The sequence below is a fragment of the Bacillus sp. FSL R5-0434 genome (assembly GCF_038004745.1).
Classification (GTDB): Bacteria; Bacillota; Bacilli; order Bacillales; family Bacillaceae; genus Bacillus; species Bacillus halotolerans.
Map to the genome: position 1 here is coordinate 3,338,390 of NZ_JBBORV010000001.1, position 57,671 is coordinate 3,396,060.

A 57,671-nucleotide genomic window follows, 5' to 3' on the forward strand; every position below is an offset into this window, starting at 1 on the left:
TTGTCATCATCCGGAATTCCCGCACTGATCCGATCCAGCATCACTTCTTTTAGTGTGCCGCGCAAATAATCGCTTTCTTCTTTAATGCGCTCGACGTCACTTGGAGAGCCGTCCGGTGCTTTTAAGATTTTGGTCACCATGTTGAAAAACTCCTTTCAGGTCAAATCAGTATACATCACGCTGATAACGTTTTTGCTGCTGCATATCGGCAAGATAAACTTCCGCTTCTTCACGGGTCATATTGCCTTCTTTTTCTATAATTTCCAAGAGTGTGTTATGGACATCGTGTGCCATGTGCTTTTCATCTCCGCAAATGTAAACAGCCGCTCCTTCTTGAAGCCATTCAAACAGTTCTGCGCTCTGTTCAAGCATGCGGTGCTGCACATACACTTTTTCTTCCGTATCGCGTGAGAACGCTACGTCCATTTTTGTCAGCACGCCATCTTTCAGCCAATTCTGCCACTCTGTCTGATATAGGAAATCTGTGACAAAATGCTGATCACCGAAGAACATCCATGCTTTTCCTTCAGCTCCCGTCTCCTCGCGCTCCTGCATAAAGGAACGGAACGGCGCAACGCCTGTCCCAGGGCCGACCATGATAATCGGTGTTTCAGGATCCTTCGGAAGCTTGAAGTTCTGATTATGCTGGACATAAACCGGCAGTGTGTCTCCCGGCTGCAGACGCTCCGCACATAAAATTGAGCAGACGCCTTTTCGTTCGCGGCCATGCGCGTCGTACCGAACTGCACCAATCGTTAAATGCACTTCATCCGGGTTTGCGGATAAGCTGCTCGCAATTGAATAGAGGCGGGCCGGCATTTTTCGAAGAATGGATACAAACTCCTGCGCCGTTACACTAAACGGCCCATAATCCCGGATCAGATCAAGCAAATCGCGCCCTTCAATATACGCTTTCACTTTACCCTCATTTCCCGGTGCTAAAAGCTCTCTAAGCTCCTCGCTTCCCGTCAAATGAGCAGCCTGTTCAAGAAGCGGCTTTGTGAGAACAGTAATTTCATAATGAGAAATCAGCGCTTCTTTCAGCGGGCGGACATCGCCTTGCTTATTCAGCGTCACAATTTCTTCGGGGTCCCAATTCATTTCCTGAAGCAGCAAATCGACAAGTACCGGATCATTTTCCGGATAGACGCCGAGGCTGTCACCAGGTTCATACGTAAGGCCTGATCCTTCAAGAGACAACTCTACATGGCGTGTTTCTTTATTTGATCCGCGGCCGTTTAAATTTAAATTTTCTAACACTTCCGCCCGGAAAGGATTTGTTCTTGAATACGCAGATTCACCAGTTTGAGGCGCTGCGGCCGGCGCAGGCGCGGCGCTTCCGCCCTCGGCTTCACTTAAGCCCTCAAATACGCTTTCCAGCCATTCAGCAGCCGGCTCATCATAATCCAAATCACAGTCAACGCGCGGAGAAATTCGTTTCCCGCCAAGCTCTTCTAAGCGCTGATCAAATTCTTTTCCTGTCTGACAGAAGAATTCGTATGAACTGTCACCAAGCGCCAAAACAGAAAAGCGAAGATCATCAAGCTTAGGCGCCCGTCTTCCGTGCAAAAATTCGTGAAACGACAGCGCGTTATCAGGCGGCTCACCTTCGCCATGCGTACTGACGACAATCAGAAGATTGTTAATTTTCTTGAGCTGGTTCGGCTTAAAGTCGCTCATGGATGAAACGGTGACTTGAAAGCCTCGCTCCTCAAGCTGCTTGCCGGCGTTCTCTGCAAGCCCTTGTGCGTTTCCCGTCTGTGAACCGTAAAGGACGGTGACTTCTTTTGAAATGGCCGGTGCCGTTACACCCGCAGACACAGCAGCCGGCGCCCCCGATGTTTCCAGGACGGAAACAGATTGCGCTGATAAATAGCCGCTCAGCCAGATTTTCTGAGATTCTGTCAAGGTTGGCAGAAGGCGGTTAAGGAGCTCTGCCTGCTCCTGATTAAACGGACTGTTCATTACCTGAAGTTGCAACGTATCCACCTCACAAAATTGTATAAACTGATCGAAATAGTATCTAATTGAACTTTACCGGAAGACACACCGCAAGTAAAATATATTTACATGATGATAACGATTAAGATTATTAATGATAAACCCCCTTTGTCTCATTTAAATGAAGAAAAAAGAGAAGGCACCCTTCTCTTTCAATCAGCACTCTTATATAAATGAGGGGGCACAGCACTCACAAACGGACTTGGTTCACCGATAGAAGAAACGGTCAGCCCGTGCATGGCCCGGGTGCAGGCAGTGTACAGCAGCCTCCGGTCGTGCTCTGTTCTATATTGTTCTTCTGAGGCATCATAGACAAGTACTGCGTCAAACTCAATTCCCTTCGCTAAATAAACCGGAATAACACAGACTCCCTTTTGAAACGTTTGGTTTTCTTTATGAATCAGCCGAATATCGGTATATTCGCTTATTTGAGCGTGTGCCTGTCTTGACTGCTGCGCCGTTTTGCAAATAACAGCAATGGTTTCATGCCCTTTCTTTCTAAGTCGCCCAATTTCTCGCATAAGCTTTTGACAAAGATCCTCGCAACCCTCGCTTTTTAACACGCAGGGCATTTCCCCATCTCTGTTAAAAGGCTCAATGTCCGCTCCGTCCTGCAGCAGCGCTTTTGTCAATTCCACAATTTGTCTCGTTGATCTGTACGTTCTTTTTAAACGGACACACTCAGCCTGCTCTTTTTCAAAGCCGGCATCCATACGTGCTGCACCGTTTATCGCATGGGCGTAAATAGACTGATTGATATCACCGAGCACCGTCATGCTGGCAGACGGAAAAATACTCCTTATATACGCCATCTGGAATGGAGAATAATCTTGAGCTTCATCGATAAATAGATGTTTGATCTGCGTGTTTTTCTTTCTGCCTTCTAGCAAATCCTGCAAATATAGAAATGGAGACGCGTCCTCATAGAGCAGTTTATTTTCTCCAAATGCCGATCTTGTCAGCTCCCCTATTGCCGCAGTATCCTCTGTTTGAGCTTTGCTTCCCCAGTCAGAAAACAATTGCAGATACAGCTGTTTGACATCAAGAAACGCCAGCTGCCTGACCGCCTGTTTAATTGCTCTGAAGGCCTTTTTTACAATCATGGCGGCAAGCAGCTGCTGTTCTCTCTGATGATCGTTAAATGTACTCTCACTAAACCGTTTCTTTGCCTGCAGCTTTTTGTACACTTCCAAATATTCCTCTTTGTCGAGAAGCTCGGCTTCCTGAACGACCCAATCCTTTCGCCGTTCCTTTTTCTCCAGCTTGTTAAGCTCACTCAGCAGCCAATTTGCCGTTTGTTCCATCCGGTTCGGAATGGACAGGCTTTGATCAAGCGAGTAAAAATACGCTTGGATTTGTTCCTTTGTGATCAGTTTTTGTCCGCGGAAAACGATATTTTTAAAGATCATTCCTTCAGAAGACAGCCTGCTGGTGTATTCATCAATAAATTGCTGAAAAGATAAGCCTGCCTTCCACGTGATTCCGGCAAGCCTTGATTGAAAACAGTCATCTTTTGTTTTGGTCAGGCAATATTCCAGCTGATCAAAGGGGCTTTCACATTGAAACTTGCGGCCAAGCCGATGCTCGATATATTCCTGAAACGTCGCCTGTTCCATATTTTCTTCGCCTAATTCAGGCAAAACAGAGGAGACATAGCTGTTAAACAAAAAGTTTGGGGAAAATAAAACGATTTGTCCGGCATCAATTACACCGCGGTGCCTGTATAACAAATAAGCGACACGCTGGAGCGCTGCTGACGTTTTTCCGCTGCCTGCCGCACCCTGCACAATCAGAAATTTGCTTTTTTCATTTCGGATAATCTGATTTTGTTCTCTCTGAATCGTAGACACGATGTTTTTCATTTGTGTATCAGAGTGATGGCTTAATACTTCTTGCAGCATTTCATCGCCGATCGTCATATCAGTATTAAACATCGCTTTAAGAGCGCCGTTTTTAATAATAAACTGGCGCTTCAGCACCATTTCCCCTTCTATCGTTTCGCCGGGAACCTCGTATTCAGCTTTTCCTGGGGAATAATTATAGTAAAGGCTTGATATCGGTGCTCTCCAATCATAAATCAGAAAGTGTTCCTCCTGCTCATCCATACAGGATGCTAAACCGATATAGATCTGCTCCGCCTGTTTCTCGCCGTTTTCAATAAAATCAATCCGGCCGAAATAAGGCGTTGCTTTTAATTGATGAATTCGCTTGAGCTGCTGATCCATATGCCGATGATTCCGTTCCCGATCAGACAGCAGCTCTGCTTGCTGCTTAATGCTTGCCATCGTTTCAACAGCTTCATGGGCGTCATCAAAGTTAACCGTGACATCCTCCCAGAAGTTTTTTCGTAATCCGATAATATCATGCTTTAATCCGCCCGCGGACGTTTCGAGAAGCCGCTCTTTATGCTCGAGCTCCTGCAGTACATCATCTATTCTTGACTGCTCTTCTTTCCATTCCTTATCATGCTGATTCATGAACGGCACCTCCAGAAAATAGTTGACAAACGAAGAAGAAATAATGTAAAATAGAATTGGATATATATTTAATATATGATAAAAACAGGCAAATACAATTTATAATAGCACATTCACCCAATATCGTTCAAGGTTTGGGTTATTTATATGCATAAAAAAACCGATTTCAACTGGAAATCGGTTTTTTTATTTTAAGATTTCACTGTTGTACGTGCTTTTTAAGGTTGCGAATCTTCTCTTTCATCAGTATCGATTCCTTATAACATTCAATCTTCCATATGAAAATATATCTTTTTCATTTTAAAAACACACAGAGCGTTGCCGTGTTTATCAGTTCATCTCACGTGAAGAGTGACTAAACTGGCTGTATTATCATCCATATAGCAACTAAAATCAATAGCCTTCCATCCTTGCTATCATACCTATAGACGCAGTAAAATAGTCATTTTTTATCCAATTTCGACATATTTCAACAAAATGAAGTTTCTAATTTGGGAGATTAGGACGATGTTACATTATTTCTCACGGTTTATGATATGAACATGAAGAAAGAACCAGAATAAGCTAGGAGGAAATACTCAGTGAAGAAAAAGCTATATATGATGTTGCTGGCTTTCGTCGTAGCCGTAACAAGTTTTACGGCTATTGATCTAGTAAACAACAAAGCAGAAGCTAAAGATTGGGTTAAAAAAGGTCAAATATGGAGTACTCATTACCATTCGGGCTCATTTAAAAACTATACTTACTCGCCAACTTTTCATATTTATTATCCAGGGCAAGGAACTTGGGCCAACATTACGGCAAACGGATCAGGCAGCGGGAAAATTACAGCAACTCTGCAACAAAAGACAAATAAAGGCTGGAAAAATGTGAAAACTTTTTATGCAAAGAAAAAAGGCTCTACAAATTTAAGTTACAAACAAGCTTCTAAAAGCTACAAAACAAATTACAGATTCAAATTCACTAACACAGGAACTAAAAAGACCATCAGCTATACATTTTGGGCTACTTATTAATTTCAAACAACTTTGCTCTGCTCGGTCAGCATTTGAAAGGACTTTGATCCAGCTGGCTGCAATAAAAAAACCTCTCCGACATGGATGAGGTTTCTTTTATTTACTGGCTATCTAAGCGAAAATAACGGTTTGGCAGCTTCCAATTAAACATATAAGAACAAACGCGGCATACGACGAGCACAAAAAACAGCCCGTATAAACCGATCGAGTTTCCGGTCCAGCCCAAGCCGACGATTAAACCGCCGAGCGCCGCCCATACCGCATAGATTTCCGCTTTCAGCACGAGCGGCTTGCGTCCGGCAAGCAGGTCTCGAATGATTCCTCCGCCGCTTCCCGTCAGCACCGCAGCCACGATAACGGCACTAAGCGGATGCCCCATTTTGACGGCGTACAGGGCGCCTTGAATAGCAAAAGCTGCAAGACCGATCGCATCCGATAAATTTCCCCATTTGTTCCAATGCTTCAGCAGCAGCTTCGGAAACAAGAAAACGATCGTGATGGATATCAGAGCGATTTGAAAGTACGCACCCTGCTCCCACAATGCTGACACCGGAACACCGATCAGCAAATTGCGGATCGCTCCTCCTCCAAAAGCTGTGACAATCCCTAATATATAAACACCTAAAATATCATATTCTTCTTCCATTGCAACAATTGCGCCGCTGACCGCAAACGCAATGATGCCGATCACACTGAGCAGCTCCCAAGCCATTCTGATGACTCCCTTTATATTTGTTAAATTTTCTGACGACCTCTAGATTTTATAACCGCTTCAGCTTAAAATCAATAACATTTTTATGATAAAAAAAGATAAATTTAGAGGGAAAACAGTAAACGCCGATCAGCATGAGTCTGCCGCTGGCAGTGCCTATCATTTGTACCGTAAAAAAAGCGCCCTGCATTCGCGGGCGCTTTTTTCTTATTCAGATTTTTCACCTTTTAAAAGGCACATAAAAATGATGATCAGAATAAAAGCAATCAAGGCCAGAAACGGAATGGTCACAAAACCAAACCAGTTAATATATTGGCCCGAGCAAGGCACACCGCTTACACATGGCTTGATGCCGCTAAAGCCCGGCACTTTTTGCTCCAGATAATGCATAATCGAAATAAATGCGCCGATAATTGCCATCGGCAGCACATACTTTTTCACGCGTGTGTCACCCTGAAAGGTGGCGATTCCTAAAATCAGAACGAGCGGATACATGAGGATACGCTGGTACCAGCACAGTTCACATGGGATGAACTTTTTGATTTCACTGAAATATAGGCTGCCCAGCATGGCGATAAGAGCAACAACCCAGGAAGCATATAAAAAAACAATTCTATTTTTCATGCGCTTACTTCCCTTTCAGCTCTTTTTCTATCGTTTCTTTAATTTCTTCATAATTCGAAAAATTACTGATCACTTTATCATTAACATAAATCGTAGGCGTTGCTTTTATGTTCATTTTATGATTAAGGTCCGAATCCTTTTCCACTGCAGATGCAAATGTTTCCTTATCAAGATTGTCCTTCAGCGTATCAGGGTTTACCTTTGTCGTGCTTTTTGCGATATCACCGAGAACCGCCGGCGTTACCCATTCCTGTTCTGTGTCCGGCTGCTTGTCAAACAGCTTTTCATGAAATGCCCAGAAAGAATCAGGATCTTCTTTCCATACTTCCTCTGAGGCAAGAGCCGCTAACGTTGAGCCTTTTCCATGGAACATGACGTTCACGAAAGAAAATTTCACATCGCCCTTGTCAATAAAGTCTTTTTGGATTTTAGGGAAGATGTCGCTGTTAAACATCTTGCAAGACGGACATTTATAATCTCCGAATTCCACTACCGTTACCGGTGCATCATTTTTGCCAAGCACAGGCTGGCCTTTGATAGACGGCTGTCCTGACACTGCTTCGTTGCCTTGCTCCGTTTTGTTATTAATGATTACAATTGCTGCTAACAAGACAACAACGACAACCGTAAGGATGACCGCGAATTTCGCAGAAGACTGCTGTTTCTTTTTCACTCCGACACCTCATCGCTTTAAAATTAAAAAAGAAGCGGATCTCAATTGACCCACTTCTTTATTTTAACAAGACAACCGTCTATAAGAAAAGCCCGAAATAGTGAATTCTCTCCGACAATTATCTTATTTTGAGGCGCATCACGCGCATAGCGTTTGCAACAGCGAGAAGCGTAACACCGACATCTGAGAAAACCGCCTCCCACATGGTCGCAAATCCAAACGCTCCGAGTAAGAGGAAAATGGCCTTAACACCTAAAGCAAATCCGATGTTTTGCCACACGATTCGCCGAGTCCGTTTTGCAATCCGAATCGCTTCCGCTATTTTTGACGGCTGATCTGTCATCAGCACAACATCCGCGGCTTCTACAGCTGCATCTGACCCGAGTCCGCCCATCGCCGCTCCAATGTCCGCGCGTGCAAGCACCGGAGTGTCATTAATTCCGTCACCGACAAAAATGAGTTTTTCATTCGGGAGCAGCTTCGATTCCAATGCTTCTACCCGCTCCACTTTTTCCTCCGGCAGCAGCTCCGCATAAACCTCGTCGAGGCCGAGCTGTTTTCCGACTGTTTCTCCTGTCTGTTTTGAATCGCCCGTCAGCATGACTGTCTGTTTGATACCGAGCGATTTCAAATCTGCGATCGCTTGTTTTGCGTCTTCCTTTACTTCATCTGCTATGATGATCGCCCCGGCATAGCGCTGATCAATAGCCACGTGAACAATTGTACCGGCGTTTTCATCCGGGACGCTCTCAATCTGCTCTCTTTCCATCAGCTTCTTGTTCCCCGCAAGGATTTCTTTTCCGTTCACCTTTGCGAAAATACCGTGCCCGGATATTTCCTCATATGACTCGATTGTGTCCGGGGAAAGCGGCTTCCTATAGGCTTTCCGCACAGATTCTGCAATCGGGTGCTGAGAGTGGAGCTCAGCGTATGCCGCGGCTTTGAGTAAAGTCTCCTTCGAAAAACCTTTCGCAGGTTTGATCTCTGTCACTTCAAAGCTGCCTTTTGTCAGTGTGCCTGTTTTATCAAACACAGCGTATTTGACTTGATGTAAGGCTTCTAAGTAATTGCTTCCTTTCACAAGCACCCCGGCCTTCGAAGCTGCGCCGATTCCGCCGAAGAAACCGAGCGGAATGGAGACAACAAGGGCGCATGGGCATGAAATGACTAAGAAAATAAGCGCGCGGTACACCCAATCAGAAAGTAAAGCGCCAGGAATAAACAGCGGCGGGACAAATGCCAGCAGGGCGGCGATAATGACGACAGCCGGTGTATAATACTTGGCAAACTTCGTGATAAAGTTTTCGGTCCGCGCTTTACGGCTGCTCGCATTTTGAACCAAATCTAATATTTTGGATACCGCGGAATCCTGATAGCCTTTTGTTACTTCTATATGCAGAACGCCGTTTTGATTGATAAAGCCGGACATGACTTCTTGTCCTTCTGCCGCTTTTCTTGGTACAGATTCTCCTGTCAGCGCTGATGTATCAACCATCGCCGATCCCTGCACAACCTTTCCGTCCAGCGGTATGCTTTCTCCCGGGTTGACGACAATGATATCTCCTGTCTGCACGCCCTCCGGAGAAACGGTCTTGATGCCGTCTCCTATTTTCATATTGGCGTAATCCGGCCTGATATCCATTAATGCACTGATCGATTTTCTAGAACGGCTGACCGCGGCTCCTTGAAACAGCTCGCCGATTTGATAAAACAGCATCACAGCAACGCCTTCCGGGTATTGCTGAATTAAAAAAGCGCCGATTGTAGCAAGAGCCATTAAAAAATGTTCATCAAACACTTGTCCGCGGCTGATATTTTTGACCGCTCGAACGACAATGTCTCCTCCGATTATCAAGTAGGCGGCGAAAAATAATAAAAATTCCAGCATTGGGCCGGCATGAATCAAATATGCCGCCGCTCCGAGAAGGACCGCTGCTGCCATTCTGATCAGCATATTGATCATTCTTTTTCGATAACCGTCATCTGCTGATTTCTTTTTATGTTTCGGACGAACTGTTACATGAGGATCAATTGATTTTACTTTTTTCTCGACCTTATTGGTGACCCATTGTTCTTCTTTGCCATCGGCTGAGACAGTCAGTGTGCTTGCTGCAAAGTTAACCGCGCATCCGTCAACGCCTTTGATGCCTTTGACGCCATTTTCGATTTTTTGTGCGCAGTTGCTGCAATCCAAACCGTCCAGAACATATTCCCGCGTCACTTGTTTCATTTGTCTCACCTTACCTTCCGATTTAGGGTTCCCTCATCAAAGCATATGAATGAGTGTGAGTATCAAAATTACATATATGAGCATATACTCATATAATAGTTACATCTATTATATGGTGTTTTCCAAGAAAGTGTCAATGAAAAATAAAAACCGGCAAATCACCGGTTTTTATTTTACTTTTTGCAGACGCAGCGCATTCAGAACAACAGATACAGAGCTAAAAGCCATTGCCGCTCCCGCTATCCATGGCGCTAAAAATCCAAGGGCCGCGACTGGTATGCCAAGACTGTTATAGCCAAGTGCCCAGAATAAGTTTTGTTTAATGTTTTTCATCGTAAGTCTGCTCATACGGATGGCGTCCGCAATACTGTTCAGATCGCCGCGAATGAGCGTTATGTCCGCTGTTTCCATCGCGATGTCGGTGCCTGTTCCAATGGCCATGCCGATATCCGCTGTGGCAAGCGCGGGTGCATCGTTGATGCCATCACCGACCATTGCCGTCTGGCGTCCTTCTTTTTGCAGGCGGGAGATTTCCGCTGCCTTTTGCTCAGGAAGGACCTCAGCAATGACGCTGTCAATTCCAGCTTCCTTTGCTATCGCTTCTGCCGTTCTGCGATTGTCCCCGGTCATCATGATGACATCCAGACCCATCTCTTTCAGACGGGTGACTGCCTCCCGCGACGTGTCTTTTATCGTGTCGGCAACCGCTACAAGTCCCGCTGCTGCTCCATCAATGGACACGAGCATCACCGTTTTTCCTTCTCCTTCAAGCTCCTCCATCCGAGGAAGAAAAGCCTCATGCTCAATCCGTTCGCTCTCCATTAACCGTCTTGTGCCGACGAGTATCGTTTTGCCTCCAGCTTCGGCTGAAATACCAGCGCCTACTTTCGCTACAAAATGGGTGAGCTTCGGTATCTCCAGCCCTTTATCTTTCACACCGGCAACGATCGCTTCGCCGAGCGGGTGTTCCGAGCCCGTCTCAGCTGCTGCTGCGAACCGGAGCAGCTCTGTTTCTTCAAAGCCATCGGCCGGAATGGCATCAGTCAGCTTCGGCTTTCCGTTTGTCACTGTTCCGGTTTTATCGAGAACAATGGTATCAAGGCGATGTGTTTTTTCTAAATGCTCTCCGCCTTTAAAAAGAATGCCGAATTCAGCCGCCCGTCCGGATCCTGCCATAATGCTTGTCGGGGTGGCAAGACCCAGTGCACATGGACAGGCGATGACGAGAACCGCAATAAACTTGCTGATCGCTTCAGCAAAATCACCTGGAGACGCCCAAAGATACCAAATAAGGAACGTGAGGACGGCGATCCCCAATACAATCGGCACAAAAATGCCTGATATCTGGTCGGCGAGACGCTGGATCGGCGCTTTTGATCCTTGTGCTTCCTCCACAATTTTGATGATATGAGAAAGCGCTGTTTCTTTCCCGACGTTAACAGCCTTGATTTTCAGGAAACCGTTTGAGTTCACAGTCGCTCCTGTCACGCTGTCACCGGGAGATTTGTCAACGGGAAGACTTTCTCCTGTAATCATGGATTCATCTACAGCCGAGCGGCCTTCCAGCACCTCTCCATCGACAGGAATTCGTTCGCCTGGTTTGACATGAACAATATCACCAACAGCCACTTCATCTATCGGGATGATTTGCTCCTGTCCGTCTCTTACGACCGCCGCTGTTTTGGCTTGCAGCTTCATGAGCTTTTTAATGGCATCTGATGAGCGCCCTTTCGCCTTCGTTTCAAACAGCTTTCCTAACAAAATGAGCGTCAGCAAAATCGCGCTTGTTTCATAGTAAAGGCCGTCAGTATGCCCATGGGAACCGAGGCTTCGAATCGTAAGATAAAGACTGTAAGCATAAGCAGCCGTTGTTCCGAGTGCAACCAATACATCCATATTGGCGCTTTTATTTCTGAGCGCCTTATATGCGCCGACGTAAAACGGCCAGCCGATCAAAAACTGCACCGGGGTCGCAAGGGCAAATTGCATCCACGGATTGAGGAATAAATCCGGCACCCAAATGAACGAAGTAAATGTAAAATGGCTCACCATCGCCCACAGCAAAGGAAATGACAGAATAGCTGAAAAGATCAGTCTCGCTGTTTGCTGCCGTTCTTCTTTCTTTTTGGAAGCAGCGGCTTCGCTATCCTCATCGCCTTTCAGCTTAAGTTGATATCCGAGCTTATCAACGACTTCTTTAAAATCGCTGACAGCCGCTTCTTTTGGGTTGTATTCAACTGTTACAGTTTCTAAAGCAAAGTTCACCGGAGCATTTGTAACGCCTTCTAATTTGCTAAGCCTCTTTTCAATCCGATTGGCGCATGCTGCACAGGTCATGCCCTCAATATCAAACTCAGCTTTTTCCGTTACGACGTGATAACCCAGTTTTTCTATTTTTTCTTGGATTGCTTCTGTTCCTGTTTCAGCAGGGTCATAGGTAACATTTGACGTTTCCGTCGCCAGATTCACATTGGCATCCGTGACACCAGGCATCCGCTTCAGGCCTTTTTCAATTCTGGCGGCACACGCCGCACAAGTCATACCAGATACTTGCATCGCAATTTCCTTTTGCTCACTCAATACACTCACTCCTTTACATACACCCGGGGGGTATATAAAAATGAAAGAAATATCGCGCCTTGATGAAGGCGCGATACCGTGAATCAGTTGGCTACATCATAGCCTTGGTCTTCTATCGCATCCGCAATGTCTTTGACTGACACTTTGCCGGCATCAAACGTGACATCAACTTTCCCCGCTTCAAGATTGACATGAACAGCACTAACCCCGTCCAGTTCTCCCACACTCGTTTCAACTGCTTTGACGCAGTGCTGACAAGACATGCCTTCAACTTGCAATGTTTTTTGTTCCATATGAATTCCTCCTGTTTATTCGATCTGTTTTCATCCTACCATACCCCCGTAGGGTATTACAATAATAAAACATGATTATTTCGCTAATTTTTTAAATACGTCTAATAGCTCAGAAATGGCTTGGTCCCCGTCTCCGCTTTTGATGGCGTCTGCTACGCAATGATGGGCGTGATCTTCAAGCAAGTGGAGAGCCACTTTTTGCATTGCCGCCTGAACAGCTGAAATCTGTACAAGAATATCTACACAATATCGATCGTTTTCCACCATATTTTGAATGCCTCTGACCTGGCCTTCTATCCGTTTCAATCGGTTTGTAATTTGATCCTTTTCTTTCGAGCTTTTATGGTTTAATGCTTTATGTTCATTATGCTTCTCCATGCGCACACCTCTGTTTCATATATTAATTCCCATTATACTGATTGTCCAAACCGTTGTCTAAGCTTGCGGCGGCAAAAAAAGCCACTATGCAGGTTTTACCATTTGAAGATAAGGGTATATACCTTTATCAAAGCACTTTTAAAAGGGGAGAAGAAAAGTGAATACGATACAGGTAGGGATATTAGGGTACGGACTGTCAGGCTCGGTCTTTCACGCGCCGCTGCTTGCCGTTCTGGACGAGTATCATATCAGCAAGGTGATGACATCGCGAACGGAAGAGGTGAAGCGTGATTTCCCTGATGCCGAAGTAGTGCATGAGCTTGAGGAGATGACAAATGATCCGGCAATTGAGCTTGTCATCGTCACCACTCCGAGCGGCCTGCATTACGAGCACGCATTGGCATGCATTCAGGCGGGCAAACATGTCGTTATTGAAAAACCGATGACAGCCACTGCTGAAGAAGGGGAGAAATTAAAAAAAGCGGCCGACGAACGAGGCGTCTTGTTAAGCGTATACCATAACAGGCGATGGGATAATGACTTTTTAACAATTAAGAAACTCATTGATGACGGGTCTCTAGAAGATATCAATACATATCAGGTCTCCTATGACCGATACAAACCTGAGGTTCAAGCAAAATGGCGGGAAAAAGAAGGGGCTGCCACCGGTACGCTGTATGATCTCGGCTCTCATATCATAGACCAGGCACTGCATTTATTCGGAATGCCTAAAGCTGTAACCGCAAAAGTCATGGCTCAAAGAGAACATGCTGAAACCGTTGATTATTTTCATCTGACAATGGATTACGGCAAGCTTCAAGCCATTCTATACGCCGGATCAATCGTCCCGGCAAACGGGCCGCGTTATCAAATTCACGGACAGCAATCCAGCTTTATCAAATACGGGATCGACGGACAGGAGGATGCCCTCAGAGCCGGGAAAAAACCGGAGGATGACAGCTGGGGTGCGGATGATCCCGAGTCTTACGGTCAGCTGACAACTGTTCATGGCGAGAACAAAAAAACAGAAACCATTCCATCAGTTAACGGCTCTTACCTTACCTATTACCGCAAAATAGCGGACAGCATACGCGAAGGCGCGCCGCTGCCTGTCACAGCTGAAGAGGGAATTGATGTCATCCGGATCATTGAAGCGGCTGTGAAAAGCAGTGAAGAGAAACGGACCATTTCGTTAGAACAATAAATAAAGCCTCCCTTTATACGGGGAGGCTTTTTCATTAGAATGTTTTTCCTGCTTCTTTTGCACGGGCAATCGCATCTTCTTTGATTTGCTGTGCTTTGTCAGGCTCTGCATTATGACCCTCTACGAAAATGCCATCGAAGGATGGAACGCCGAAGAAGTTCATCATGATGCCAATGTAACGGTGGCCCATTTCCATTTCAGCCGCAGGGCCTTCTGAATAATAGCCGCCGCGCGCTTGAATGTGAATCGCTTTTTTATCAGTTAACAAGCCGATAGGACCTTGTTCAGTATATTTAAAAGATTTTCCTGCTACTGCAACTGAATCAAGGTACGCTTTCATCACCGGCGGGAATGAGAAGTTCCATAATGGCGTGACGAACACATATTTATCAGCAGATGCAAATTGATCGCTAAGCTCTCCTAAACGGCCCACTTTCGCTTTTTCGTTTTCAGAAAGTGCATCGCCGGACTGGAGCTTGCCCCAGCCGCTGAATACATCAGCATCAATGTGAGGAATGTTTTCTTTGTACAAGTCGATATGTACAACTTCATCATTTGGATTTGCTTCTTTGTATGATTCGATGAACGCTTTACCGGTTGCCATGCTGTAAGAAGTCGCTTCATCATGCGGGTGAGCAGTGATATACAATACTTTTGCCATTTTTACCAGCCCTTTCAATTTTAAAATTACACATCCGTTATTATCATTCAGACGCGTCCTGATTATTCTTTATCTCTTAAACCTTATTATAGGTGCAATAAAAATTGCTTTCAAGAAAAATATCTCGAATTAAAGATTTTTTTAAATCCGTACGAACAGCTTACTTTTCATAAGCTGTTCGCAAACCTGTATACAATGTGTAAAGCTCCCCGCTGATTCGCGGATAATACGGAAAACGCGGCACTTCTACAACAGCGGGCGGCATTTTCATCAGTACTGATTGCTCAGCCTGTTCAAAAAACGCTCTCAAATGGTTTATTTCTTCTTCAGAAACCGGAGAGGGCGGACGATGATGGGCTTGAGCCGAGAGCAAATAATAACCTAAGTGCTGTACTCCAGAGATCGCCGCCCACAGCGTATCCGCTTTCGCTTTTGGAAAATCTCCAAGTGCTTTATCATATGCATCCCGAAGCCTGACTAAGCTCACTCTAAGCTGATGTCCGTCTATTTGCTGTCCGGCTAACAGTTTCTCCATAAACTGCCCTTCCAGCCTGATCACTTCCCTCATGTATTCAGGCAGGCGTTTTGCTGAAAAACGTCTCCACAAAAGCATCGTTCCCAATAGGCCAATTGTGCTGCCGACAGCCACATCGGTCAGCCTCGCCGCTATAAAATAACCGGCCCCCAAGCCGCCATGCATGCTTTCTGTGATGACAAGCGCGTTTGCGGTCAGAAAAGGAACAGCCAAAGCATAATTGCGGACAATCAGCATTTCAAGAAGAAATTGAAGCATTGTGATACTTAAAGCGATATACACGCCGGATGGCTTAAAGAACAGGATCGCCCCTGCCAGCATCACGCCTATTACGGTTCCTGCCGAACGCTGAATGGCTCTTTGCAGCGTAAAGACAACAGTCGTGCCCAGCATCACCGCCGCTGCCGAGAGCGGAATCCAGTAAGAACGGTGAAAACCGAAAGCATTGGCAAACAAAGCCGCCGCAAACAGCACAATCCCATACTTTAATGCCCGAATCAAAACAGGTGACTCCCAGTCAAAGGCATTTCTCAGAAAGTAATAGGAGGATGGCAGCCGGCTTGGCTCCGCGTCCGATGGATCATCATTCCGCCCTGAAGCGATACTCAACACCTCGTTGATTTCTTCATACAGCTTCCGGGGTGGCTCCGCTTCATCCTCCTGAATAGGAAACGCATCGGAAACACGAGATTGCCCCAGCATGTCGGCAGTTTGGCGAAGTGCCTTTGCGATCTGGGCCTTATCTGCGTTTGGTGTTTCGGCAGAAAAATGAATGATCGAGATGAAGAGATCATCCGCTTTTTCCAGCAAGCGGATAAAACGTTCATCATGAGGCGATTTTCTCCATCTATTCCCTTTGCCGAGCACCGTTTGACGGGCTGTTCTCAGCATCAGCACGGTCTGATGCTGCGCGTTATGAAAATCAGGAGTTCCGACATCGGAAAGGCAGGATGCAAGCTGGCGGTATGTTCTTTTCAGCACTGTATTTTCCGGTCCATGCCTGTTATTGATCCAGCCAATCAAGGCGATTCCTGTGGCGAAAAGCCCGCCGGCAAATGTCAGTCCCGCTCTGAACGGAGCTTCTGAAGGATCTGCCGGCAAACCCGAGCTCACCAAAAAGGCAAGGACAAAAAACATCGGTGCTGGCCCTTGTATCCCAAGCGCGCCAAAAATAAACATTGCAGCTGCCCCGATAAGCCCCAGAACAGCCGCCATGCTCCAGAAAGTCCCTGCCAAAAGCGTCCCTAATCCAAACGATGCGGCGATCCCCAATGAAACTAACAGCAGCTTCAGAATACGTTTCGTATACGATTCCCCGCCTGCATATAAAAAAACAAAGCCGCCGATGCTAGCGGTCAAACCGAAATCCGTGTGTCCCGACAATGCGCCGACAAACACAGGAAATCCTGAAGCGACGCCTGACCCGATTGCCTTTTTCCATGGGAAAGGGGTTGCATGAATGCGAAAGGCATCCTTGACGACACTTGGCACTGTTCTTCGATTTTGATCAGAAGACTTGTTCATATTACATAACCCTCTTTAACGACATGATGTTGGTCTCTTCCCGTTTATTCGCCATAGTATGCCCAGAAACAGACCCATCTTCTCATTGGATATGCTCTCATCAAAAAAGACAGAGACATATCTTCTCTGCCTTCATTACACAAGTTTTTTCGCAATGTCATGCATTGGTTTGATCCAGTTGCTGTATGTCAGCTCAGCCGCCTTTTTCCGGTTCTTCTCCTTATATGCCTGAATGATTTGGTTATGTTCTTCAATAGAATTCTGCGGAGACTTGAAAAAAAGGTACTCAAGCCGAAGAATATGCATGTGAAGAACTGAGGTAAAATTGCGGATATATTCATTATCAGCCGCCTCAATTATCACATCATGAAACGCTTTATCAATGCCAAGCACTTCATAGATTTCGTTTCGGTCAATTGCCGCTTTCATTTCGTGATTGATGGCTGTCAGCTGCTCTATATGAGACGAATGAATGTTTTCAATTGCCAATTCGGCAGCGGTGGATTGGAGAGACGCCATCGGCGGATAGACTTTGAAGACATCATTTTTTTCAATCTGTGAAATTCTTGTTTCTTTCCCCGGAGACATTTCAACAAACCCCTGCATCTCTAATAATTGCAAAGCCTCTCTGACCGGTGTTCTGCTGACGCCAAGCGCTTTGGCCAACGCATCGTCATTCAATTTTTCTCCGGGCACAAGCACTCCTTCCACGATCCATTTTTGAATTTGCTCAAAAGCAAGCTTTTTGGCAGTCTGCCGTTTCGGCTTCGGGGCATTGGACGGTATCGGCACAAAGCATCACCTCTGAATATGGGTTTGGTTTTTTAATGCTGCCGTTTTGCCGGCACTTTTCTTCTGTGAAAGGACAAAAATCATGACTAAAATGCATGCCGCTCCTGCTGCTTGAAACAACCCAAAGGACACGCCAAGCCAAAGAATAGAAGACGCGACTGCGGCAACCGGCTCAGTGCATCCCAGCATGCTCGCTTCTTGCGGGAATAAATATTTCAAACTTTCTAGGTACATGCAGAATCCCAATAACGTTCCGAAAATAACAATAAAAGCCACCGATACAATTCCAGAAACCGTCCAGCCTTCTGCCTGTACTGCCCAAGGCGGATGAATAAAGCTCATGCCGACGCCCCCGATCAGCATCCCCCAGCCAATGACGAGAGCCGACCCCCATGTTTTCAAAAGAGAACTGGAATACAGCGTATAGAAGGCAAGTGCGCCAGCAGAAAGAAGACCCCATACAACAGATAAAGGAGAAACTGTTAAATTGCTGATGTTTCCATTCGTCAGCAGCAAAAAAGTGCCTGCTAAAGCCAATAATAGCCCCAAAAAATCGGAAAACTGAAATGAATTCTTTCGGGTCAGAAGCAAATACAGCATAATCAGAACAGGCGCTAAGTATTGAAGCAGCGTAGCCACCGCTGCGTTTCCGGTTCCGATTGAAGCTAAAAACGTATACTGAACACCCAGCATGCCGGCAATCCCGAAAACAATAAGCTGGACAGCCGCTTTTTTATCTTTCCATATGCCCCAAACTGCCCTCCTGTTTTTACCGGCGGACACAATAATCAGCACCAACAGGCCTGATAACAGTAAACGCACCGTTACAAGCCACTCCACCGATACATCACTCGTTTCAAATAAATGCTGGGCAACCGTTCCCGATAATCCCCAAAAAGCAGCTCCGACAATCACCATTAAAAAGCCGTACAACCGTTGTTTCTGAGTCGCCAACGTATATCCTCCTGACATGTAATATGCAATATATTACATATTATATCGTTTTACTTTTCAGAAAACAAAGTGTTTTCAAAAAATAAAAACAGTGCTACTCGCACTGCTTAGATAAAAGTCTGTGAATAAAAAATAAAGGATAAATCAAAAGGTATCCATTAAACAGCCACCATGCAAGATCAAAATCCCCGCTAAATGTCCAGAATGATAAAGCCTGAAGGCCTGAACAGAAGGTCAGCACAAGAGAAATCAGCGCCAGCTGCCTCCATATTGCTCTTTTGACGCGCTGCAAATACAAGCTGTACAAACCAGTAATGGAGATTAAGATATCCAAGGGAAAAAAGGACCAATTCCAGGCGATCATAAACGGATCTTGATAATGTTTAAAGGCCCAGCTTTCCGGCATTAATGAAAAGCCGGCAGACAGCCAGTACAATATAAAACCGATATCAGTCACGAGAAAGAACAGTTTCATCACTCTCATGTTACTGCTCACTTTTATGTACCGTTTGAGGCTCCGCCCCTTGATCGATCAGGTTTAAAGACACAACACCGGCAATAATCAGCCCGATTGAAATCAGTTTCATGACACTTATATTCTCTTGAAAATACAAAAACCCGACAACTGTGATCAGGACAATGCCCATCCCCGACCAGACAGCGTAAGCAACAGATACATCGATAGATTTGAGCGTAAGCGTCAGAAAGAAAAGACTCCCGCCATAAAAAAACATCAATAGCACACTCGGCAGAAGCTTCGTGAAACCCGCTGAAAGCTTCATACTGACCGTTCCGGCAACTTCAAATAAAATGGCCAAACATAAAAACATCCACTGCACGCGCCACCAGCCTCCTCATTTTTCTGTTATCCCGTTACATAATACATCTACGATTGATTCAAGAACTTCTCCTGTCGTGTACTGATGTTTGAGCGGATAATCAGGATCATATACTTGGTTGATGCTTCCTATATACATTTGAACCAATAAATCAATGTTGATGTTTCTGATCTTCTTTTGCTCCCTGCACTCGTTTAACAATCCAATAACAACTGACCATTCTTCCTTCATAAACGTGTCTAATTTGAGCCACGCATCGTAATGGGATTTCTTCAGCTCTTGTAATAACCCCATGTTCAGCAGCTCCATTTCCTTTGGAAGACCGATCAGCATTTGCTTCACCTTTTCAAGCGCATCTAGGGTCTCATCTTCATAGATGCTTTTTTCCAGTTGCTTCATCTCTGCGATAAACTGCGCCACGACGGCCTCCGTAAGCTGATCTTTCGACGGGTAATGCGCATAAAGCGTCCGCTTGCTTGTTCCAAGAGCTCCCGCCAGATCGTTCATTGTAAATGAAAAACCTTTCTGTCTGATCAGCCGAATGGTTTCCGCCAATATTCTTTTTTCCAAATCAACCACCTCGCTTTCGGTACTAAAAAAACTATTACAGTACCAAAATTATACGACAGCAAGTTCTGGAAATCAATACAATAAAAAAACCTCTTCCCAGAGGGAGAGGTTTTCTAAAAGACGCTGCGGACCAAACCGCCGTCCGCCCGAAGTGCCGCGCCATTAATCGCGGAAGACAGCGGGCTGCTTAGGAATGTAACAAAGTGAGCGATTTCTTCCGGCCGGATCAGCCTTTGGATAATTGAAGTCGGACGGTTTTCCTTCATAAAACGGGTCTCAGCTTCTTGAACAGTCAGGTTTTCACCAGGATAAAGAGAGTTCAGCATTGTTTCCACTCCCTCTGTTAAGGTTGAACCCGGCATGACTGTATTTACCGTTACATTTGTGCCGGTTGCCAGCTCCGCCAAGCTGCGGGAAATGGAAAGCTGCATCGTTTTCGTCGCGCTGTAATGGGCCATTTCCTGAGAAGGCATGATTGCCGCTTCACTGGCAATAAAAATCACCCGGCCTTCTTTCTTCTCTATCATTTTGTGTAAATACTTGCGTGTGAGCCTCACACCGCTCATAATATTCACTTCAAAAAATCGGAACCACTCATCATCGGGAATATCAAAATACGCCGCCGGTTCAAAAATCCCTAAATTATTGACCAAAATATCAACCTGCGGATATGCCTGAAACAGGTCATTGCAGCCTTCTTCGGTTCCAAGATCAAATGCGGCCGGATAAAACACAGCCTCTGCATGCTGTGTTTTCAAATCGTCTATCGTCTGATTCACTTTTTCTTCCCGGCGTCCGTTAATGATAACCGCAGCGCCTTCTTCCGCTAACGAAGCGGCAATCGCTTTGCCGATCCCCGACGTTGAGCCGGTCACCAGTGCGGTTTTCCCACGTAAATTCAGCTTCATTCGTTCATCCCTCCGTTTTTGTTTCCTCTTATTTATTAACAGAAATGCGATTGGTAAAATATCTGCTGTAAAACCAGTATGAAACAGCTGGGATTCAAATGGAAGTACGCACTTTTTGGTGCCTGTTATACGAAAAAAATGAAGCAGAACTGCTGGATAAGGGAAACGACATTCCTTATACCATTAGACATATTACAAATTACTAATTTTCACATAACTGTTGGAAATGACCTTTCCATTTGCGATAATAAAACTAATATGTGATGGGTAAATGGGGCGAATAAGGATATGGCATTTTAAAACAATAGCATTAAGCCTTACTTTATTAACCGACGCGCAAGCCATTTCACCCTCAAGCGATTTTTAAACCGAAGAAAATGGGTACTTTGGATAAGCGGTAAGTAGACTCTCTGCAAGTCTACTTTATTTTTTTCTCATAAATAAACGAGGTGAAAATCAATGAATGGTATAGAATTTTTAGAATCTGTGTCGCAATTTGGACAAATCATTTTATTGTTCTCCGGCTACGCCCTGTATTGGAGATTAGGTAAAACAAAAAGAGAACGAAGACTAACAAAATATGAGACTTTTCTTAGGTTCTTTGTAATGTTCGGCATATTGGCATGGGCGTTTTCGTTTCTTGCTTTGCATTTGTGGTAACAATCTTCTGTCGATATTTGACTTATTATGATTAAAACCCTTCTTTTGAAAAATGTATGTTGCTTTTACCATTTCAAAAAAGGGGGAGTTCACACATGTTGAAAAGATTGTTTTTTCTAGCGTCGGTTTTCTTTCTTGCTATTGCGACAATAGCACCAGCAGTTCAGCAACCCAATTTAATACGGAGGACGGTTTAGATGGCTTAACTGAAGAACAAATTAAAAAAGCTCTAACAGAAGTTGAGTACATCTTTACTAAGATTTTAGTTTTTGACAAAGAGACGGGGTATACAGTCAAAGAGGATGGGCTTGAAAAGTCTCCTTATACTACAGGTCAAACTAAGCCACAAACCTCCCATAGCATCTCAATTGCATCTCCCGAATAATTGAGATTAAGGATAAAATTCACATGCAGATTCAGAGAGAGCCGATAGAGTAACTGTCTCTTTTAAAAGACATAAAAAATAGCGCTGAAAACACAGCGCCAGTAAAATTGATTATAGGATTTTTGGTTCTTTTTACGATAGCATAGCGACTAGCACAATTGATAGACGGTACGAAAAATACCTTAGAAAATCAGGGGTTAAAAAAATAGTGCTCCACGACTTCAGACTTCACATGCATCATACTTGATCAATAAAAAATGCAATCCATTGGTCATCGCATTGAACAGGTATAGTCACCTTTACCCGTCTGCACAACATGAAGTTATTGGCTTCATGGAAAACGAAAAATTTTAAAAGTGTTACCAAAAAGTAACCGCAGTGCCCTCGAAAGCTTTAGAAGCCTTGATAGCACTGCGGTTTCAAAGTATGTATGGAGACGGTGGGAGTCGAACCCACGTCCAGAAACATCGATTACTTAAGCGTCTACGAGCGTAGCCTGCATATTTGTGTTTTCACTCATCTTCTTGCCTGCGGGCGGGCCTTCCGAGAGCTAGTCTGTTTGTCTCTTCTTACGTTCTCAGACGGGAACGCAAGCGTAGCCTACTTGGATGTGCTCTTCACAGACACATAGGCAATGTCAGGAAGAGCTCGCTGCGCTTATTAGGCAGCTAATGCTACGTTTTGGTTAAAACTGTTAGTTTTGCCAGTTATATTTATGTGCGTGTTTACGAGATCGCCTCTCGGCTCGCAGCTCAAGCTCGATCCATCCCTGTCGAATCCGTAACGTCCCCTTGTTATAAGGGAAATACGGGAGAAATATCAAGCTCTCACTCAAACTGGCTACATTCCTATTATAACATGATCACGGCTCATTTCAATTGACAAATCCTTCAAGAAAAGACCGTGTCATCTCATCGTGAAATCAGTATAGCACAGGCTGGATTTCAGTATCAAGCGTTATGCTTTTTAGAACCCTTTTTGACTGTCTCTGAACGCTCTTTCAATTTCACGCTTCGCATCCTTGCGCTTCAGATCTTCACGTTTGTCATAGTTTTTCTTCCCTTTACCCAGACCGAGAAGAACTTTGGCAAAGCCGTTTTTCAAATACAGCTTGAGCGGAACGAGAGAATAACCTTTTTCCTTCGTTAAGCCGATCAGCTTGTTAATTTCCTTGCGGTGCATTAACAGCTTTCTCGTCCGGAGCGGATCGTGGTTATAGCGGTTTCCCTGCTCATACGGGCTGACGTGCATATTGTGGAGAAATACTTCTCCCCGTTCGATTTTGGCGAAGGAATCTTTTAGATTCACGCGGCCGGCGCGAATCGCTTTGATTTCTGTTCCTTGCAATACAATGCCTGTTTCATATGTTTCTTCTATAAAATAATCGTGATTGGCTTTTTTATTTTGTGATAATACTTTTCCTGACCCTTTCGGCATGCCAGAACCTCCTCTCACTAAGGAAAAACTGTCCACCTTTGCGATACGCTCTATTTTACCAAATGTCACGCATGGCTACAATGAAAAGCTGTTTCCGAAAGAAAGCAAATAGAGCGCTGCGGCCCTATTTGCTGGTTGAGCTGCTATTTCTTCTTTTTCCGTTTCTGCTTCGGTGCGTTTTGAAAGCCGCGTTTTTTCTTTTTTTTCTTCGGCTTTGTGAACCACTCTCCTTTTTCCTCGGAAGGAGCAGGAGATACAGGCGTATTTGTGCTTAACACGCGTTTTCTGGCAGGTTTTCCGCGTTTTCGGCTGCGGCTGTCCATTTCTCTCGGACGGCGCGGGGTGCCTTTCATACCGACGATTTCGAAGTCAATATTGCGCTCGTCTTTATTGACGTCAACGACTTTAACTGTAATTTCATCTCCGATGCGGAACACATTCCCCGTCCGCTCGCCGATCATCGCAAAATGCTGCTCGTCAAAGCGATAATAGTCATCCGTCATAAAGCTGACGTGGACGAGTCCTTCAATTGTATTCGGCAGCTCGACAAACATCCCGAAGTTTGTCACAGAGCTGATCATGCCGTCAAATTCTTCACCGATTTTATCAAGCATATATTCCGCTTTTTTCAAATCATCTGTTTCACGCTCTGCGTCAACTGCACGGCGTTCCATTGATGAAGTATGTTCAGCGATATCCGGAAGCCGTTCAGCCCACTTCTCCTGTGTCGCTTCATCGACCTTGCCGTTGATTAAGTACGTTCTGATCAATCTGTGGACGATTAAATCCGGATAACGGCGGATCGGCGATGTGAAATGGGTATAGAATTCCGTTGACAGGCCGAAGTGCCCTAAGCTTTGCGGGTCGTATTTCGCCTGCTTCATGGAACGTAGCATGACAGTAGAAATCACTGTTTCCTCTGGTCTGTCACGAACAGCGTCAAGAATGCTTTGCAGCGCGCGCGGATGAATATTTCCCGCCGTTCCTTTTACAACATAGCCAAATGTTGTCACAAACTCTAAAAACTTTTGCAGTTTTTCAGCATTAGGCTCTTCGTGTATCCGGTAAATAAACGGAACGTTCATCCAATGGAAATGCTCTGCAACGGTTTCGTTCGCAACAAGCATAAATTCTTCAATCAGTTTTTCGGCGACTGAGCGTTCTCTGATCACAACGTCTTTGACCGCGCCTTCTTCATCGACAAGCACCTTTGCTTCTTTGAAGTCAAAATCTACGGCGCCACGGTTCATCCGCTTTTCGCGAAGAATTTCTGCCAGCCGCTCCATGTCTTTGAACATCGGCACGAGCGGTTCGTACTTTTGCTTTAATTCTTCATCATCATCAACAAGAATCTGATTCACATCGGAATATGTCATTCTTTCCGTTGTTTTGATGACGCTTTGGAAGATTTCGTGCTCTGTGACTTCTCCCCGACTGTTGATGGTCATTTCACAAGAAAGTGTCAGGCGGTCAACCTTCGGATTTAATGAACAAATACCGTTTGACAGTCTGTGCGGAATCATCGGAATCACACGGTCAACCAAATACACACTCGTTCCTCTTTCCATCGCTTCTTTGTCAATCGGCGAGTTTTCAGTCACGTAATGGCTGACGTCGGCAATGTGAACGCCAAGCTTATAGCTGCCGTCATCCAGCTTTGTCACTGTAACCGCGTCATCCAAGTCCTTCGCGTCCGCTCCGTCAATGGTGACAATGACCTGGTCACGGAGATCACGGCGGTCTTTCAGGTCTTTTTCATCAATCGTATCAGGCGTGCTTGTCGCCTGTTCCATTGCATCGGCAGGGAATTCACCCGGCAGTCCGTGCTTATGGATGACTGATAAAATATCAATGCCCGGATCATTTTTATGGCCGAGAATGGATTCAATCTCACCCTCTGCATTCATTCGGCCTTCAGGATAGCTGGTCAGCTTAACAACCACCTTATGCCCTTCAGCCGCTCCATTTTTCCCGCTATTAGGAATGAAGATATCGCTTGTGATTTTTTTGTCATCCGGAATGACAAAACCAAAGTTTTTTGTTTCTGTATAGGTTCCGACTACCCGCTGAATCGCTCTTTCTAAAATACGAATGACGGTGCCCTCTTGTCTGGAGCCGCTTGACTGCGAATTCAGGCGTACCATTACGATATCGCCGTTCATAGCTGTATTCAGCTCATTAGGGGGAATAAACACATCGCTTAACGACGTATCCTCAGGCAGCAAAAAGGCAAATCCCTTCGGATGCGCAGAAAGCTTTCCTTTAATTAAATTCATTTTTTCCGGAATGCCGTAGCGGTCGCTTCTCGTCCGCACGATAAGCCCTTTTTCCTCCAGCGCAACCAGCGCTTTGACGAGCTCTTTAAATTCCTCGGCATCCGTAATCTGTAACATCTCCTCAAGTTCCTGAACAGTCAGAGGCTTGTACGCCTCTTCCTTCATAAACGAGAGAAGCTTATCCATAAATGCTTCTTTTTCCATAATCCGACCTCCTGTTGGTTACCAATCCAGCTTCTCTAAAAATTCATACACATCTTGATGTACGATGTCCCGTTCCTTGTCCAGCGTGATAACATGGCCTGATTCCTCATACCATTTTAGCTGTTTCTCATCAGTTTCCACTTCATTGTAAATAATATTGGCACTTTCGGTATTAATCATGTGATCATGACGGGCTTGCACAACAAATGTCGGAGAATAGATCATATCGACATTCTTTCGCACATCGGCAATCAAGTCTTGCAGCGCCTTAAGGGTATTCATCGGCGTTTTTTCAAATTCCTTCATTTCCTCTTCTATTTGCTCCGGGCTTTTCCCCTCGAATTTTTTGTAATTGCGCGCGTAGGAAAGGACGCCCTGATACATGACCTCTTCGCTTTTAATATGCATTGGCGCGCACATTGGAACAATTCCCTTTATGGGTACAGTGTAACCCAATTTCAGCGAAAAAACCCCGCCAAGCGACAGTCCGCAGGCAGCAATGCTCTCATAGCCTTCAGATTTTAAATATTCATAGCCATCCATGACGTTTTTCCACCAGTCTTCAGGCCCCGTATGTACCAATTCTTCAGGAGGAACGCCGTGTCCTTCATATTGAGGCGCGTGGCACGTATAGCCCCGTTCATTCAAATAACGTCCCAGCATTCTCACATCTGCTGTATTCCCTGTAAAGCCGTGCAGCAAAAGCACCGCTTTGTCTCCGCCTTTAAATGTAAATGGTTTTGGTGTCACAACTTTCATGCTCATTTCTCCCTTTCTTTCTGCACGATCATTTTAGTTTTCCACAGTTTGATAAGAAAAAAACGCTCTGAATATCAGCCAGAAACGTGAAAAAGGCCTGACTTTACATCAGACCTTATACAAACATTGCCCTATAGGATATAAGCAAGCGCAATCGTCAACACGAAAAACAAGACTGCCAGCACAACCGTAATGCGGTGCAGAATCAAATCAAGACCTCTTGCTTTTTGTTTCCCGAAGAGCTGCTCCGCTCCGCCTGAAATCGCACCAGATAATCCGGCGCTTTTACTGGATTGAAGCAAAACGACAATAATAAGTGCAATACTGACGATAACCAATAAGGTAATCAAAACCGCGTGCATCCCTTACACCTCCAGACTCACTGGCCTACATTACTTCTATTTTACATGAAAAGGTTTGGCATGTCACGCCGTATCAGACGCCAAAAGGGCCGGATAAGACATTTTGTTTTGGTTAGCCTATTCGTATGAATTGAACGAAAAGGGAGAACAACAATGCCGATCATCAGCACAGCCAATAAGAAACATCTATATTATGAGGAATATGGACAGGGAATCCCTATCATTTTTATTCACCCGCCGGGCATGGGACGCAAGGTTTTTTATTATCAGCGCCTTCTGGCGGATCATTTCAGGGTGATATTTCCCGATTTAAGCGGACATGGCGACAGCGATCATGCAGACCAGCAAATCTCGATTTCCTATTACGCAAACGAGATCGTGCAATTTATGGATCGTTTGCACATTGGTCAGGCTGCAGTATTCGGGTATTCCGCCGGCAGCTTAATTGCACAGCACATTGGCTTCACCCGGCCAGACAAAGTATCTCATTTGCTGTTGTCCGGCGCGTACCCCGCTGTTCATACCATGGCCGGTCAGCAGCTTCACAAAATGGGAATGTATCTTCTTGAAAAAAGTCCCGGCATGCTGATGAAAATTATCGCCAGCAGCCATACGAAAAACAGACAGCTCCGAAATCTATTAACGAGTCATATGAAAAAAGCTGACCTCGGCCATTGGTATCAATATTATCGGGATTCGCTCCACTACAGCTGCCTTGAACAATTGCCCCGTTTTAACATGCCGATGCTGTTTATGTATGGCGGCCTGCGCGACTGGACCTTTACACATGCAGGCTATTACCGGAAAGCATGCAGCCACGCTGAATTTTTCAGGCTGGAATACCAAGGCCATCAGCTGCCCACAAAACAATGGAAAACATGCAATGAACTTGTGACGGGTTTTGTTTTGACACATTGATGATAAGGCTTAGAAAACGCTTGGTTCCCCAGGCGTCCTTAAGTTATTGACTTTTGTCAACAAAATCATAGTAAAAAAGATCCTCAAACTTCAAGTCAAAATAGTGAAGCATTTTTCCGATCACAAGCTGCCCCGGCCGTCTTTCTCCATTCAGCACACGGCTCAGTGTGGCGGGTGAGACTCCGATTTCCAGCGCAAGCTGATTGAGGGAATAATCGTTATTGACCATATACTGCAATACATAATCACGTCTAATCTGTATCTTTTCTACTGGCACTTTCCTCACCTTCCGTTCATGAAAAAACTTTTTCTATACATTTACATTACGGCGTATGTTAACTTTTGTCAATACATTTCCAGCCTACCTATTCCCTTTAGTCAATAAACATACTAAAATATGAGTAACAGTGAGGGACGGGGTGAGACATATGGAAAGCTTCGGTGAACAATTACGGGCATTGCGTGAGGAGAGAAAGCTGACAGTCAACCAGCTGGCGACTTATTCCGGTGTAAGCGCGGCCGGCATCTCCAGAATTGAAAACGGCAAACGCGGCGTTCCTAAACCTGCCACCATCAAAAAACTGGCGGAGGCCTTAAAAATTCCTTATGAAGGGCTTATGTATAAAGCGGGATATATCGAAGAGATTCATGAAGCCAGAGCGCCTTATGAAACGAAGTGCCAGCTGCTTGAAAAGGCGGAGGCTTATGACCTGAAAAATCTTGCCCTTCTTGAGAGTGAAAAATGGCAGTATCTCAACAAAGAGGATTTGCTCATGCTGGATCATTATTTCTCTTTTATTTCAGACGAAGCCAAAAAACGATCTGCTGATCAATAACTCTTTCCAGAAATGCGAGGCGATCATCATGTCAACATTCGGACAGGAATTAAGGGCGCTGCGCCGCGCCCGCAAACTGACAGTAAACCAGCTTGCGGTGTACTCGGGCATCAGCTCAGCGACCATTTCAAAAATAGAAAACGGCAAGCGCGGCACACCAAAGCCCGCGACCATAAAAAAGCTCGCAGCGGTGCTGAAAATACCGCACGAAAACCTGATGGCAGCCGCAGGGCACATTACCGCTTTTCCTGAAGAAATTCGGGAGGCTTCGGAAAGCTATCAGTCTATTTATGCGATTTATCAGACGGCTGTCACTCGAGGAACGGAGAACCTGTCTCTTTTTAACAGCGAAAAATGGCGGCATCTCTCCAAGCAGGATATTGAAAATCTCAGCAAATACTTCGATTTTTTAGCTTCCGAAGCGAAAAAACGCTCCTCTTCCACGTAATCTTCTGCATCTCTTTCCGCATTTTATCAATCACGCATGCATACGTTCCCTCGTTATTTGCGTTATAATAATGACAGACGAGGTGAAAAGTATGAACCAATCAGAAATGTGTCCTAGATTTGAAAAAGCAGTCGACATCTTGAGCAAACGCTGGGTTGCTTTAATCGTTTTTCAACTGTTGAACGGTCAGCAGCGATTTAGCGAAATAGAAGCAGCACTTCCAAATCTAAGCGGCAGAGTTCTGTCAGAAAGGCTGAAAGAACTTGAGCTTGAAGGAGTGGTTAAGCGGGACGTCATCCCCGAAACTCCGGTTCGCATCGAATATTCATTAACCGACAAAGGAATGGCGTTAGCGCCCATTCTGGGTGAAATCTCCAAATGGGCGACTGAATGGATTGACCCTTCCTTTCATATGTAATTGCTAAAACGGTTCTATCTCCACGGAGAGAAGAGCCGTTTTTTATTTTTTATTTCCAGGTGAAAAAACAATTTCTCAGCCGATATATAGTACATCACATCACTTTTTTTAAAAGGAGAACACTTATATGCGACTGACGATTTCCCGCAAATTCAGCCTGGTATTTTTGACACTGATCCTCATCAATCTGCTTATAGGCGGAATAGGCGCTTTCAATATGCAGCACATCATCAAAAAGACAGATGAAATCAACACAAAATGGATAGACGGCATTAAAGAAATCACATCTATTAATTATTTGACAGAGCACCTTTCCTCTACGGAAAAAGATTTCCTGATTTATACAGACAAAGACAAAATGGATACGCTGGAACAAGATATGAACCAGATTCTTAAGGATATCAATGAAAAGCTTGGTAACTACGAAAAGACAATCTCTAATGACAAAGAACGCAGCATTTTCGAACAGCTCAAGACTGAAGTCAACTCATATACGAATATTCATAACCAGATTTTAGAGAGCGGACGCACGAATGATATAGATAAAGCAAGGGGTTTATTGGTACAGACTGAAGCAAGCTTTGAGGATATGAAAAAATCAATCACTGAACTGGTTGACTTTAATAAAGAAGGCAGCAACACGGCGGTGAAAGAAACCAAGGACGTTTATTATAAAGGCCTCATTTACACGGCTTTGCTTCTGGCAGCTTCCATCGTCATCAGCATATGTATTTGGCTTTATATCAATCGCAGCATTGTAAAACCGATTATTCGAATGAAGTCATCTGCGAATGAAATCGCCGAGGGCAATCTGTCAAATGACATAGAGCCGCTGGCCTCAAAAGACGAGCTTGGCGATCTGAACGAAGCGCTTCAGAAAATGGTAGGGAATTTAAGAGATATCGTCGGATATTCAAAAGAAATCTCCACCCGCGTGCTTTCTTCATCACAGGTGCTGACCACTGCAACGAATGAAACAAGAACCGGCAGCAGGCATATTACCGAAACGATGAACGAAATGGCTGAAGGCTCCGAGCAGCAGGCGCAAGACGCTGTGACAATCGCCGAATCAATGAATGAATTTACAGAAAGCATTGATAAAGCCTACAATCACGGCATGACGATCAGCGATACGTCTCAAAACGTTCTCGAACTCGCCGTAAACGGAAACGAAAATATGGATACGTCAGTGCAGCAAATGAAAACAATCCATCATATCGTTCAGGAGGCCGTTCATAAAGTGAGATCGCTGGAACAGCATTCTCAGGACATCAACAAGCTTGTTCAGGTCATCAACGGCATTGCCGAGCAAACGAACTTATTGTCACTTAATGCCGCAATTGAGGCAGCCCGCGCAGGAGAAAGCGGCAAAGGCTTCGCCGTTGTGGCTGAGGAGGTCCGAAAGCTCGCAGATGGCGTATCTGACTCCGTTCAGGATATCACTAAAATAGTTGGCGGCACACAGCAGGAAATCAACACTGTCATCCAGTACCTGGAAAGCAGCTTTACCGAAGTAGAAAAAGGTACTGAAAACCTGACTGACACCGGACAGGCCATGCAGAACATTAAGCAATCGGTCACCTATGTAGCGGACAGTATTAAGGAAGTAACGGACGGATTAAAGCAGTTAACAAACCAATCGATCACAATTAACCAATCGATTGAAAATATCGCCTCCGTTTCTGAAGAATCCGCCGCCGGTATTGAAGAAACATTTTCCATTACCGAGCAATCCGCCCATTCAATGGATCAAGTGCTTCAAAATGCTGAGGAGCTTGAGCGTTTGGCGAAAGAACTTAATGAGAAAATGGATCAGTTTACAATTTAAATAAGAAAAAAGAGGCTGGAATCATCCAAGCCTCTTTTTTTGTTCTTATGCAGCTGTTTGAATACGTCTCACCCTGGTTCTTTTTTTCTTGACCGGATGTAACGCCCGCTCCACCCAAGCCATGAGCAAATCAGCCGCAACCGCCATCACCGCAGTCGGAATCGCGCCGGCTAGAATAATCGCCGTTCCGTTTGTGGCGTTTGACCCGCGGACGATCATATCCCCAAGGCCGCCGGCACCGACAAATGTGCCGATTGCTGTAATGCCGATAGCGATGACGAGAGCCGTTCGAAGGCCTGCCATAATGACAGAAAGCGCGAGCGGGAGCTCAACCATCCGAAGAACTTGGAATTTCGTCATCCCCATCGCTTTTCCTGATTCTAAGTATGCGTGTTCAATGCTGACAATGCCTGTGTACGTGTTTCGGATAATCGGTAGCAGGGAATACAGAAATAATGATAAAATCACTGTGTTTGCGCCGAGCCCCATGACAAGCATCAGGACTGCCAGCATGGCGAGCGCCGGAATCGTCTGAATGACATTTGTTACGGCGAATACCCATCCTGACAAGCGGCGGAAATGCGCAATGAGGATTCCGACCGGAACCCCGACGACAGCAGCAAACAAGACGCCGTAAGCCGACATGAGAAAATGGCGGCCGAATTCTTCCATTACATAGCTGCCGTTCTGTGCATAATACGTCATTAACTGTTCAAGCACATTCATTGGTCAATCCCCCTTTCACGATTCGAAGTAGTGATGCTTTTGCAAATATTCCTTGGCAACGACAGACGGTTCTTTTAGGTTACCGTCGACTTCATAGTTAAGCTCCTGCATCGTGGCTGTATCGATTTTTCCGATCATTTTCTGAATGATGCCTTCCAGTTCAGGATGTTCTTTAAGCACCTGTTCCGGAACAACAGGAGAGCAGTCGTACGGAGGGAAAAATTGTTTATCATCCTTTAGCATTTTGAGATCATAGGACTTGATTCTCCCGTCCGTGGAGTAAGCGAGGACAATGTCCATTTTTCCGCTTTTCACCGCGTCATACACAAGCCCGATCTGCATCGGATACGTGCCGCCGAATGTCATGCCGTAGGTTTTCGTAAAATCCTGATAGCCGTTCCCTTTCAGCTTCATCCAATAATTGTCGACGCCCAACTTTAATTGCGGCGCCCATTTTTTGATGTCTGATACGTTTTCTAAATGATATTGGTCCGCAAGCTTCTTGCTGACGGTAAAGGCATACGTATTATCAAACCCGTAGGAGTCATACCATTTTAAATCGTATCTTTTTTTAAACTCCTGCTGTGTCAGCGCCAGCGCTTTGTCCGGATCTTTTTCAGGTTTCATCCTCAGCGTGCCTGTCAGCGCGTCACCTGTATATCTTGTGGCCGCAATATCGATTTCTCCGTTCATCAAGGCCTGCTGCTGCACCGCGTTGGAGCCAAGATTTTTAATGGTTGTTGTTTTTAGATCCGTATGGTGTTCGATCAGCTGGCCAAGCATGCTTGCGATGATTTCTGATTCACTCATGCTTTGCGCGCCGATTTTGATGGTCTGGTCTGAAGCGGCGCTGAGCCCGGGAAGCGAACAGCCGCTTAGCATCAGCATTACTGCGAGCGTAAAACCGCTCAGCCATTTAAGATGTTTTCTTTTCATGAGCAGCCTCCTTATGAAACTTCCTTCATTCCCTGCAGTCCGGCAGGCGTGATTTTTCGTTCCGTCAACGCAAGCACATAATCAATGACAATCGCCAATATCGTGACGGGAACCGCTCCTCCGATGATATATTCCGGCTGATATAAATTCAGGCCGATGAAAATATAATCACCCAATCCGCCGCCTCCGATAAAGGATGCAAGCGTCGCCCAGCCGATTAAATAAATCGTGGATGTTCTGATCCCCGCCATGATGACGGGCGCGGCAAGCGGCAATTCCACGAGGCGGATTTGTTCAGCTGCCGTCATCCCGATGCCTTTTCCTGATTCAAGCAGATTTTTGTTAACGCCGCGAATCCCGGTATACGTGTTGCGCAGGATCGGCAAAACGGAATAGAAAAACAAGGCCACAATAGCCGGAACTTTTCCGACTCCCAAGAGCGGGATAAAGAAAGCGAGGATTGCCAGACTGGGCAGCGTCTGAATGATATTCACAATGCCGATAATGGAGCCGGCTCCTTTTTTCATTCTGGTAAGCACAATCCCAAGAGGCACAGCGGCAGCCACGCCTAAAATGACGGCGAGGAGAGAAATGGTGATATGCTCATATGTTTTGTAAAGCAGCTCGCCTCCGTTGGTTTGCAAAAATTCAATGATATGATCCATGTCTGACAACCTCCCTATGACAATACTGCGAGCTTTTTTTCTTCTCCCCAGATGGACTCATACACAATGTCAACCAGGCTCGCTCTCGTCACAATTCCTATTAAACGGCTGTCTTCATCTACAACCGGCACGTACTTTACACCCCGTTTTAAAATTTTGTGTACTGTATCCCGCAGCAGTGTTGCGCCCAAGACGGTGTAGATGTCTTGATGCAGGACCTCGCCTACGAGCTCGGCTTTCTTCCGGCATTGATCAATGATTTCCACATCTACATAGCCTAGAAGAACATGGCTGTCATCTACAACCAGCAGCGAGTCGACACGCTCCTGCTTCATCAGCTGGATCGCTTCAGAGAGCATTTTATCCGCCGTAATGGTCACCGGGTGTGTACTCATAATTTGATCAACCCGCTCAACATCAGGACTTGATGACTGAATCAGGCGCTCCTTGCCGATAAACTCCTCAACAAATTCGTTTGCCGGATTTCTCAGAATATCATCAGGCGTTCCGATCTGCACAATCTCTCCGCCTTTTAAAATGACGATCCGGTCTGCTAGCTTAATCGCTTCATCCATATCATGGGTAACAAATACGATGGTTTTATGTAAGGTTTTTTGCAGTTTTTTAAATTCTTCCTGAAGGGAATCCCTCGTAATCGGGTCAAGCGCCCCAAACGGTTCATCCATTAAGATAAGCGGCGGTTCCGCGGCAAGTGCCCGTAATACACCTATTCGCTGCTGCTGTCCCCCGCTTAATTCATGAGGATAACGGTCTAAATATTCAGGTCCCATATCAACCAATTTTAAAAGCTCACGCGCACGTTCTTTCCGCTGCTGCTCCGGCCATTTCAGCAGCTTAGGCACAAGTGAAATGTTCTGCTGAATGGTCATATGGGGGAACAGTCCGATCTGCTGAATGACATAGCCGATCTTACGCCTGAGTTCTACCGGGTCCTGTTCCATCATGTTCTCGCCGTCAATAAAAATCTGACCGGCTGACGGCTCAATTAATCGGTTAATCATTTTCATCGTTGTCGTTTTTCCGCAGCCGCTTGGACCGATAAAACAGATAAATTCACCTTTTTCAATTTCCAGATTCACGCTGTTCACAGCTTTTTTTCCGCCCTTATATGTTTTCGAGACATTTTTTAATGTCAGCAAACATCGCACCTCCAAAATTAAATTCATTCAATTCGTTCAGTTCATATTTAATTTTTCAGATAATTGAATGCTTCCCATTATAGAATAAAGTTTATAAAATAAAAAGTTTACAATTTGTTCATATTATTTATAAAGTATGTGTAAACCCTGATTTACCCGTATTGACCGGTAATGATCTCCTTATTGCTCCAATTTCCTGCCAAATTCTATGATTACAGCATTTCCGCCGCATCAAAAATGTGGTATATTGACATCGGAATTGTTAGCTGAAAGGATTGAAACTGTTGGAGAAAGATCCGTTAACGATAATTGAACAGACTGAAGACCACCTCATAGAAAGAATCGCGGAAAACATGCATGCATTTGGAATGCCCTCTACCGTTGGACGTGTGCTGGGCATTATTTATATGAATCGCAAGCCGATGACGCTGACGGAATTATCAGAAGCGACCGGCATGAGCAAAACGCGAATGAGCCAGGCCGTGCGGGACATGCTCGATGCCAACATCGCCGAGAAGGTGTTTGAAAAGGGCGTGCGAAAAGACTTATACGATGTTGAAGAGGATTACTATCAAACCTTTATCACTCTGTTTACAGCCACTTGGAGCAAAGTCGTCAGCAAAAATAAAATGATGCATAAAAAACTCAACCGGGAGCTGCTCAGTATCTTGGATGAAGAGCTTTCTCCTGAAGCGGAAGAAAAGGTGAATGAGCTGTTGAAGGAATTAAAGGAATGGCTCGACTATTACAATTGGCTCGGCCGTCTGATTGAGTTTTTTGAGAGTGAAGAGATTTTTAAATATGTGCCGAAACCGTAAAGAAGTTCCCAAAATTGATATTGGGAACTTTACGTACAATACAAATTTTAAATATCAAATTTTTCCCACAAAACAAAACCAAATATAATTTACAATATTTTGTTTATTATCCATTTTATGTTGATTATTCTTACTAGTTATTATATAATCTTTTTGAAATGATTAGATTGGCTTAAAGGAGGTAACCCAAATCAAAAAAAGAGCAATTATAACTATAACGACTATATGTTTCCTTTCACTTTCTTCCTATTACTTTAGTAATATCTCACCTCAGAATCCACTGTTTAAAAAAAATTTTTTGCAACAATTGTCTCCCCAAGGCTTTGGCTTTTATAGTAAAAGCCCTACTGAAGAAAACATTTCGTTTCACACAAAAGAAAATTTAAAGTTACCTAATGCACTTCCTAATAATTTTTTCGGGATAAAAAGAGAAGGAAGAGTTCAGGCAATAGAATTAGGCAAAATTGTTGAGAATATCGAACCAAAGAATTGGAAAACATGTGAAAACAACACTTCCTGCACAAATTTAGAGAGACAAATGAAGCCTATTGAAGTAAAAAAAAGCAAGGACTATACACATCTTAGCAAAGGAGAGTACCTTATATACCGACAAAAGCCACTCTCATGGTATTGGATAGATTTTAAACAAACTACCTCTTTTGAAAGAAAGGTGCTAAAAGTAAAAATAATATGAAAATATTAAATAGTTTCGAAGGTTATATTGACACCTATAATCCATGGAAAAATACATATGCACTTTCTAGAAGTTTACTTGGTTTCTCAACATTACTAGTTTTAGTATTTAATAGTGCTGATATTTTATTTAGTTATAGTGCAAATAATGTCACGTGTGAAAATGTCTATATTCCCACTGCCTTTTGTTTTGCTAACAAATATAGCATCAGTTTTGAGGTTATAAGATACTTAATGATTTTTATATTAGCTTTAGTGGTTATAGGATGGAGGCCTAGATTTACCGGTTTTTTCCACTGGTATATTTGCTATAGCATTCAAACTTCAGCTTTAACTATTGATGGCGGTGAACAAATTGCAACTGTTCTTTCATTTCTTTTATTTCCTGTTACATTATTAGATTCAAGGCAAAATCATTGGAAAATAATAGATATCAATTATGAATCTTTCACAAAGAAGATAGTATTATTTTATTTAGTGACAATAATTAAAATTCAAGTTTTTGTAATCTATTTAAATGCAGCTTTAGAGCGCTTGAAAAATAAAGAGTGGGCTGAAGGGACAGCAATTTATTATTTCTTTTCTGATCCTGTTTTTGGATTGCCTGATTATCAACTTAATTTATTGAATCCACTGCTTGAAAGCAACTATATTGTTGTCATCACTTGGTTAGTAACTATTTTTGAGCTGTTCTTAGCAGCAAGTATAGTTTCTAATATCAGAATAAAAAAAATTGCATTAATATTAGGAATAATATTTCACATAGGGATAATAATCAGCATCGGTATTGTAAGTTTCGGCTTAATCATGATATCTGCATTAATTATATATCTACATCCTATACAACAAAATATCAATTTGAATTGGTGTTCTCCTTTATTTAAATATATATCCGTAAAAGGAAAAAGGAATTTCAAAAGATTAGGAGGTGAATCAGTCAAGTTCCTTACAAAATTGTTTCATAACTAATATTTAGATAATGGAGAAATAACTTAATGGAGGTATAATAATTTGAAAAGTAAATTACTTAGGCTATTGATTGTTTCCATGGTGACGATATTGGTTTTTTCATTAGTAGGATTCTCTAAGGAGTCAAGTACATCTGCTAAAGAAAACAATACATTTTCTGGAGAAGATTACTTTAGAGGACTTTTATTTGGCCAAGGAGAGGTTGGTAAATTAATTTCTAGCGATTTGGACCCTAAACTCGTAAAAGAGGCGAATAGTACAGAAGGTAAAAAATTAGTGAATGATGTAGTCAAATTTATAAAAAAAGATCAACCACAATATCTGGATGAATTGAAACAATCGATTGACAGTAAAGACCCTAAAAAACTCATTGATAATATGAATAAAGCAGATCAACTTATCCAAAAATATGCCAAGAAAAATCAAAACGTAAAATACTCTACCAATAAAGCAACTCCATCTTGCGGGCTTTATGCCGTCTGTGTAGCAGCTGGATATTTATATGTTGTAGGCGTTAACGCGGTAGCATTGCAAACCGCTGCCGCCGTAACAACTGCAGTTTGGAAATACGTTGCCAAATATTCCTCTTCAGCTTCTAATAATAATTCTGATCTAGAAGCTGCTGCTGCAAAAACCCTAAAATTGATTCATCAATAATCATTATAAAAAAAGTGTCTTGCGGGTTACTCCGCAAGACACTTTTTTAATGTTAACCGTTTAACTTTTTGTAATAAAGATAGGAAGCAGTCGTTGAAATAACTAATGCTAGCAACACTAACACAATCATAATCATAATAATATATTCCCCTGTAAAAAATGAAAGAATGGCTATGATAAAACCACACGCTACAAGTACTTTAGAGGCAAAGCGATTACCCAATTTCCAAACAGTCTCATCTTTTAATGTCCAAGGTGTCCTCAATCCGATAAGATGGTTTTGCTCTGCTAACTGCATGGAATTTCCACCAATAATTAAAAAGATACCAACAGCAAGACCAATTATTAAATCAATATCCAGTTCGTATCCTAAACTTACTAAAAGGGTTGAGAGCTGTAAAATATATAAAAGGATTAACATATTATTAGAAGCTAGAAAAAGCAATGCTTTATTTTTTTGCGTTGACTTAATGGTTAACATATAAAAAGTAAGATAATAAATAAGCATAACAATAGGTATAATAAAAAGTGTTAGAGGTTTAGATATAAAGGCAGCCGGCTTATTTCCTGACCATTGTATCGGTATTTCTTCCGGAAGGTACTGATAAAATATAATTGAAGTCAAGAAACTCAAACAAACAATAATTATGGAAATTATATTTTTCTTCATAAATCGTTATCCCCTTTATTTATAAAGTTAAGCATCCAATTTATTGAGTCTTGAAGTACTGTGGTATTTAAAGAATAATAAATAAATTGCCCTTTACGGTGGTCAGCTATGACTTCCGCCTGTTTTAAAATATTCAAATGGTGAGAAATACTCGGTTTACTGATATTAAAATGTTCTGCAATATCTCCCGCAGTCATATCCCCTCCTTTTAACAAATCCAAAATTCTCCTCCTAGTTGGATCTGATATAGCTTTGAAAACATTATTCATAGCGTTTTCTCCTTTTCGAAAAACATTTAGACATTTAGATGTTTGTATAAATGTATTATTATTATAACTTGAAACTTTTCTCAAAACAACCTTAAAATTGGCAATAACCATCTGATATTTGAAGATTTTTTTAAAATACTTGTCTAACTTCAACGCTGGAAAGTATCGGTTAAAGGGACTAACACAGGTTGTTTACTAAAAAAACCACCCCTGTTTTATTTAAATAGAGGTGGTTTTTCTTTCAGCTTTAATATAGTTTCTTTTTTTATTTTTAATCGGGCTTAACGCGCGTTCAAGCCAGCCCATGACCAAATCAGCTATCACCGCCATAAGGGCTGTCGGGATCGCGCCAGCTAATATAATCGCGGTCCCGTTTGTTGCGTTTGACCCCCTGACGATGATGTCTCCGAGACCGCCGGCGCCGACAAATGTCCCGATGGCAGTAATGCCGATAGCAATGACGAGCGCGGTGCGGAGGCCGGCCATAATGACAGAAAGCGCCAGCGGAAGCTCGACCATCCGCAGCACTTGAAACTTTGTCATGCCCATCGCTTTTCCTGATTCAAGATAGGCATGTTCAATACTGACAATGCCTGTGTACGTATTTCTGATGATCGGCAGCAGCGAATAAAGAAATAACGATAAAATGACCGTATTCGCGCCAAGCCCCATCACTAGCATCAGCACGGCCAGCATGGCGAGCGCCGGCACCGTCTGGATCACATTCGTGACGGCGAAAACCCAGCCGCTTAATGTTCTGTATCTGGCAATCAGGATGCCAAGCGGAATGCCGACGATGGCCGCAAACAAAACGCCGTACACCGACATCAGAAAATGGCGGTAAAACTCTTGCAGCACATAACTGCCGTTTTGCGAATAGTAAGTGCCAAGCTGCTGTAATACTTCCATTTGGTCTGCCTCTTTTCTTAGTCAAAATAATGATGTTTCTCTAAAAATTCCTTTGCCACAACAGATGGCTCCTTCAGTTTGCCGTCCACTTCGTAGTTGAGCTCCTGCATGGTTTCCGTGTCAATCTTCCCGATTAGTTTATCAATAATGCCTTCAAGCTCCGGATGTTCCTTAAGCACCTTTTCCGGAATCACCGGCGAACAGTCATACGGCGGGAAAAACTGTTTATCGTCTTTTAGGATTTTGAGATCATACGCCTTAATCCGGCCGTCTGTGGAATAAGCAAGAACGGCGTCCATTTTCTCGTTTTTGACTGCGTCATAAACAAGTCCGATCTGCATCGGATAGGTTGTTCCGAACTCAAATCCATACGTGCTGACAAAACCTTTATATCCGTCGCCCTTCCGTTTCAGCCAGGCATTGTCGACCCCCAGCTTATATTCAGAAGCGTTTTTCTTCAGATCAGATACGGTGTTTACATGCTCCTTTTCCGCAAACTTTTTTGTTACGGTAAAGGCGTATGTGTTATCAAACCCGTAAGAATCAAACCATTTATATTTAAAACGTTTGTCAAATTCTTTCTGTACAAAGTTCAGCGCTTTTTCCGGATTCTTCTCCGCCTCCATTCCGAGGGTGCTCGTTAAATCCGTGCCAGAATAGCGTGTGGCGGATATGTCAATGTCACCGCCGAGCATCGCCTGGTGCTGAACATAGTTTGATCCGAGATTTTTGACTAAAGCCGTATTTAAATCCGTATCGTGTTCAATAAGCTGCGCAATCATATTCGCTAAAATTTCTGATTCTGTTATACTTTGCGCCCCGACCTTGATCGTATCTTGTGAGGCGCCGCCAAGTCCCGGCAGAGAACAGCCGCTCAGCAGCATGACAAAGGCGAAAGCGAGCGCGCCGATCCATCTGATTTTTTTCGTTTTCAATACAGCCAACTCCTTAAGAAACTTCCTTCATCCCTTGCAATCCCTTCGGTGTCACTTTTCGTTCCGTCACGGCTAGCAAATAATCAATGATAATGGCTAAGATTGTAACCGGCACAGCACCGCCAATGATGTATTCAGGCTGATACAGGTTCAGTCCGATAAAAATGTAATCACCAAGACCGCCGCCGCCAATAAATGAGGCAAGGGTCGCCCAGCCGATTAAATAGATCGTGGATGTGCGGATGCCTGCCATAATAATCGGAATCGCCAGCGGAATCTCGACAAGCCGGATCTGCTCCCAGCCGGTCATTCCAATCCCTTTTCCTGACTCAAGCAGATTTTTGTTTACACCTTTAATGCCTGTATACGTATTGCGCAGAATCGGAAGCACCGAATAGAAAAATAAAGCGACGATCGCCGGCACTTTTCCCACACCGAGAAGCGGGATAAAAAATGCCAGAATCGCCAGACTCGGCAAGGTTTGCACAATGTTGACGGCACCTATAACCGCGCCTGCGCCTTTTTTCATTCTGGTCAGCAGAACGCCGAGCGGCACCGCAACGATAATACCCAATACAACAGCAATAAGAGAAATATATAAATGTTCACCTGTTTTATACAGCAGCTCTCCGCCGTTCGTCTGTAAAAAAGTCATCATTTGATTCATGTGTAAGAGCTCCTCCCCTGATCAGATCGTCATTAGCTGGTTTTCCTCGCCCCATATGGAATCATATACGATGTCCACAAGGCTTGCTCTTGTCACAATCCCTGCTAAATGGTGCTCTTCATCAACAACGGGAACATACTTAATTCCTTGCTTCAAGATTTTCCGGACGGTATCGCGGAGAAGGGCTCCTTTTTGCACGGTATACATATCCGAGCGGTACACATCACCAACAACGCTCGCTTTTTTGCGGTTTTGATCAATGATTTCAACATCTACGTATCCCTTCAGCACATTTTGCTCATCTACAACAAGCAGCGAGTCGACGCGTTTTTCTCTCATCAGCTGAATGGCCTGAGAAAGCGTTTTGTCCGCTGTAACCGTGACAGGCATTCTGTTCATCATCTGCTCAACCCGCTCAATTTCAGGCCTTGTCTGGATCAGGCGCTCTTTCCCGATAAATTCTTCTACAAATTCATTTGCCGGATTTCTGAGAATCTCATCAGGTGTGCCGACCTGAACGATTTCACCCGCTTTTAAAATCACAATCCGGTCAGCTAGCTTAATGGCTTCGTCCATGTCGTGGGTCACAAACACGATGGTTTTGTTTAACGTTCTCTGCAGTTTTTTAAATTCTTCCTGAAGGGAATCCCGCGTGATCGGGTCAAGCGCTCCGAACGGTTCATCCATTAAAATGAGAGGGGGTTCCGCAGCCAGTGCGCGCAGCACGCCGATTCTTTGCTGCTGTCCGCCGCTGAGCTCGTGGGGATAACGGTCTAAATATTCAGGGCCCATATCAACAAGCTTTAACAGCTCTCTCGCCCGTTCTTTCCGTTTTTCTTCAGGCCATTTCAGCAGTTTCGGAACGAGTGAAATGTTCTGCTGAATGGTCATGTGGGGAAACAAACCGATCTGCTGAATCACATAGCCGATTTTTCTCCGCAGTTCAACCGGGTCCTGTTCCATTATGTTTTCTCCGTCGATAAAGATCTTTCCTGACGACGGTTCAATCAGTCGATTAATCATCTTCATCGTCGTCGTTTTTCCGCAGCCGCTCGGGCCGATAAAACAGATAAATTCGCCCTTAGCAATATCTAAATCAATGCTGTTCACAGCTTTTTTGCCGCCTTTATATACTTTTGACACTTGTTCTAATTTCAGCAATCCGTGCACCTCCGCAGATTTCCGTTAATTTTTCTGAAAAGTATAATCTTTATTATAATTTGAACTTTGTAAAATAAAAAGTTTACAATGTGTTGAAATTATATGTTATTTACAGATTATTTATTGTTATGACTCAGGCAGAGAGGGTGTTCTTACAATTACGCCGGATACCTCTCGCTTCCTCCGCATACAGCTGTTTTCAACAACTGGCAGAAATATGATATATTGACACCATCAATTGCCATTTGAAGGGATGATCAGCTGTGGAAAAAACTGCTTTCGACATCATTGAACATGCTGAAGAGCATCTCATCGAGAAGATTGCCGAAAACATGCATACGTTTGGAATGCCTTCTACTGTCGGGCGTGTGCTCGGGATTATTTATATGAATCGAAAACCGATGACGTTAAGCGAGCTGTCAGAAGCAACAGGCATGAGCAAAACACGGATGAGCCAGGTCGTCCGTGAAATGATTGATGCCAACATTGCCGAAAAGGTGTTTGAAAAAGGCGTAAGAAAAGATCTTTACGACGTAGAGCAGGATTATTATCAAACCTTCATATCTTTATTTGCGGCGAACTGGACAAAGGTCGTGAGCAAAAACAAAGTGCTGTACAAAAAATTAAACCGGGAACTGACGGATCTTTCACAAAGGGACGATCTTCCCCGAGAAGCCGAAGAGAAAGTCAATCAGCTGCTGAATGAATTAAGAGAATGGCTTCATTACTATGATTGGCTGAGCCGCTTAATTGAGTTTTTTGAGAGTGAAGAAGTATTTGAATACGTGCCGAAAACAGCTGAAAGCAGCTCCCTGAAGTAAGGGAACTGCTTTTCTACATGATGAGATTAATATTGGAAACATCATACATAAGAACATCGTATACTTCCTCCATGTGACATTGGCCTTACCAAGAGGCTGATTCTTCACAAACGTTTATAGCCGTTCGGAAACACCGCATGCTACAATGAAGTGACTATGTAAATAGGAAGGATGTATCTATATGTTCAAGAAAATTGCAGCAGATGCACTCGGATTATCAGATATCGGAAAAATTATCGAACCTCAGGATTATGACAAAACAGATGCTGATGACTATGTCATGCATGAAGACAACGAAAAAATTTATTTCCTGATTAAAACAAAAGCCGATGAATATTGCTTCACGAATCTGGCGCTGATCCATGTTGACGGCGAACGTGCCACTTCCTCTAAACGAACGCTGAAACGCTACCCTTATTCCCAATATAAAATCTCTGATGTTTTTCTGGAAACCGCCGGGAAGGTCGATTTGGATGTTGAAATCAAGTTCAAGCTGGGCTCTGAACAATTTGACATCGATGTGCATAAAGAGCAAATTGAAAAGCTGAAAGATTTGTATAAAGCCCTTCTCCGTATCTCTGAAACGATCTATGAAAATGACATTTTGATCAATCAGGCTGAACAAAGTCTGGAACGAGCAGTCACCATCCTTCAGCATACCCGCCCTGAGCACGTCAATATTGAAACACAATACAAAGAGCTGACCGAATTCGGGTTTACATGGGTCACTTCCGTCCGCTCGCAGTACCATATTAAAGATTTCGGTGACGTATTTGAAAAATATATGAATAACTAGAAACAAGACACGGGTTCGCATCTGGCAGCTCGTGTCTTGTTTCTGATACGTAATCTTGGAGAAAATTTTTTACCTGGATATTGGTTACTTTTCTACTTTTTTCTTTTATAATGACATTATTAGTCTATTTTCCCTATATTACATGTAAAAGGAGTCATCATATGTTTTGTCCTCAATGCGGCCATCAAGCAGATGGCGGAAAGTTTTGTGAGAAATGCGGATCGCCTCTTCCACGCCAAGCCGGCGAAAATCAAGGAGCACAGGCGGGAGCTGAAGCTGCAAAACAAGCAGCAAAGCAGTTCGGTTCATTTGTTCTGGCTGTTCTGAAACGCCCTTATCAGGAGTGCAAAACAACAGGCGGCGAACAGCTGATCAGCGGAATCATTACAATGGTGCTTTTCAGTTTACTAACTCCGCTGATGTTTTATATTCTTTTTTCAGAAGGTCCCGGCAGTGCGAGCTTTACAGAAATCTTTTTAAAGCCAACCATTTACTTTGCCCTTTTTATTTTCGGGTTGCATGCATTGATCTTTTTTTCCTTAAAAATTGCGGGAAACCAAGTCTCATTTAAAGATTCATTCTCCAGATTTGGTGCGTTTCTTATTCCATTTACAGCTATTTTGATTCTTGCACTTCTATTGTTTTTATTACATACAGATCTTTGTTTCACCGTGTTAGCGATTGGTTTAATCGGCGCATTCTTCGCTATTCCCCCTGCGATGCTGAGCAGTTACCAGCATTCGTATAAAGGAAAAGCTGATATCATTTACTCAACCATTGTGATTTATCTGATCACGTGCGTTGCGTTTCGGTTCATCATCGAACATTATATCAAAGAGATTTTCCGTTATATCTTTTTTTAAAAAACACCCCCATCGCCTGCTGGTGATGGGGGTTTGTTTTTATTGAATAGATGTTAAATAAATTCTTCCGTCTTTCACTACGCCGGTGTAGGTCCAGTTGTATGTTCTGCGCTTTGTACTGCCGCCTGATTTTGTAATATCAAATTCTTCATATGTTTTAATTGTGATATTCGAGCCGCTTTGATTAAAGCTTTTTACCTCTACATCAATAAATACTTCAGTCGTCCCCTCGCTGTACAGCTTCTTAACCAATTTCTGCTGATCATTATATAATGAACTTCCTTTTTCCAGATTGCCTTCCATGACCGCAAATTCATTTAAATTCACTGCGGTTGATTGATTTGTCAGATAACTAACCATAAATGATGTCACTTGTTCATCCGTGACATCGCCGGCCGATGGGCTTACGCTTGCTTTCTTGCCTTTTGCGTCTGCCCAGGCTGACGTGTACGTCTCTGCATGATCATTTTTTATTTTCTTTATATTTGTGCCGGCAGAATCAAAAGTTGATTCTGCATCTTCGAACATCCACTTTTTCTGTTTTTTATCATATGAAAGCAGATATTCATAGCTCGGGCTCTCATCCGACATTTCAGGTTTTGTATAGTCATTATAATTAGCCGACTGGTGAAGTTCTTTTCCTTTTACTGACGCCTGCCATGTACCGTCATTTTTCTGGGATAGAGCAAATGTATCCAAATCAAAGTCTGTTTCCAGATATTTATCTTTTAAGTAAGAATCCGTGTTTTTCATCGAATCCACGTTATCTTTTACTTCGGCTTTCCAACTGGCACTTGCCTCTGTCATCTGAGCTGTATTTCCATCAGAAAGCGCTTTGGAATATTGCTTTGTCGTTTTGACAATCGTATTCATGATTGTTTCTTGTGTGTCTTGGTCAGGAATTAACGTTAACTCCATTTCTTTGCTATCAATCGGCACACCCGCTGTTTTTGTTTTTCCCCATGGAAACTCCGTTTCAACCGCAGCTGTCATTGATCCGTCTGTCAGAAGCGGTCCGTATGTGACAGATTTGAACGGATCCTTATGGATGGATTTACCGTTAATCAGCAAATCTCCCTTTCCATCCTTCATGTCGTCCGCTAAGCTGAATGTTACATTATCCGCTTCCAATGAGAGATCAACACGAAAGCTATTGTCACCAACCGCCTGAATGTCTTCCTTTTTCACAAGATCGACTACATCGTTTTTCAGTTTGGCTGAGACTGTATATTCGCCGGGAATGTACGGTCCGAGGGTTTGTGCTTGATCTGCTTTCTTTACAGATCCGGCTTCCTCTTTATTCACATAGAGATCCGTATGTTTATAATTGCTGGTTACTTCAAAATAAACAGGTGCTATCTTTAAATCATAATGGTCAAATACTAGCAAAGTTTTCCCGTCTTTCTCCGCGTAAACAATATCCTTTTGGACTGTTTCAGCACGCAGCGATGAAAAAAGCTCATCTTTTTTGTCAGGATGATCCTTTAAATATGTAAGAAACGGCTTTACGTTTTGTTTAGTAAGCTTGAGCCTGTCATTTGCCGGTGTTAGCAGCGAAGCGATTTGGTCTTTATCCTCATCATTTACAGCCTGCTCAAATTTGTCGACTAACCTGTCCTTAGAAGTAAGGTACGCTCCGGTTTTATATGCAGCGAAGAATATGACGCACGCTGCGGCAATGCTGCTCCATAAAATGATAGTTTTCTTAGGGATTGGTTTTCGCGGAGCCTGCCTCGTTTCAGCAGTGCTTGCTGTTTCTTGATTTGCCTGTCTGCTGCTCCCTCCGATCGGGGTGCCGCATTCTTTACAAAACTTGGCCCCTTCATTATTTTTTTGACCGCATTCCTTACAAAACATGTGACTTTCCTCCTATTTTTTATCCACTATTTTGTACAGATTTCCTATGTTACATATTTTATAATAGAATGGTATGAAATTGGAGGAAATCATGAAAATATCTCTATAAACATATGAAAAGGTGGAATGTACGTGCAAAAGCTCAGGATTCAAATAAGAGAAAAAGCAAATGACGAATTATACGATCTATTGCTGCTCGCCGATCCGTCGAAAGACATTGTAGATGAATATCTTGAAAGAGGAGAATGTTACACAGCTTGGGCCGGTGATGAACTTGCCGGTGTTTATGTATTGCTAAAAACAAGGCCGCAAACAGTTGAAATTGTAAATATTGCCGTAAAAGAGTCTCTTCAAAAGAAGGGTTTTGGCAAACAGCTTGTCCATGACGCCATCGAAAAGGCAAAGGAGCTGGGTGCGGACACGATTGAAATCGGCACGGGAAATTCCAGCATTCATCAGCTTTCTCTCTATCAAAAATGCGGTTTCCGCCTGCAGGCCATCGATCATGATTTCTTTACCCGACATTATGATGAGGACATTTTCGAAAACGGCATTCAATGCCGTGATATGGTGAGACTTTATTTGGATCTTTAATGAAAGAGCTGCCGTATGATAATCGGCAGCTCTTTCATATAGAAATTAAAAAAACTGATTCGCTTTTTTCCCGGCATCCCGTTGCATTCCCTGCCTCACTGACAGTATGAAAAAAGTCAGCACGAGGGTCAGACCGACAGCCAGAAAAATATAATCAGCGTCCATAAACACAAGAAGCACTGTATAAACAGCTGCTGAAAGAGGTTCTCCCATCTTTACAATAGAAAAAATAAGCGCGAAAATTCTTCCGAAGTATTCAGTCGGAACAGTCTTTTGAAAAAACAGAACTGTTTGCACATCAATATACGAGATAATAACACCTAGTATCAAAAAAATGACAGATTCAAGCCCGCTAAGCTGAAAAAACAAAAACATTATGAGCAATCCGACAGCTGTTAAAGTTCTGGGATAGAGCCGTTCAAGCCGCTTAGTATTCCACTTAAAAAATACAGCAAGATTACCTAAGAGCATTCCGCCCTGAAACATTGCATACATGACGGCGAACCATACTGAATAGTTTTCATGAAAACGTTCCACTGCAAGAATCGGCCCCATAACCGAAATAAACCCGGCAATAACAAGATTCACGATAAAAAAATAACCGACAGAAGTCATCCAAGATGAGTTGCCTTTCAGCATTCTGTATCCTGTCTTAAGGGCTTCTGCCCCTTTGCTTTTTAGGCCGGCAGGTTCTGAAATGTGGATAACTGCAATCAATGCAGCGGATACAAAAAAGGCGGTTCCATTAATGAAAAACAGCAGCCCGAACGGAATGGCCGCAAGCAAAACGCCGCTGATCAGCTTTCCGACGATCAGACCAATAAGTTCGCTTGTATTCATTAAAGATGTCGCTTGATCTAGATGTTTCTGAGGGACAAGTATCGGGATAAGCGCGACTTTCGCCGGGGAAAAGAGCATCGATTGCAGCGATAAACAAAATGCGCATACACCGATGATCCATACAGTTAAAAAACCATTTGCGCTAAGGACTGCCAAGAGAATCATAATGACTGCCCTTCCTGTATTACACATATACAATATGGTTTTTTTTCGTAAAGAATCAATTAAGGGGCCTGTAAACATTCCGAAGGTCAGGGGAACGAGCTCGATAAAAGAAATCACCCCGACCAATATTTTACTTCCGGTCAAATCGAGTACAAGAAGCGGAAGCGCGATGAGCCAGACGCCATCCGCCGCGGAAGAAAATACTTGTGCAGACCAAAGTTTTGCATAATTTGGTGTTCGATATGCCGAATCACGGCCGTTTTTGATCTTCATCAGAAGCACCGCCGAACCATTCTAATGTTCTCCATGATTCTTTTCTTTGTGTATAATCCTCTTCCATCACTTCAAATACGATACCTGTGCCATCACCGCGGTGTATCTCTTTTAACATCTCTGCTGCTTGTCTGAGCAATGTTTCATCTATCGTTCCTTCTGCGGGATGACGCCCTTCAAAACAGCGGACACCTCCATGCGGGAAGGCTAGCTGGCAAAACGAACTGAAATGATAATGTTTAATGCTGTCCTTTAAGGAAAGAAATTGAAAAAAGTCAGGGTATCTCAGCTTTTCATTCCTGAACATAAGTGATGATGATAAATGTGTCTGATAGGTAATGGCCCAATGACACAGATCCCATGTAATCCCGATATGTTTTAAACCGAGCTGAATCAGTTCCTCAAAATCCTCAGGATAAATGAATATCGGGTCAAAGTCTTCGCCCAGATTCCCGATAATCGGCAGATTTTCGACTCCAATCCATATATCTGTTCCTTTTAGCTCTTCATCAAACTCTGCAAAAAATTCAATGACTTTTCTGCGGTTTCCTTCTAAATCATAGCCTTGAAATTCTTCAACGGACATAAATTGATTGGCATGAACAATTATCCCCTTGGCGCCATATACATCCGCAAGCTCTGCAAAATGAAGCAGACGGTCCTTTATATGCGCTTCATGAACATAATCCGCATTGTCGGTGGGAAAATGAAGTGTCAATAATGACGGCTCAAGCTGTTTTGTGTAATCAAGTGTCCGCTTGAAGGTTTTCACATAATCTGTTGCTTCAAACGATTTTCCGTCAAAAATATTGGCTTCAAGGCCATATCCTGCTTCGACCCACTTTTTATCAATTTGCTTCGGGTCTAACCCGAAAAACGGTATTTGCGCAATCATCCGTCACCACGTCCCTCTCACAAGCATAAAAGCTTCTGCTGCAGAAAAACCGGATTTAGCTCCCCAAACATATGCATTATTTTCAATCGCTTGCAAGGACCGCGGATGCGGGAAATCCCTCAGCTCCGAATCGTAGCACGCCATAGCCTTCAGCTTCAGTTCAAGCTCTTCTTCTATATTAATGAAGAAATTCGCGTGGAATTGATCCTTATTCAAATAGTTCCACTCTGTCGAGGATAATGTTTCGTATGCCAGGACCTGTTTTACGGAATGACCTGGAAGCGGGCGGGTTGCCGTCATCACCGCTCTGAATACTACGGTATGGTCAATATTAATATCACCGCCGTATTGTGTATATACAATATCCGGCTGAAAGCGTTCAATTTGTTTTTCTGCTTCTTTTACGACATCCAGCAAATCCAGTGAATCAAGCCTGTTATCAGGAAGATTTAATCTGACAAAATCGCTTATGCCGAGCGTGCTAAGCGCTTGTTCCGTTTCACTATAGGAATGCTGCATGAGCGAATCACAAGGTTTTTCATAGTCTTCTTTTCTGGACGATTTTCCCTCAGCCATAATGACAGCCGACACACTGTCTCCTTGACGGACATGTTTCGCCAGAGCTCCGCCGACGCCGATAATTTCATCGTCCGGGTGCGCCGCAAATACCATTACTTTCATTATATTGTCCCCCTTTGATTAACGTTTCGGAAATATCCGCCCCGCAATTCATAAGCATATCAAGCATAGAGAGATGAGGAATGTGCTCTCCGAATAACTGCGGATAATGTATTGTCCTGATTTGCTGGTATTCGATTGTAACTCCGCTTCTATCAAAATCACTTTCTATTAAATAGTCTGATCCTTGGCTGCCTGAATAATAGTGATCAGCCCCTAGTTCCTTACAAAGAGCGAGCACAAAATCACTCTTTTTTTCATTCCGGCATTCGAGCTCCGAAACATAGCAAATTGGCGTCGAAATACGAAGTTCACGCAGAAAAAAATCAATAATGTACATATTCAAATCGTGAAGGTACTCCCATTCCTGCTGATAGACATCTTTAAAAAACATTTGATATTCCTCGAAATAGGGAGCCTTTGCATAATTCATTTTTATCGCCATCCAGTGTTTCTTTCGCCAGTCTTGTTCTTGATCAATTTTCATATCACGAAGCTCAATATCCTTATAATTTTTCATCTGCAGAGGAACAGTCAGCCACATAGGGCCTTGAGATGTTTTTATCCTGTTCCGATTGAGAAATCCTTTTTTCTCAAACTGGGCTGTATCGTGAATCGCAAATACATCTGATTTATAGATTTTTTCAAAAAAACCATACCAAGGGAGATAACTGGACTGATGGCCGCTTACCACTTTTACTCCGTTTCTGTGAAATGTCGACATCGTTTCTCTTCAGCTCCCCAATATCGTTTCGGTCTGGCAATTTCTTTACTGTGAGAATATCCAAAATCAACCCATTGAAGCTTCTTGTCGATGGCGAATGATAAAGCGTTCCGCATTAACAGATAAGAAGCCTGCGTTTCTTTACCGGCAGGGCTGTTTACATTCTGCCAATAATAGAAATGAGAATGGTCATATAGAAAAATACTGCTGCTGATCATTTCATTCTCAAGAAATGCCCCTACCCAAAAGACTTGTCTGCCAAGGCTTTCATGCAGCCTCTGAAAAAAATCCTGGCTTAGCATATATGCTGCGCCGATAGCTGCTATATGCGCCTTATACAAATCGTAAAACTCATGAATCGACTCCTGTCCGATTAAGCGGACGGATACATTTTTCTTTTCCGCATATCTGACTGCAGTCCGTGCTTTTCCCGAACAGTTTGTCCATAGCTCTTCAAATGTATCGGGAAGCGATAAAATATGAGTTGTTTTCTCTTCCCATTGTTCTCCCGATTCTTCGATAAAAGGAGTTTGGTCATGCGGGAGCAGGAGCCGCGATAGTTTCTGTCCAAATAATGCTTTGATTTCACTTTGCAGCCATTCGAATGAAATTGGACGGTCTGAAATGACGCCGCCGTATCCTATCATATTACCGCTGAGCGAGCCATTCTGCTCAAACACCGGAACATATATCACTTGTCCGCCGTCCGATGTCAGCCTGACGGGGTGAAACGAGGTATTGGGGAGCTCTTCCATGAGCTTCCCCCAATCATAGCTTTGAAACAACCCAGCCTGAAATATGTCAGCAGCCCGATCCCATGCTTGAGGCGTTACGGAAAATGCTGTTTTTTCCACGATATATCACCAACATTCATTTCTTATTCTTTTGCTTTGCATACGTTAAAACAGTTTCAGCAATATACTTCACCTGCTCTGTGCCAAGAGGCGGTTTGAATGGCAGCGAAAGAACTCTTTTCCAAAGAGAATTTTCATCCTCAAGTTGTGAATAAGGCTGATATAGCGGAATCAGGTGAAGAGGAAGGTAGTTCCAGCATGTTTGAATGCCTTTTGCCGCTAAATAAACGGAGCAATCGTACCTTTCGCCTTCATGAGGAAATACGATTGTCAAATAGTTCAGGCTCTCTCCCGCCTGAGGCTGAATCATCTTGATCCCGTATAACTCTTCGGCCTCCGCAAAAATGTATCTTGCCGTCTCCAAATTTCTTGATGAGTCTTTCACCAACCGCTCCATCTTGGACAGCTGGTATTCGATAATGGCTTGTCTCACCGGATGCATTCGCAATAAAGGGACAGTAGCAGGTTTTTTCGGAAGGACTTCAAGTTTGCTCGTTTTTAAAGAAGTACGAACACCTGCTTTTCTGAATAAGAAAGATAGAGCCTTAGAACTCATCAAGGCCTGCATTCGCTGCTGTCTCTTATAAGCATCATAATCAGCATCTACTTGCTTTCGCTGTTCCATCGGCAGCCTGCTGATTTTGTCCAGCACATCTTTCCGAGCGATTAATGCTCCGCCCCCTATACTGCCGAGAGGCTTTGACATTCCAAAGCTCAAGATACCAAAATCCCCCAAACCGCCTGCAAATGTTCCGGCTTGTTTTGTAAACATAGCCTGAGCAGCATCGTCGATGACACGAATACGCTTCTTTTTAGCCCACTCAATAAGATTCATGTTTTCCTTCCGACCGTAGACGTGCGCCAAAATGACAGCGCATGTCCTCTCGGTCACTTTGTTTTTCACATCTTCAAAAGACAGGGATAAATCATCATCCAGATTAGCGAAAACTGGAGAAGCCCCGGATTGAAGCACAGCATCAATTACATTCGGACAGCTGAAAGAAGAAAAAATAACTTCTTTTCCAGGCTCCGCTCCGGAAAGTTTCAGTGCAAGCACCAACGCCGCACTTCCGCTCGAAGTCAATTCGATACCCTTTCCATAGCGTTTTTCCAGTTTTTCTGCCAACCTGGTTTTTTTAGCTGAGATGAAATGAGTGAATGCCGGGAAAAGACTTCTGCCTGAAAGCTGCCTCGCATAAATGGGAAACTTGATCTGTTTGGGATTCTCAGGATAATGGAAGTTTTTGTTTTTGTTTTTGTCTTTCAACTTTAATCATCCTCAGGCCTTCATCAAGGTGAACTTTAGGAGCATATCCAAGCATTCGCTTTGCCTTCTCGATGGAAGGAGCACGTTTGAAAATTTCAATATCCTTACCTCGGACACCATCCTCACCCAGCTTTTTAAAGGTGTAATTCTCTTTCTTCCTGCCTGTCATTACGTTGATTTTCTCTGCCAGCCCTTTTATGCTGATGGGCATATTGTTTCCTATGTTGAAATCTTCAAAAACACTGCCTTTATGCAGAAGTGCCAGATATGTTCCGTTAACGATATCACTAATGTAGCTGAAGCATCTGATTTGGCCGCCGTCTCCATAAAGAGGAAGCTCTGCACCAGATTCAGCCAAACTGAAGAACTTGTTAATGACAAAGTCCTCCCGCTGCTTCGGGCCGTATACATTAAAGTACCGGACAACTCTGACATTCAACGAGTTTGATGCCTGCTCCCTCAAATATTCCTCTGACTTCAATTTTGCTTTTCCATAAGCAGATTTAGGGAGCTTCTTACTCGATTCCGTATACGGATAATCGGGTGAGTCCCCGAATACCTCTGAGCTGGAGGAAAAAAGAAGGGTTTTGATGCCTAGCTCCTTGCATACCTCCGTTACGTTTTTCGTTCCCTCAAAATTTACCTTGATGACGTCCTCTTCATTGCTGCGGCAGCTGTCTACTCCGACCATTGCCGCTAAATGAACAATAGCATCTGCTCCTTTTAATGATTCCTTAAGCGATTGCCGATCTAAAATATTCGTTTGTCGGAACTCCGCCTGAAAATCCGGCTTTTTTTGATCAGCGATGATCGCATGATAGCCTTTATTCTGTAATAACCCGGCTAATTCACTTCCTATAAAGCCTGCTCCACCTAAGATAGCAATGTGTTTCATTGTCCGACCTCCTGGCTTAAAGATAAAACATCTTTAATTGATTGAACGATATATTGACAATCTTCCTTCGATAGCTGGCTATAAAGAGGCAGTGATACAATTTCAGGAAAGATGCGTTCAGTTACCGGCAGCTTTGCGGGAAAATGCTCACTATAGTAGGGATGCATATGCACAGGGATAAAGTGGACACTCAAGCCAATATTTTTCGCTTTCATATTTTCAATAAACTGGTCTCGCTCCATTTCCCCGCGTTTTTTCACCCGCAGAATAAACAAATGCCAAGAGTGGGTGATATGGCTGGGGATGTCTGTCAAAGGAAGTTCTGCTCTTTCTGATTGATTTGTAAGCTCAGACGCATAATACTTTGCGATTCTTGTCCGTTTTTCTTGGATCTCAGCAGCACGTTTCAATTGAATGAGCCCGAGCGCAGCCTGGATATCTGTCATGTTGTACTTAAAGCCGGGAAGTAAAACATCATATCGCCAGCTGCCCTTTTCACCGTATCGATTCCAAGCATTTTTTGTAATGCCATGCCACCCATACAGTCTCGCTCTCTCGGCTGCCTCTTCATCCTTAAGAATAAGAGCTCCTCCTTCTCCCGTCGTAATATTTTTGGTTGCATAAAAGCTGAAGCATACTGCATCTCCGTGTGTGCCGATCATCTTCCCGTTATATCTTGTCCCAAGCGCGTGAGCGGCATCTTCAATCAAGTACAGTCCATTTTCCTTGCATATGCTGCTAAGCTCATCCAAATTTGCCGGATGACCTGCAAAATGGACCGCAATGACTGCTTTTGTGCGCGGTGAAAGCTTTTGTCTAACATCTTCCGGATCTATACATAAATCATCCTCGCAGATGTCCGCAAAAACCGGGGTTGCTCCGACATGCAAAATGACGTTTACACTTGAACAAAACGTGAAGCTCGGAACAATAACTTCATCGCCTTCTCCTACACCGAGTGCAAGCAATGCCATGTGTAAGGCAGCTGTTCCTGAATTACAGCTGATTACGTGTTCCGCGCCTAGATATTCGCCCAGCTTTTTTTCAAATTCAATCACTTTCGGACCTTTTGAAATCCATCCTGACTTGATTGTTTCGGCTACAGTTTCCAGTTCTTCGTTTGTGATATCAGGTCTGTGAAAAGAGATAAATCGTTTACTAATGGTAGTTCCCTCCTATAGTGTGACAAGCTTTGCATTGTCAGCCATTTTTTCTCTGCAAATATTTCTGGTATCGAAAATAATAGGGGCTGTATCCCGCAATATGCTGTAATTTATATCATCATGATCAGTATGAATAATGACGACATCATATTGGTTGATCTTCTCCTTAGTGAAAGGGACGGAGCGCTTGATGCTGCCGTCTTCCAGGCGAATTTCACTGATAAAAGGATCATAGTAATCTATCGTGCATCCCTTTTTCATCAGATCATCGATAATTGCAAATGCAGAAGACTCACGAGAATCATTGGTATTTTTTTTATAAGCAGCACCTATTAATAAAATGCTGCACGGTTCTTTATCAACCAGCTTCATGGCATAGTCGGACACTGAAAACGGCATTTCAGAATTAATTTCATCAGCTAAATCAATCAGCTTTGTCTGCAATCCCTTTTGATTGGCTATCCATTTAAAATAAAAAGGATCAATCGGTATACAATGGCCGCCTACGCCAGGGCCGGGGCTGAATTTTTGAAACCCGAACGGCTTTGTGTCTGCTGCATTGATCACTTCCCATATATCAATATCGAGTTCTCGGCAATTAAGTGCCATTTCATTGATGAGAGCTATATTTACATAACGGTAGGTATTCTCTAGGAGTTTAGCTGTTTCTGCTACTTCAGGTGAGGTTACTGGATGAATGCTTGTAACGATAGTGTTGTAAAACGCTGAGGCAAGTTTTGTACAATTCCGGGTCATTCCGCCGACCACTTTAGGGATATCGGCAACTTCATATTGGCTGTTCCCAGGATCAATTCGTTCAGGAGAATAAGCTATAAAAAAATCTGAGCCTATGTTTACCTGCCGCCCTGTTGCCATTCTATCGGCGATTTTTTGTTTGGTTGTACCCGGATAGGTTGTACTTTCTAAAATTAAGAGCTGATTTGTTCTTCCGTAAGCCAACATACTGTCAACTGCACTGTCTATGTAGCTTAGATCGGGAATTTTATCTTTTTTGTTCAAAGGTGTCGGAACACATATCACAATAATGTCGCATTGTTCAATGAGAGACATATTCTCACTCACTTGAAAACGCTCTGTTTGTAATACCGCTTTTAATTGGTTATCGTCTATATCCCGAATATGGCTGTGCCCGTCTTTCAGCAAAGAAACTTTTTCGCTGTTCCTATCGAAGCCGATGACGCTGTATCCTTTATTGACACATTCCAATGCAAGAGGAAACCCCACATATCCCATCCCTAATACACCTACAACAGCCTGTTTTGTTTCAATCAATTCTAAAAGCCGCTTATGACCTAGGTTTCGAGCTTCTTGTGTGACAGGATTCATTTTTGGACCCCCTATAAGATAGAAAAGGATATACTTTTACAAAATTAAACAATTATCGATCGATACTGCAATTATAACAAAAGTAAAAAAACGGTAAATGAGTTTTGTATCCTTTTATTTCGTAGGACATTATGTTGTAATTTACTAGTAATTGGTATTTTACGTACCTATGATAAGGTATTTATTAGGAGAATGGTGAGAGAATCTCCCTCAATTGAAAGAATTTAGTGAAAAATTAAAAAACAGGCCGAAGCCTGTTTTTTATTCTATATTCGCCTCTTTTACAGCAGATAGCAAGAGCTGCCCCGCTTCCTTCAATCTATCTTTGCTGATATGTGTTATATTATCATTTTCAGTGTGATACCATGAACCAGGCTCTTGTGTATCCGGGCTGAGCCAAATCCAATTAGCTGAAGGTATGCCCGCTTCATAAAAAGACACGTGATCCGAGTATCCCAGTTGTGTGAGGCGGGGTGCTTCAAGCTGTGCTTTCCGGGCAGCGTTTACTGCATAATTGACACTTGCATTTTTTTTGCCATCCGGAGTGGTTATATACATTTGGCTGGCTTCTTTCCAGTCAGTCGCAATCATATCAGCGTTAAAGTTTGCCCGGCTGTGTTTGATTTCATCTGATGTAAGCGTACTGACATAATATGAGGAACCCGCTGACCACAGCTCTTCAGCTCCGAATAAGATAAAACGGATTTCTTTGTTTTTAGGAAGATCCTTGCTTTGCTTACTCATCTCCAGCACAGCAGATGTGCCTGATGCATTATCATCAGCCCCAGGTGCACCTTTAACTGTGTCATAATGGGCAGTTACATAAAGAATATCCGGGTGTTTTGTGTGCTGCGCTTTGCGTGTCGCTATTATATTCTGTGAAGTGCGGTTTTGATAGTTCT

Annotated in this window: 60 protein-coding genes and 1 other RNA gene (2 of these 61 running past the window's edge); 16 read left to right on the forward strand and 45 right to left on the reverse strand. The window is 43.5% G+C overall.

Annotated elements, in window-relative coordinates:
- The 3 genes from cysI to helD all read right to left on the reverse strand — a co-directional run.
- Window positions 1–140 carry the 5' end (the start) of an assimilatory sulfite reductase (NADPH) hemoprotein subunit gene (gene cysI / locus NYE43_RS17470; protein ID WP_044159104.1) on the reverse strand. It extends 1,579 nt beyond the left edge of the window, so the window shows 140 of its 1,719 coding nt (coding positions 1–140); the start codon lies at window positions 138–140; the stop codon falls past the left edge of the window.
- A 25-nt stretch (window positions 141–165) separates the two neighbouring features.
- The gene (locus NYE43_RS17475) at window positions 166–1,980 is read right to left on the reverse strand and encodes an assimilatory sulfite reductase (NADPH) flavoprotein subunit (RefSeq protein ID WP_101859955.1); all 1,815 of its coding nucleotides are present in this window, start codon (window positions 1,978–1,980) and stop codon (window positions 166–168) included.
- Window positions 1,981–2,153: 173 nt separating this feature from the next.
- Window positions 2,154–4,478: an RNA polymerase recycling motor HelD gene (helD, locus tag NYE43_RS17480; protein WP_326323652.1), complete on the reverse strand. Its 2,325-nt coding sequence runs from the start codon at window positions 4,476–4,478 to the stop codon at window positions 2,154–2,156.
- 581 nt (window positions 4,479–5,059) lie between these two features.
- Between helD and NYE43_RS17485 the strand changes: the two genes are divergently transcribed.
- Complete coding sequence (locus NYE43_RS17485; RefSeq protein ID WP_024122837.1) at window positions 5,060–5,494, forward strand: hypothetical protein; 435 nt, start codon at window positions 5,060–5,062, stop codon at window positions 5,492–5,494.
- Window positions 5,495–5,594: 100 nt separating this feature from the next.
- Here NYE43_RS17485 and NYE43_RS17490 read toward each other — a convergent pair whose 3' ends face one another.
- The 7 genes from NYE43_RS17490 to csoR form a co-directional block, all read right to left on the reverse strand.
- Window positions 5,595–6,206 carry a trimeric intracellular cation channel family protein gene (locus NYE43_RS17490; protein ID WP_024122838.1) on the reverse strand — a complete coding sequence of 204 codons (612 nt, stop codon included), beginning with the start codon at window positions 6,204–6,206 and terminating at the stop codon, window positions 5,595–5,597.
- Between the two features lie 207 nt (window positions 6,207–6,413).
- Window positions 6,414–6,830 (reverse strand): disulfide oxidoreductase, encoded by a 417-nt coding sequence (locus tag NYE43_RS17495; protein WP_059292555.1) that lies wholly within the window; start codon window positions 6,828–6,830, stop codon window positions 6,414–6,416.
- Window positions 6,831–6,834: 4 nt separating this feature from the next.
- Entirely contained in the window at window positions 6,835–7,503 is a 669-nt protein-coding gene (locus tag NYE43_RS17500; RefSeq protein WP_101859952.1) for a DsbA family protein, read from the reverse strand.
- A 118-nt stretch (window positions 7,504–7,621) separates the two neighbouring features.
- Window positions 7,622–9,733, reverse strand: a complete 2,112-nt coding sequence (locus NYE43_RS17505) for a heavy metal translocating P-type ATPase (protein WP_024122842.1) — start codon at window positions 9,731–9,733, stop codon at window positions 7,622–7,624.
- 168 nt (window positions 9,734–9,901) lie between these two features.
- Entirely contained in the window at window positions 9,902–12,313 is a 2,412-nt protein-coding gene (gene copA, locus NYE43_RS17510) for a copper-exporting P-type ATPase CopA (protein WP_268497255.1), read from the reverse strand.
- A gap of 83 nt (window positions 12,314–12,396) precedes the next feature.
- Window positions 12,397–12,606: a copper chaperone CopZ gene (copZ, locus tag NYE43_RS17515; protein ID WP_024122844.1), complete on the reverse strand. Its 210-nt coding sequence runs from the start codon at window positions 12,604–12,606 to the stop codon at window positions 12,397–12,399.
- Between the two features lie 75 nt (window positions 12,607–12,681).
- Window positions 12,682–12,984, reverse strand: coding sequence for a copper-sensing transcriptional repressor CsoR (gene csoR, locus NYE43_RS17520; protein ID WP_024122845.1), 303 nt, complete (start codon window positions 12,982–12,984; stop codon window positions 12,682–12,684).
- A gap of 157 nt (window positions 12,985–13,141) precedes the next feature.
- Here csoR and NYE43_RS17525 point away from each other — a divergent pair, with 157 nt between their 5' ends.
- The gene (locus tag NYE43_RS17525; RefSeq protein ID WP_101859949.1) at window positions 13,142–14,188 is read left to right on the forward strand and encodes an oxidoreductase; all 1,047 of its coding nucleotides are present in this window, start codon (window positions 13,142–13,144) and stop codon (window positions 14,186–14,188) included.
- A gap of 34 nt (window positions 14,189–14,222) precedes the next feature.
- On the opposite strand, the gene azoRB is transcribed toward NYE43_RS17525, so the two are convergent.
- The 8 genes from azoRB to NYE43_RS17565 form a co-directional block, all read right to left on the reverse strand.
- A complete protein-coding gene (gene azoRB / locus NYE43_RS17530; protein WP_024122847.1) occupies window positions 14,223–14,849 on the reverse strand; it encodes an FMN-dependent NADH-azoreductase AzoRB in 627 nt (208 codons plus the stop codon).
- 160 nt (window positions 14,850–15,009) lie between these two features.
- Window positions 15,010–16,908, reverse strand: coding sequence for an FUSC family protein (locus NYE43_RS17535; protein ID WP_024122848.1), 1,899 nt, complete (start codon window positions 16,906–16,908; stop codon window positions 15,010–15,012).
- 135 nt (window positions 16,909–17,043) lie between these two features.
- On the reverse strand, window positions 17,044–17,700 hold the full coding sequence (locus NYE43_RS17540) for a GntR family transcriptional regulator (RefSeq protein ID WP_103671322.1): 657 nt from the start codon (window positions 17,698–17,700) through the stop codon (window positions 17,044–17,046).
- A gap of 6 nt (window positions 17,701–17,706) precedes the next feature.
- Complete coding sequence (locus NYE43_RS17545) at window positions 17,707–18,654, reverse strand: EamA family transporter (protein WP_095713019.1); 948 nt, start codon at window positions 18,652–18,654, stop codon at window positions 17,707–17,709.
- Between the two features lie 94 nt (window positions 18,655–18,748).
- Entirely contained in the window at window positions 18,749–19,138 is a 390-nt protein-coding gene (locus NYE43_RS17550; protein WP_024122851.1) for a YvaD family protein, read from the reverse strand.
- A 1-nt stretch (window position 19,139) separates the two neighbouring features.
- Window positions 19,140–19,493 (reverse strand): DMT family transporter, encoded by a 354-nt coding sequence (locus NYE43_RS17555; RefSeq protein WP_024122852.1) that lies wholly within the window; start codon window positions 19,491–19,493, stop codon window positions 19,140–19,142.
- Between the two features lie 15 nt (window positions 19,494–19,508).
- Window positions 19,509–20,063 carry a TetR/AcrR family transcriptional regulator gene (locus tag NYE43_RS17560; protein WP_024122853.1) on the reverse strand — a complete coding sequence of 185 codons (555 nt, stop codon included), beginning with the start codon at window positions 20,061–20,063 and terminating at the stop codon, window positions 19,509–19,511.
- Window positions 20,064–20,176: 113 nt separating this feature from the next.
- Window positions 20,177–20,971, reverse strand: coding sequence for an SDR family NAD(P)-dependent oxidoreductase (locus NYE43_RS17565; RefSeq protein WP_185848618.1), 795 nt, complete (start codon window positions 20,969–20,971; stop codon window positions 20,177–20,179).
- Window positions 20,972–21,430: 459 nt separating this feature from the next.
- Between NYE43_RS17565 and NYE43_RS17570 the strand changes: the two genes are divergently transcribed.
- Window positions 21,431–21,631, forward strand: coding sequence for a hypothetical protein (locus NYE43_RS17570; protein WP_024122855.1), 201 nt, complete (start codon window positions 21,431–21,433; stop codon window positions 21,629–21,631).
- 813 nt (window positions 21,632–22,444) lie between these two features.
- On the opposite strand, the gene ssrA is transcribed toward NYE43_RS17570, so the two are convergent.
- The 5 genes from ssrA to secG all read right to left on the reverse strand — a co-directional run bounded on the left by ssrA (window position 22,445) and on the right by secG (window position 27,054).
- Window positions 22,445–22,807: a transfer-messenger RNA gene (gene ssrA, locus NYE43_RS17575) on the reverse strand.
- Window positions 22,808–22,982: 175 nt separating this feature from the next.
- Window positions 22,983–23,453: an SsrA-binding protein gene (smpB, locus tag NYE43_RS17580; RefSeq protein WP_010331890.1), complete on the reverse strand. Its 471-nt coding sequence runs from the start codon at window positions 23,451–23,453 to the stop codon at window positions 22,983–22,985.
- Between the two features lie 143 nt (window positions 23,454–23,596).
- On the reverse strand, window positions 23,597–25,933 hold the full coding sequence (rnr, locus tag NYE43_RS17585) for a ribonuclease R (RefSeq protein WP_095713015.1): 2,337 nt from the start codon (window positions 25,931–25,933) through the stop codon (window positions 23,597–23,599).
- 18 nt (window positions 25,934–25,951) lie between these two features.
- Window positions 25,952–26,692 carry an alpha/beta hydrolase gene (locus NYE43_RS17590; RefSeq protein WP_024122857.1) on the reverse strand — a complete coding sequence of 247 codons (741 nt, stop codon included), beginning with the start codon at window positions 26,690–26,692 and terminating at the stop codon, window positions 25,952–25,954.
- Window positions 26,693–26,823: 131 nt separating this feature from the next.
- A complete protein-coding gene (secG, locus tag NYE43_RS17595) occupies window positions 26,824–27,054 on the reverse strand; it encodes a preprotein translocase subunit SecG (RefSeq protein ID WP_003220028.1) in 231 nt (76 codons plus the stop codon).
- 153 nt (window positions 27,055–27,207) lie between these two features.
- On the opposite strand from secG, the gene NYE43_RS17600 reads away from it, so the two are divergent.
- Window positions 27,208–27,972, forward strand: a complete 765-nt coding sequence (locus NYE43_RS17600) for an alpha/beta fold hydrolase (RefSeq protein ID WP_341062249.1) — start codon at window positions 27,208–27,210, stop codon at window positions 27,970–27,972.
- A 43-nt stretch (window positions 27,973–28,015) separates the two neighbouring features.
- Here the strand turns inward: NYE43_RS17600 and NYE43_RS17605 are convergent, their stop codons facing one another.
- On the reverse strand, window positions 28,016–28,249 hold the full coding sequence (locus NYE43_RS17605; RefSeq protein WP_024122859.1) for a helix-turn-helix domain-containing protein: 234 nt from the start codon (window positions 28,247–28,249) through the stop codon (window positions 28,016–28,018).
- Window positions 28,250–28,400: 151 nt separating this feature from the next.
- On the opposite strand from NYE43_RS17605, the gene rghR reads away from it, so the two are divergent.
- From rghR to NYE43_RS17625, 4 genes are all read left to right on the forward strand, one after another.
- Window positions 28,401–28,808, forward strand: coding sequence for a transcriptional repressor RghR (gene rghR, locus NYE43_RS17610; RefSeq protein ID WP_024122860.1), 408 nt, complete (start codon window positions 28,401–28,403; stop codon window positions 28,806–28,808).
- Window positions 28,809–28,836: 28 nt separating this feature from the next.
- Window positions 28,837–29,256: a helix-turn-helix domain-containing protein gene (locus NYE43_RS17615; RefSeq protein ID WP_024122861.1), complete on the forward strand. Its 420-nt coding sequence runs from the start codon at window positions 28,837–28,839 to the stop codon at window positions 29,254–29,256.
- Window positions 29,257–29,347: 91 nt separating this feature from the next.
- Window positions 29,348–29,674 (forward strand): catDE operon transcriptional regulator CatR, encoded by a 327-nt coding sequence (catR, locus tag NYE43_RS17620; protein ID WP_010331897.1) that lies wholly within the window; start codon window positions 29,348–29,350, stop codon window positions 29,672–29,674.
- 127 nt (window positions 29,675–29,801) lie between these two features.
- Entirely contained in the window at window positions 29,802–31,502 is a 1,701-nt protein-coding gene (locus NYE43_RS17625; RefSeq protein ID WP_341062250.1) for a HAMP domain-containing methyl-accepting chemotaxis protein, read from the forward strand.
- A gap of 45 nt (window positions 31,503–31,547) precedes the next feature.
- Here the strand turns inward: NYE43_RS17625 and opuBD are convergent, their stop codons facing one another.
- Genes opuBD through opuBA form a run of 4 tightly spaced genes read right to left on the reverse strand, consistent with a single transcriptional unit; the run spans window position 31,548 to window position 34,989 of the window.
- Window positions 31,548–32,228 carry a choline ABC transporter permease OpuBD gene (gene opuBD / locus NYE43_RS17630; protein ID WP_024122863.1) on the reverse strand — a complete coding sequence of 227 codons (681 nt, stop codon included), beginning with the start codon at window positions 32,226–32,228 and terminating at the stop codon, window positions 31,548–31,550.
- A 15-nt stretch (window positions 32,229–32,243) separates the two neighbouring features.
- A complete protein-coding gene (opuBC, locus tag NYE43_RS17635; RefSeq protein WP_101864780.1) occupies window positions 32,244–33,164 on the reverse strand; it encodes a choline ABC transporter substrate-binding lipoprotein OpuBC in 921 nt (306 codons plus the stop codon).
- Between the two features lie 11 nt (window positions 33,165–33,175).
- Window positions 33,176–33,829: an ABC transporter permease gene (locus tag NYE43_RS17640; RefSeq protein WP_024122865.1), complete on the reverse strand. Its 654-nt coding sequence runs from the start codon at window positions 33,827–33,829 to the stop codon at window positions 33,176–33,178.
- Between the two features lie 14 nt (window positions 33,830–33,843).
- Complete coding sequence (gene opuBA / locus NYE43_RS17645) at window positions 33,844–34,989, reverse strand: choline ABC transporter ATP-binding protein OpuBA (protein WP_188323308.1); 1,146 nt, start codon at window positions 34,987–34,989, stop codon at window positions 33,844–33,846.
- A 284-nt stretch (window positions 34,990–35,273) separates the two neighbouring features.
- On the opposite strand from opuBA, the gene NYE43_RS17650 reads away from it, so the two are divergent.
- From NYE43_RS17650 to sdpC, 4 genes are all read left to right on the forward strand, one after another.
- Window positions 35,274–35,807, forward strand: a complete 534-nt coding sequence (locus NYE43_RS17650) for a GbsR/MarR family transcriptional regulator (RefSeq protein ID WP_188323309.1) — start codon at window positions 35,274–35,276, stop codon at window positions 35,805–35,807.
- Between the two features lie 214 nt (window positions 35,808–36,021).
- Complete coding sequence (gene sdpA / locus NYE43_RS17655; protein ID WP_188323822.1) at window positions 36,022–36,501, forward strand: sporulation-delaying system protein SdpA; 480 nt, start codon at window positions 36,022–36,024, stop codon at window positions 36,499–36,501.
- Window positions 36,498–37,469: a sporulation-delaying protein SdpB family protein gene (locus NYE43_RS17660; protein WP_024122869.1), complete on the forward strand. Its 972-nt coding sequence runs from the start codon at window positions 36,498–36,500 to the stop codon at window positions 37,467–37,469. The genes sdpA and NYE43_RS17660 overlap by 4 nt, the downstream gene beginning before the upstream one ends.
- Window positions 37,470–37,511: 42 nt before the next feature.
- The gene (gene sdpC, locus NYE43_RS17665) at window positions 37,512–38,126 is read left to right on the forward strand and encodes a sporulation delaying protein SdpC (RefSeq protein WP_024122870.1); all 615 of its coding nucleotides are present in this window, start codon (window positions 37,512–37,514) and stop codon (window positions 38,124–38,126) included.
- A gap of 52 nt (window positions 38,127–38,178) precedes the next feature.
- Here sdpC and NYE43_RS17670 read toward each other — a convergent pair whose 3' ends face one another.
- From NYE43_RS17670 to opuCA, 6 genes are all read right to left on the reverse strand, one after another.
- Window positions 38,179–38,796 carry an SdpI family protein gene (locus tag NYE43_RS17670; protein ID WP_024122871.1) on the reverse strand — a complete coding sequence of 206 codons (618 nt, stop codon included), beginning with the start codon at window positions 38,794–38,796 and terminating at the stop codon, window positions 38,179–38,181.
- Window positions 38,793–39,065 (reverse strand): sporulation delaying system autorepressor SdpR, encoded by a 273-nt coding sequence (gene sdpR / locus NYE43_RS17675; RefSeq protein ID WP_024122872.1) that lies wholly within the window; start codon window positions 39,063–39,065, stop codon window positions 38,793–38,795. The genes NYE43_RS17670 and sdpR overlap by 4 nt, the downstream gene beginning before the upstream one ends.
- A gap of 219 nt (window positions 39,066–39,284) precedes the next feature.
- Window positions 39,285–39,974, reverse strand: coding sequence for a glycine betaine/carnitine/choline/choline sulfate ABC transporter permease OpuCD (gene opuCD, locus NYE43_RS17680; RefSeq protein WP_024122873.1), 690 nt, complete (start codon window positions 39,972–39,974; stop codon window positions 39,285–39,287).
- Between the two features lie 17 nt (window positions 39,975–39,991).
- On the reverse strand, window positions 39,992–40,858 hold the full coding sequence (opuCC, locus tag NYE43_RS17685) for an osmoprotectant ABC transporter substrate-binding lipoprotein OpuCC (RefSeq protein WP_101860061.1): 867 nt from the start codon (window positions 40,856–40,858) through the stop codon (window positions 39,992–39,994).
- 64 nt (window positions 40,859–40,922) lie between these two features.
- Complete coding sequence (opuCB, locus tag NYE43_RS17690; RefSeq protein ID WP_024122875.1) at window positions 40,923–41,576, reverse strand: glycine betaine/carnitine/choline/choline sulfate ABC transporter permease OpuCB; 654 nt, start codon at window positions 41,574–41,576, stop codon at window positions 40,923–40,925.
- 21 nt (window positions 41,577–41,597) lie between these two features.
- Window positions 41,598–42,737 (reverse strand): osmoprotectant ABC transporter ATP-binding protein OpuCA, encoded by a 1,140-nt coding sequence (gene opuCA, locus NYE43_RS17695; protein ID WP_101859940.1) that lies wholly within the window; start codon window positions 42,735–42,737, stop codon window positions 41,598–41,600.
- Window positions 42,738–43,000: 263 nt separating this feature from the next.
- Here opuCA and opcR point away from each other — a divergent pair, with 263 nt between their 5' ends.
- The 3 genes from opcR (at window position 43,001) to NYE43_RS17710 (ending at window position 45,217) form a co-directional block, all read left to right on the forward strand.
- Window positions 43,001–43,558 (forward strand): opuC operon transcriptional regulator OpcR, encoded by a 558-nt coding sequence (opcR, locus tag NYE43_RS17700; protein ID WP_103671315.1) that lies wholly within the window; start codon window positions 43,001–43,003, stop codon window positions 43,556–43,558.
- A gap of 181 nt (window positions 43,559–43,739) precedes the next feature.
- Window positions 43,740–44,354 carry a PH domain-containing protein gene (locus NYE43_RS17705; RefSeq protein ID WP_024122878.1) on the forward strand — a complete coding sequence of 205 codons (615 nt, stop codon included), beginning with the start codon at window positions 43,740–43,742 and terminating at the stop codon, window positions 44,352–44,354.
- A 161-nt stretch (window positions 44,355–44,515) separates the two neighbouring features.
- The gene (locus tag NYE43_RS17710) at window positions 44,516–45,217 is read left to right on the forward strand and encodes a zinc ribbon domain-containing protein (protein ID WP_024122879.1); all 702 of its coding nucleotides are present in this window, start codon (window positions 44,516–44,518) and stop codon (window positions 45,215–45,217) included.
- Window positions 45,218–45,256: 39 nt separating this feature from the next.
- On the opposite strand, the gene NYE43_RS17715 is transcribed toward NYE43_RS17710, so the two are convergent.
- The gene (locus NYE43_RS17715) at window positions 45,257–47,074 is read right to left on the reverse strand and encodes a zinc ribbon domain-containing protein (protein WP_101859937.1); all 1,818 of its coding nucleotides are present in this window, start codon (window positions 47,072–47,074) and stop codon (window positions 45,257–45,259) included.
- A gap of 126 nt (window positions 47,075–47,200) precedes the next feature.
- On the opposite strand from NYE43_RS17715, the gene NYE43_RS17720 reads away from it, so the two are divergent.
- Complete coding sequence (locus tag NYE43_RS17720; protein ID WP_081638366.1) at window positions 47,201–47,668, forward strand: GNAT family N-acetyltransferase; 468 nt, start codon at window positions 47,201–47,203, stop codon at window positions 47,666–47,668.
- 45 nt (window positions 47,669–47,713) lie between these two features.
- On the opposite strand, the gene NYE43_RS17725 is transcribed toward NYE43_RS17720, so the two are convergent.
- The 10 genes from NYE43_RS17725 to NYE43_RS17770 all read right to left on the reverse strand — a co-directional run.
- Window positions 47,714–48,946 (reverse strand): MFS transporter, encoded by a 1,233-nt coding sequence (locus tag NYE43_RS17725; RefSeq protein WP_095713005.1) that lies wholly within the window; start codon window positions 48,944–48,946, stop codon window positions 47,714–47,716.
- Entirely contained in the window at window positions 48,924–49,841 is a 918-nt protein-coding gene (locus tag NYE43_RS17730) for a TIM barrel protein (protein ID WP_095713004.1), read from the reverse strand. Before NYE43_RS17730 ends, NYE43_RS17725 begins: the two co-directional genes overlap by 23 nt.
- A 3-nt stretch (window positions 49,842–49,844) precedes the next feature.
- On the reverse strand, window positions 49,845–50,522 hold the full coding sequence (locus NYE43_RS17735) for a PIG-L deacetylase family protein (RefSeq protein WP_024122884.1): 678 nt from the start codon (window positions 50,520–50,522) through the stop codon (window positions 49,845–49,847).
- Window positions 50,485–51,243: a WbqC family protein gene (locus NYE43_RS17740; RefSeq protein ID WP_024122885.1), complete on the reverse strand. Its 759-nt coding sequence runs from the start codon at window positions 51,241–51,243 to the stop codon at window positions 50,485–50,487. Before NYE43_RS17740 ends, NYE43_RS17735 begins: the two co-directional genes overlap by 38 nt.
- The gene (locus NYE43_RS17745) at window positions 51,216–52,097 is read right to left on the reverse strand and encodes a GNAT family N-acetyltransferase (RefSeq protein ID WP_024122886.1); all 882 of its coding nucleotides are present in this window, start codon (window positions 52,095–52,097) and stop codon (window positions 51,216–51,218) included. The genes NYE43_RS17740 and NYE43_RS17745 overlap by 28 nt, the downstream gene beginning before the upstream one ends.
- A 16-nt stretch (window positions 52,098–52,113) precedes the next feature.
- The gene (locus NYE43_RS17750; RefSeq protein ID WP_341062259.1) at window positions 52,114–53,364 is read right to left on the reverse strand and encodes an aminotransferase class V-fold PLP-dependent enzyme; all 1,251 of its coding nucleotides are present in this window, start codon (window positions 53,362–53,364) and stop codon (window positions 52,114–52,116) included.
- Complete coding sequence (locus tag NYE43_RS17755; RefSeq protein WP_024122888.1) at window positions 53,324–54,259, reverse strand: NAD-dependent epimerase/dehydratase family protein; 936 nt, start codon at window positions 54,257–54,259, stop codon at window positions 53,324–53,326. The genes NYE43_RS17750 and NYE43_RS17755 overlap by 41 nt, the downstream gene beginning before the upstream one ends.
- Entirely contained in the window at window positions 54,256–55,422 is a 1,167-nt protein-coding gene (locus NYE43_RS17760) for a DegT/DnrJ/EryC1/StrS family aminotransferase (RefSeq protein WP_141243760.1), read from the reverse strand. Before NYE43_RS17760 ends, NYE43_RS17755 begins: the two co-directional genes overlap by 4 nt.
- 12 nt (window positions 55,423–55,434) lie before the next feature.
- On the reverse strand, window positions 55,435–56,769 hold the full coding sequence (locus tag NYE43_RS17765) for a nucleotide sugar dehydrogenase (protein WP_213417997.1): 1,335 nt from the start codon (window positions 56,767–56,769) through the stop codon (window positions 55,435–55,437).
- A 261-nt stretch (window positions 56,770–57,030) separates the two neighbouring features.
- Window positions 57,031–57,671: the 3' portion of a M20/M25/M40 family metallo-hydrolase gene (locus tag NYE43_RS17770; RefSeq protein WP_024122891.1), read on the reverse strand. 637 nt of this gene lie beyond the right edge of the window; 641 of the gene's 1,278 nt are visible here — the last part of the coding sequence; its start codon lies beyond the right edge, outside the window; it ends in the stop codon at window positions 57,031–57,033.

What these genes read in the sequence shown, in the direction of transcription:
- NYE43_RS17505 (WP_024122842.1), bottom strand. Translation starts at nt 9,733, where the DNA reads ATGAAACAAGTGACGCGGGAATATGTTCTGGACGGTTTGGATTGCAGC.
- NYE43_RS17625 (WP_341062250.1), top strand. Translation starts at nt 29,802, where the DNA reads ATGCGACTGACGATTTCCCGCAAATTCAGCCTGGTATTTTTGACACTG.
- NYE43_RS17755 (WP_024122888.1), bottom strand. Translation starts at nt 54,259, where the DNA reads ATGAAACACATTGCTATCTTAGGTGGAGCAGGCTTTATAGGAAGTGAA.
- NYE43_RS17715 (WP_101859937.1), bottom strand. Translation starts at nt 47,074, where the DNA reads ATGTTTTGTAAGGAATGCGGTCAAAAAAATAATGAAGGGGCCAAGTTT.
- NYE43_RS17490 (WP_024122838.1), bottom strand. Translation starts at nt 6,206, where the DNA reads ATGGCTTGGGAGCTGCTCAGTGTGATCGGCATCATTGCGTTTGCGGTC.
- NYE43_RS17535 (WP_024122848.1), bottom strand. Translation starts at nt 16,908, where the DNA reads ATGAACAAGTCTTCTGATCAAAATCGAAGAACAGTGCCAAGTGTCGTC.
- opuCC (WP_101860061.1), bottom strand. Translation starts at nt 40,858, where the DNA reads ATGCTGCTGAGCGGCTGTTCTCTGCCGGGACTTGGCGGCGCCTCACAA.
- NYE43_RS17600 (WP_341062249.1), top strand. Translation starts at nt 27,208, where the DNA reads ATGCCGATCATCAGCACAGCCAATAAGAAACATCTATATTATGAGGAA.
- rghR (WP_024122860.1), top strand. Translation starts at nt 28,401, where the DNA reads ATGGAAAGCTTCGGTGAACAATTACGGGCATTGCGTGAGGAGAGAAAG.
- NYE43_RS17740 (WP_024122885.1), bottom strand. Translation starts at nt 51,243, where the DNA reads ATGTCGACATTTCACAGAAACGGAGTAAAAGTGGTAAGCGGCCATCAG.
- NYE43_RS17670 (WP_024122871.1), bottom strand. Translation starts at nt 38,796, where the DNA reads ATGAAGAAAAATATAATTTCCATAATTATTGTTTGTTTGAGTTTCTTG.
- NYE43_RS17565 (WP_185848618.1), bottom strand. Translation starts at nt 20,971, where the DNA reads ATGAAGCTGAATTTACGTGGGAAAACCGCACTGGTGACCGGCTCAACG.
- NYE43_RS17590 (WP_024122857.1), bottom strand. Translation starts at nt 26,692, where the DNA reads ATGAAAGTTGTGACACCAAAACCATTTACATTTAAAGGCGGAGACAAA.
- opuBC (WP_101864780.1), bottom strand. Translation starts at nt 33,164, where the DNA reads ATGAAAAGAAAACATCTTAAATGGCTGAGCGGTTTTACGCTCGCAGTA.
- csoR (WP_024122845.1), bottom strand. Translation starts at nt 12,984, where the DNA reads ATGGAGAAGCATAATGAACATAAAGCATTAAACCATAAAAGCTCGAAA.
- sdpR (WP_024122872.1), bottom strand. Translation starts at nt 39,065, where the DNA reads ATGAATAATGTTTTCAAAGCTATATCAGATCCAACTAGGAGGAGAATT.
- secG (WP_003220028.1), bottom strand. Translation starts at nt 27,054, where the DNA reads ATGCACGCGGTTTTGATTACCTTATTGGTTATCGTCAGTATTGCACTT.
- copZ (WP_024122844.1), bottom strand. Translation starts at nt 12,606, where the DNA reads ATGGAACAAAAAACATTGCAAGTTGAAGGCATGTCTTGTCAGCACTGC.
- NYE43_RS17495 (WP_059292555.1), bottom strand. Translation starts at nt 6,830, where the DNA reads ATGAAAAATAGAATTGTTTTTTTATATGCTTCCTGGGTTGTTGCTCTT.
- NYE43_RS17730 (WP_095713004.1), bottom strand. Translation starts at nt 49,841, where the DNA reads ATGATTGCGCAAATACCGTTTTTCGGGTTAGACCCGAAGCAAATTGAT.
- NYE43_RS17705 (WP_024122878.1), top strand. Translation starts at nt 43,740, where the DNA reads ATGTTCAAGAAAATTGCAGCAGATGCACTCGGATTATCAGATATCGGA.
- NYE43_RS17640 (WP_024122865.1), bottom strand. Translation starts at nt 33,829, where the DNA reads ATGGATCATATCATTGAATTTTTGCAAACCAACGGAGGCGAGCTGCTT.
- NYE43_RS17570 (WP_024122855.1), top strand. Translation starts at nt 21,431, where the DNA reads ATGAATGGTATAGAATTTTTAGAATCTGTGTCGCAATTTGGACAAATC.
- NYE43_RS17735 (WP_024122884.1), bottom strand. Translation starts at nt 50,522, where the DNA reads ATGAAAGTAATGGTATTTGCGGCGCACCCGGACGATGAAATTATCGGC.
- opuCD (WP_024122873.1), bottom strand. Translation starts at nt 39,974, where the DNA reads ATGGAAGTATTACAGCAGCTTGGCACTTACTATTCGCAAAACGGCAGT.
- NYE43_RS17765 (WP_213417997.1), bottom strand. Translation starts at nt 56,769, where the DNA reads ATGAATCCTGTCACACAAGAAGCTCGAAACCTAGGTCATAAGCGGCTT.
- opuBD (WP_024122863.1), bottom strand. Translation starts at nt 32,228, where the DNA reads ATGAATGTGCTTGAACAGTTAATGACGTATTATGCACAGAACGGCAGC.
- NYE43_RS17725 (WP_095713005.1), bottom strand. Translation starts at nt 48,946, where the DNA reads ATGAAGATCAAAAACGGCCGTGATTCGGCATATCGAACACCAAATTAT.
- azoRB (WP_024122847.1), bottom strand. Translation starts at nt 14,849, where the DNA reads ATGGCAAAAGTATTGTATATCACTGCTCACCCGCATGATGAAGCGACT.
- NYE43_RS17550 (WP_024122851.1), bottom strand. Translation starts at nt 19,138, where the DNA reads ATGAGAGTGATGAAACTGTTCTTTCTCGTGACTGATATCGGTTTTATA.
- NYE43_RS17720 (WP_081638366.1), top strand. Translation starts at nt 47,201, where the DNA reads ATGTACGTGCAAAAGCTCAGGATTCAAATAAGAGAAAAAGCAAATGAC.
- NYE43_RS17660 (WP_024122869.1), top strand. Translation starts at nt 36,498, where the DNA reads ATGAAAATATTAAATAGTTTCGAAGGTTATATTGACACCTATAATCCA.
- NYE43_RS17710 (WP_024122879.1), top strand. Translation starts at nt 44,516, where the DNA reads ATGTTTTGTCCTCAATGCGGCCATCAAGCAGATGGCGGAAAGTTTTGT.
- rnr (WP_095713015.1), bottom strand. Translation starts at nt 25,933, where the DNA reads ATGGAAAAAGAAGCATTTATGGATAAGCTTCTCTCGTTTATGAAGGAA.
- helD (WP_326323652.1), bottom strand. Translation starts at nt 4,478, where the DNA reads ATGAATCAGCATGATAAGGAATGGAAAGAAGAGCAGTCAAGAATAGAT.
- smpB (WP_010331890.1), bottom strand. Translation starts at nt 23,453, where the DNA reads ATGCCGAAAGGGTCAGGAAAAGTATTATCACAAAATAAAAAAGCCAAT.
- NYE43_RS17615 (WP_024122861.1), top strand. Translation starts at nt 28,837, where the DNA reads ATGTCAACATTCGGACAGGAATTAAGGGCGCTGCGCCGCGCCCGCAAA.
- opuCB (WP_024122875.1), bottom strand. Translation starts at nt 41,576, where the DNA reads ATGAATCAAATGATGACTTTTTTACAGACGAACGGCGGAGAGCTGCTG.
- catR (WP_010331897.1), top strand. Translation starts at nt 29,348, where the DNA reads ATGAACCAATCAGAAATGTGTCCTAGATTTGAAAAAGCAGTCGACATC.